We start from the raw sequence: 56,067 nt of genomic DNA on the forward strand, positions 1-56,067 counted from the left end.
AAGACACCGGCTGGATCCCGGCGCTGCTGGAGGCCGGCCGCCGCGTCATCGCCGTCGATCTCCCCGGACACGGCCGGAGCGGCGCGCCGGAGGACATGGACTCCTACTCCCCCAGCCGGATCAGGGCGGACCTGCTGCAGATCGCGTTCGACGCCGGAGCCCGGCCTTTGCGCGACGGTGACCCCGCCAGCGGGCTGGACGTGATCGGCTACTCCCTCGGTTCCCGGCTCGGCTGGGAGTTCGGCGCCACCCAGCCGGAACTGGTCCACCGGCTCGTCCTGGGCGGCCCCAACATGGCGGACCCGCTGGCAGCCTTCGACCTCGTCGCCGCCCAGCGCTACCTGGCCGACGGCACGCCCATTGCCGACGCCTCCACTGCCGGGCTCCTCAGCATGGCGCAGGCGCTTCCGAGCAACAACATCTTCGCGCTGCTGTCCCTGGTGGAGGCCATCAAGGGTGAACCGTACGATCCGGCCGAGGCCGTGCCGCACATGCCCGTGTTGCTGGTCGCCGGCGAAAACGATGAACGCGCCGCGTCCATGCCGCAGCTTGCCGAACTGGCAGCTAAGGCTGGTTCCGTGGCCGAGCAGCTGGTGCTGCCCGGCCGCACCCACACCAACGCCATCACCAGCCGCGCTTTCAAGCAGGCTGCCATCGCGTTCCTCGGCAGTTAAGGGAACCGGCAGCTCCCACCCAAGCCGACCGGCGTAGGCTGGACTTTAGGGGCGGAGACACCGGAAGAGGAGCCCATGGGCATGGTTTTTGAGGACCGGGAAGACGCAGGACGGCAGCTTGCGGCCGCCCTGCCGCAGTTCCGCGAGCGCCTGGACACCCTGGTGCTGGGCCTGGCCCGGGGCGGCATTCCGGTGGCCGCCGCCGCGGCCGAGGTCCTGCACCTGCCGTTCGGTGCCCTGCTGGTCCGCAAGCTTGGCATACCGGGTCATGACGAGACCGCATACGGCGCGCTCGCCTACTCAGGCGGAAGGATCGTCCGCCTTCTCAACAGGCCGCTCGTGGAGCGGATCCTGGACGACGGCGTGCGGCAGGAGTGGCTCGACCAGGTGGAGCAACGGGAGCGGACCGAACTCATGCGCCGCGCCGACAGCTATCCGGCCGTGCACCCCGATGTTCACGGCAAGACGGCCCTGCTAGTGGACGACGGCTTGGCGACCGGGGCCACCATGCGGGCGGCCGTCGAGGCTGTACGGATGGCCGGCGCGGCAGCGGTAGTGGCCGCCGCGCCCGTCGGTTCGATCGAGGCAGAGAAGTCATTGTCCCGTGTGTGCGATGTCCTGTGTCTCCACCTGCCCGGAAGGTTCCGGGCAGTGGGAGCCTTTTACCGGCACTTCGAGCAACTGCGGGACGAGGACGCCATTGCCCTGCTGCACGGCGCCCGCATCTAGTGCCGGCTCACGCCGAGGGGCCGGCCCCGAGTCTCCTTCGCCAGGATCACTCCGATAGCCGAGATGACGCACAGAACCATGATGTAGATGCCGATGGAGCCGGTCCACTTGGTGGCCAGCAGGAGTGACTCGGCGATGGTGGCGGCAAACGCGCCGCCCAGGATGGCGCCGAACGCGTAGCCGATCGAAATCCCCGAGTATCGTACGTTGGCGGGGAACATCTCCGCATACATGGCCGACATGGGGCCGTAGGACAGGCCCAGGCCCACAGTCAGGACAAACAGCGCCACGCCGTAGAGCACGATGTCCTTCGTGTCGATGAGGGCGAACATTGGGATCATCCAGACGAAGACAATCGCGTAGCCGGTCAGGAAGGTCTTGACCCGGCCGATCCGGTCCGAGAGCCAGCCGCCCACCAGGGTGAAGATCAGCCACCCGAAGGATGCCAGCGTGGTGGCCAGCAGAATTTGCGGCGTGGGCATCTTCAGTGTCCTGGTGGCGTACGCGATGAAGAAGGCGATCAGGAGGTAGCCTGCCGCGTTGTTGCCGATGAAGATCAGGGTGGAGTGCAGAACCGCCTTCTTGTGATGGCGGATGAGCTCGCCGAGGGGCGCCTTGCTTTCGGCCTTGCGCGCGGCCATTTCCTTGAAGACCGGGCTTTCGCCGACTGCGCGGCGGATGATGTAACCCACCACGATCAGCACGATGGAGAGCAGGAAGGGAACGCGCCAGCCCCAGGAGGCGAAATCTTCCTTCGACATTCCGGAGTTCAGGAAGAACAGCAGCCCGGTGGCCAGAATCATGCCCACGGGAACACCGATCTGCGGGTAGGCGCCGAACAGCCCCCTTTTGTGCAGCGGCGCGTGCTCCACAGCCATGAGGGCGGCACCGCCCCATTCGCCGCCGGCGGAGAAGCCCTGGAGCACCCGGAGGAGGATCAGCAGGATTGGTGCCCACGCGCCAATTTGGGCGTAGGTCGGCAGCATGCCAATCAGGGCCGTTGCGGCGCCCATCATGATGAGGGTGAACACCAGCATTGCTTTGCGGCCCAGGCGGTCGCCCAGGTGTCCGGCAACGATGGCGCCGAGCGGCCGGAACAGGAAGCTGATGCCAATCAGGGCGAAGGAAAGGATCTGCGCCAGGCCCGGGTTGGATGCGTTGAGCGGGGCGAGGAACAGCGGGGACAGCAGGGTTGCCGTCAGCTGGGCGAAAATGAAGAAGTCGTACCATTCGATGGTGGTGCCCACCAGCGTGCCGGCGAGGACTTTGCGTTCCTCCCGCTTGCTGCTGGGGCCAACTTCTGAATCTACGGGTGAAGTTGCGGTCATTGAAACTCCGTGGCCGGGGCAGTGCTACTGCCAAGTTTGATGTGAAGCTGTTCGATTTACCGATCGAACGGTCAGTTAGTGTGAGGATACTACGAAGTGTGATCTGGCGCACCCTAGGGCCGGTTTGGTGCGCAAGCGGCTACAATGTTCCATATTTGAACACAGAAATCTCATAGAGAACGACGAGCGGCAACAGGCCATGTGAGCCCCTTTGGCCGGCCGCCCCGCTTTACCTGCCTAGGATGGACAGCATGACTCCCAACGCCGGTGCCGCAGCGCAGGTTGCGCCCGCCCAGACCTCGCCATCGCAGACGCTCTCACGGGGCATCCGCGCATTGGAAATCCTTGCCGACGCAGAGCGCCCGCTGACCATCGCCGAGCTGGCGGAGGCGATGGGCGTCCACCGTTCCGTGGCCTACCGGATCCTGCGGACCCTTGAGGATCACTCCCTTCTGGTGCGCGACGACGCCGGGCGGGTCCAGCCCGGCCCCGGCCTCGCCGTTCTGGCGCGCGGCGTTTCGCGGAACCTCCAGACCGCAGCGCTGCCGGAACTGACCCAGCTGGCCAACACACTTAACATGACGGCCTTCGTGGCGGTATGGGACCACCAGGAATGCGTGACACTCGTGACGGTGGAACCACGGCATTCGGCCGCCACAGTGGTGCAGCACCCGGGGTCCCGCCATCCGATCAGTTCCGGCGCGCCAGGCATCGCCATACAGTCCGCCCTGACCGAGCACGAGTGGAGCCAGCTGGCTCCCGCCGTGCCGTACCGCCCCGAGGCGGGAGAGGCGCGCAAGCGCGGTTACGCGGCAAGCCACGACGAAGTGATCGCGGGGGTCTCTTCGCTTGCTGCGCCGGTCCGTGTGCCCGGCGGACGCCCGGCGGCTGTCGCCGTCGTCTATATCCGCTCATCGGAGGATCCGGCCGAGGTGGCCGCTGCCCTGACGGCCAGCGCGGCCCGGATCGAAGCTCAGCTCGCCTGAGCTGAGCGCTTGCGGGAACGGACGACGGCGGAGGCCGCCGCCCCGAGAGCGAACAGCGCCGCCGCGGCGGCTGCCGAAACGAGGAAGGCGGCGTGGTGGCCCCCTTCCTGTGCCAACTGGCCGCCGAGGGAGGAACCCAGGGCCGTGCCGGCGACGATGCCGCTGGCGAGGGCCGTCATCACAGTGGACAGCCGGCCCGCGGGAGCCACGAGCCCGCCGATGGCAAACACCGTGACCATGACCGGGCCCACCGGCAGGCCCAGCGCAAGCAGTACCAGCACCATGCCCCAGCCGTCGGCTGGCAGGAACAGCAGGGCTGAGAGCCCGGCCATGGCCGCCGCCCCGGTCACCCAGCGGGCAGTTGCGGGGAAGCCGGCCGGCCAGTAGGCCACCGAGATCGCGGCCGCGGCCGAGCTGATTCCCATGACGGCGTACAGGAGACCGGCCGCCTCCGACGTTGCGAAAGCGGCGGCAAACGCGCTCAAGGCTGCCTGGGTGGAGCCGAAAAACGTGCCCATGCAGACCATGGCCAGGACCGGCAGTGCCACGCCGGCCAGGCCGGCAAAGCGGCTGCCGGCCCGGGCTTCGGCATTATTTCCGGCGGCATTTCCCCTGACTGCGCGGCTGCCGGCGCGGGTGCCGGCGGCAGCCCGCCGTGGAACAGCGGCGTGGGTACGGTGGACGGCGAAGGCGGGAACGAGTGTGAGGGTGAGCGCGGCGGCCAGGGCGAGCGGCAGCCACGGGGCGACCAAGCTTGCCAGCACGCCCACAAGGGCCGGACCGAGCACGAAGGTCAGTTCGTCGGCCGTGCTCTCATAGGACAGCGCGACATCCAGATCGGTGCTGTCCCCGGCCCGCCGACTTTCGGCTGTGAGCGCCATCCACCGGACGCGGGCCAGCGGGCCAACCTGGGGGCAGCTTAGGCCGGCCGCCAGAGCGGCCGCGATGACGCCCCGGGCGGCGCCGACGTCGTGCACGCCGGGAATCAGATACGCGGTGGCAATGACGGCAAGTACGGCCACGACGTTCAGGACGGCCGAGATCAGCAGTACCGGGCGCTGGCCGAGCCGGTCGGCCAGCCAGCCGAGGATCGGCGCACCGACGGCCGAGCCGATACCGACGGCGCCGGCAGCGGCCCCGCCTACGGCGTAGGAGCCGGTGACCGACGTGGCAAGGGTGAGGGTTCCCAGGGTCAGCATCGCAAGGGGCAGGCGGGCAAAGAGGCCCACTGGCAGGAATCCCCTGCCCGCCAGCGCCGGCAGGCGCGCGAAACGGCCACCGAACTGCGGGACGGGCGCCTGAGTGTTGGCGGACGGGGCAATGGGACGGGGGTCGGCGGGCGGTTGGGGCGCCGTTGAAGTGCTCATGTATGCGGGCTCGTTCAGTCGTGCGCATCGTCCCTCCTCCCGATGCGCTGAACCCGGTAACAGTCCCATGGTACTGGACCCCGCCCGCCGCGGGGCGGGCATCACCTGGTTCAGACCGTTACGAGCGCATCAACGATGTGCACCGTGGAGCCGTTGCGCTGCTTCACCACCTGGAGCTGGCTGCCGATGCGCTGCTTCATCTCCCCCACGTGGCTCACGAGGCCGACCACGCGGCCCCCGTCGCGGAGGCCCTCCAGTGCATCCATGACCTGCTCCAGTGCCTGCTCGTCGAGGCTGCCGAAGCCCTCGTCGACGAACAGCGTTTCAATGTCGACACCGCCGGCTTCCTGCTGCACCACGTCCGCGAGGCCAAGGGCCAGCGACAGTGAGGCCATGAACGATTCCCCGCCGGAGAGGGTCGAGGTGTCGCGGCGGCGGCCGGTCCATTCGTCCACGACTTCCAGCCCGAGCCCGGACTTGGCGTTCCGGGCTGCCCGCGCGTCCGAGTGCTGCAGGGTGTAGCGGCCGTCGCTCATGGCCACGAGCCTTTCCGACGCGGCAATGGCGACCTGTTCGAGCCTCGCCGCCAGGACGTATGCGTTAAGGCTCATTCGGTAGCTGTTGTCGCCGGAGCCGCGTGCCGCTTCGGCGAGGCCTTTCAGGAGTTCGGCGCGTTCCCGGGGCTCCCGGCCGGATTCAGCGAGTTCCCCGTACTCCGTACGGAGGCGTCCCAGCGTCTGGGCGGCCTGCCGCGCCATACCCGCCGCCAATTCGATGTCCTTTGCTGCCTCGGCGGCCTGTTCGGCTTCGGTGCGCAGCAGGACCAGGTCCGCTGGGGTGGTCGTGGAGCCGCTTTCGTCTTCCCTGGCGCTGCGTTCCCTGGCTGCGACAACGAGCTCTTCACTGGCGAACAGTTCCTCCAGCCGTACCTCCTCGTCGCGCCCGGCCTGGACGGCAGACTCCAGCCTCGCCGCTTCCGTCCCCGGCAGCAGGGCCTGGCGGGCCTCGGCGGCGGACGCGAATCCGGCCTCGGGAAGAGCGCGGTCCAGCCCGGTCCGGGCCTCTGCCAGCCGGGCGGCAGCCTGGTCCAGCTGCGACCGGGCAGCGTCTGCCTGTTCGAGAATGTCGACAAGCTGGGCGACGGCGTCGCTGCGGAGAGCGAGGCTGGCGTGGCCGGCACGAAGCGTTTCGAGCGACGATTCCAAGGCGTTGGACTGCCCCTCGATCTCGGTCAGGGCGGATTCTGTTTGCGCCAACTGCGACAGCAGGTCCACTCGCAGCTGCTCCGTGGCCTCGATGCGCTCAGCCAGTTCCTCCTGCCGGCTCCTGCTCGCTGCCAGTTCCCCTACGGCCGCAGCCGCCTCGGCAGCAGCTTCCCGGGCGGACTGGGCGGCTTCCGCCGCTTCGGCGGGATCGGTGTCGCCGTTTTGGCCGGCGAGAACGGCGACTAGCTGCCTGGCCTCGGAAAGCTCTGCTTCCAGTGCAGCCAGCGCCCTTTCGGCCGCCTCGCTGCGCTCCTTGGCCCGTTCCTCTTTCTCGGCAAGCCCCAGGACGGAGTCCCCGGCGGGAACCGGCTCGGGGTGCTCCGGGCTGCCGCAGACGGGGCAGGGCGCCCCGTGTTCCAGGCGCGAAGCCAATTCGGCCGCCGCATTGGCAAGGCGTTCTTCCCGGACGTCCAGCCATTGCCGGCGCAGTTCCTGGTGGTGTTCCCGGCCTTTGAGGTGCCGCTCGGTGACCGCAGCGCATGCGGCCGCAGCAATGCCGTAGCGCCGGACAACATCCACCAGCTCGTCGGCGGCTGCGGCTTCCTTGGTCCGCAGCACGGATTCCCCTGCCAGCTGTTCCAGCGGCTCCAGCGCTGCGCGCAGAGCCTCCACCTCGGTGCGGAGGGAAAGCAGCCTGACGGCCTGGTCATCTCCGGAACGGGTAAGTTCCTGCCGCCGCTGCCCAAGCCCGGCGGCCCGTGCGTGCAGGCCACCCAACCGGTCCTCATCGGCAAGGCGTTCACCGATCACAGCGGCCAGCGAGCGCAGCCGCGAAAGCTCTGCGGCGACGTCGACGGCGGCGTGTTGTGCGAGGGCGCTGTGTTCAATCACGGTGCCGTGTTTTGCAGTGCCGTGTTCCGCGGTGCGGTGTTCCATAACTGCCAGTTCCATAACTGGCAGTTCCGAGCTTGAGCTCACTGCCTCCCGCACGCCCGCAAAGGCGAGGTCCGCAGCTCTTTCCGCCCGTGCAAGCAAAGATTCGGCGGCGGTCACGGCCTTCAGCTGGCCGCCCAGGAGCTCGGCCTTCCGGTGCAGGTCAAGCGCGGCTCCCGCGCTGGCCAGTCCAGGCGCGGCGGCCTCTGCATCTGCCCTCCGGCGCAGGGCAGCAGCAAGCTTCAGGCGCCTGTCCTCCCTTGCCAGCCCCGCTTCGAGCCGCTCCCTGCACCCGCGGCGCTGCACCTCGGCGGAAGCCGCATCCCCGGCCAGGGCAGAGGCACGCTCGGAGGCGGCAGACTCCAGCCATGACAGCAGTTCGGGACCGCCGTCGGGTTCCGGCGCCGCGTCGGGGTCGACTTCGAGGGCCGTGGCCTCCGCCCTGGCCCTCGCCACCAGCAGGGCCAGCCTGCCCTCAAGATCGGCTACTTCACTGACAGCCCGGGCGGCCTGTAACCCAAGCTCCCGTTCCACTGCCTCGAACCGTTCGGTTCCGAAGAGCTTCTGCAGCAGGTCGAGGCGGTCCGAAGCCTTGGACCGGAGGAACGCGGCGAAGTCCCCCTGGGGGAGCAGAACCACGCGGGTGAACTGCTCCCGGTCCATGCCGAGGAGCGCGGTGATCTCCGCCCCGGCTTCGTCGTTCCGGCCGGACTTTTCCACCCACGCACCTGCCACCCGTTCACGCAGCAGCGTTTTGGCCTGCTGCGTGGTGAACCCGTTCCGTCCGCGGGTGCTGGGCTTGTCCCAGGCCGGCGTGCGGGAGACCTCAAAACGCCTGCCCCGGGCCGTGAATTCGCAGGTCACGCGGGGTTCGGCAGCCGAGTCGGCATGGTCGCTGCGCAGTCTCTTTCCGTCCTGCCGCGCGCCCGGCACGGACCCGTAGAGGGCATAGCAGATGGCATCCAGCACGCTGGTTTTGCCAGCGCCGGTGGGGCCATTGAGCAGGAACAGCCCGTGGGCGCTCAGCCGGTCGAAATCGATTTCCTCGGTTCCGGCAAACGGCCCGAACGCGGAGATCTCCAGACGATGGATCCTCACAGTGATGCCTCCTGCAGACGCACGTTCTCCAAAGCTTCGGTGAGGGCGGCCTGTTCCGCCGTGTCCGGCTCCCGGCCGCGGACGTGTTCCAGGAATCCGCAGCAGACGGCGAGGTCATCCTCCGCCTCCGCCAGCCGGCTGCTGTAGCTCGCCTGCGAGGCGGCGGGTGCGCCCTCCGGCTCGAAACCGAGGACGAGCGTATCCGGGAACCTGGCACGCAGCCGCTCCATGGCCTGCGCCGGCCGCTGGGCGTCCGTCAGGGTCACCTGGCAGTAGGCTTGCTCGGCCCAGGCGTGCTCCGAGGACTCCAGCAGCCCGTCGAGTGTCCCCCGGAGGACGGCAAGTTTCCGCGGCGCGTCCCAGAGGATCTCCTCCACGGCCGTGACCCCGGACCCGTCAACGTCAACGAGCCAGCCGCCCTTCTGGTGCTTTGCTTCGGAGAACGAGTAGGCCAGCGGCGAGCCCGAATACCGCACCTCGGTGGACAGGGACTGCCGGCCGTGCAGATGGCCAAGTGCTGTGTAGCTGAAGCCGTCAAACAGGTCCAGCGGCACGGCACCCACTCCCCCGATGCTGAGATCGCGTTCGCTGTCTGAGCTGATGCCCCCGCTGGCGAAGGTGTGTGCAAGCACAACGGAATGGACCGTCCGGGATTCGCTGCGCGTGGCGACGTCGGCCCTGACGCGTTCCGTGGCGGCCCGGGTGACTTCGAAGTGGCTGGCGGTGTCCACTCCCAGCTGTTCGGCGACCAGCCGGGGTTCGAGCCAAGGGATGCCATAGATGGCCAGTACCGGGTCGGTCCCCGTGCCGCCGAGAGGCAGCAGGACAGGGACGTCCAGCTCCTGCAGGCGGGTCCGCAGGTGAACACCGCCCTTCTCCAGAAGCCGGGAGGCGAAGCCGAGCCGGATGGCGGAGTCATGGTTTCCGCTGGTCAGCACCACCTGTGCGCCTGCCCCGGTCAGCCGGACCAGCGCATCGTCCAGGAGGTCGACCACATCGACGCCGGGCAGTGCCCTGTCGTAGACGTCGCCGGCGATCAGCACGACGTCGACGGAGAGTTCCCTGACCCGGGCTACCAGTTGATCGACAAAGGCGCGCTGGGCGTCCAGCATGCCGACGCCGTGGAAGGACCGGCCCAGGTGCCAGTCGGAAGTGTGCAATAACCGCATATTCATAAGCTAGACGCGGGCACCGACAAAATAGCCGACCCCGCGCCTCGGCGCGTCAGGACTCCTTGCTGCGCGGCCCGTCGAAGAAGTCGCGCGCATCGTCGCCGCCTGCGCCAGGCGCTGCGGCCGCGGGCTTTTCGGCTGCTTCTCGGCCCGAGGTGCCGTCGAAGTCGTCCTCAGGGTCAGACGCGGAATCCGCGGCGTCGTCGGCGTGGCCCGCGGCGTCGTCGGCGTGGTCCGCGACGGCGGCACCGCGGCCCTGGGCGTCGGCGAACCCACGAAAAACAAGTCCTGCGATGCCGGCACCGACGATCGGGGCCACCCAGAACAGCCAGAGCTGCTCCAGCGCCCAGCTGCTGCTGAAGAGCGCCGAGGCGGTGGCCCGGGCCGGGTTGAAGGGCGCGTTGCCAAGGGCCTGGCCCAGCTGCAGCAGCACCGCAAATGCCAGCCCGACGGCGAAGGGCGCGGCGGCCGCATGGTTGTTGCGGCGGGCCGTCATGCCAAGGAACACGGCGACCAGGAGGGCTGCTCCCAGCACCTCCACGAGCAGCACGCCGGCCATCGACGTTTGGATCACGGAGTGCTCGCCGAAGCCGGCGGTGACAGTGTCGAAGGCCGTACGCGCGTCCTGGATGTTGGGCACCGTGCGAAGGATGCCGAACAAGGCGAGCGCGCCTGCCGCTGCGCCGACCAGCTGCGCGCCGACGTAGGCAGCCGCGGCGGCGATGCCGATCCTGCCGGCGACGAGGTTGCCCAGGGTGATGGCCGGGTTGAAGTGCCCGCCAGAGATGTATGCGAAGGCCAGCATCGCCGCCGTCACGGCCAGGCCTCCGGCGAGTGCTCCAGGGAGCGGATTGGACTGCGGCAGGGTGAAGAGCGGCACGCCCAGCCCGGCGACCACCAGAAAGAGTGTTCCGAACGCCTCCGCTCCGAGCCTGGACAGGAGTCCGGGCTTGAATCCGTTGCTTCCGGCGGAATGCCGGTCATCGGTCGGGGGGACGGACACAGGCGTGCTCATGGGGGAATCCTTTGGTTTCTGTCAGCGGGGAATGCGCTCGCTTCGGGAGCCGGCCCCAGCAGTCTGGCAGCAAAGTCTGGACGGTTGCTGAATCCGAGCTTATCGTCCGGCGGCCGGGCCCCCGGCATTGCGAGTGCGACATCACAGCCCAGTCGGGGGCGCAGCGGTCAACACCACAGCATCCGGAAGGCCTGAGCCGGGACAGCGCCGGCGGGAAGGTAAATTTGCCTGCATGAGCACTGTTCCCGGCACCGTTCCCTCCCCCGAGTCCCGCATCCATGGCTGCCTGCTCGGCGGCGCCCTGGGCGACTCGCTCGGCTACGCCGTCGAGTTCGATTCCATAACCGAGATTCGGCGCCGTTTCGGCGCCGCCGGGCTCCGGGATTTTTCCGCGATCGACGGCGGAGCCCACTTCTCGGACGACACCCAGATGACGCTGTACACGGTCGACGGGATAGTCGAGGCCCTGGAATGGGCCAACTCGGGTGTCGGCGCCGACGCCAACGCCTGCGTGTGGCTTGCGTACCTGCGCTGGCTGGACACGCAGGGCGTGCCCGTTCCCGAATCTGCGCCGCGGCCGCAGCCCCGCTGGATTGACGCCCAGGAAGTGCTGCGGCACCGGCGGGCGCCCGGCAACGGCTGCCTGAGCGGGCTGGCCACCGGCGAAATGGGAACGGCCGCCCGTCCGGTCAATCCCGAATCGAAGGGCTGCGGAACCGTGATGCGTTCCGCCCCCTTCGGGCTGGTTCCGCACATTCCCGCGGACTCCGTGTACAAGTTGAGCGCCGACGCGGCCTCACTCACGCACGGGCATCCTTCGGCCCGGCAGAGCGCGGGTGTTTTCAGCCTGCTCATCCATTCGCTGGTGCAGGGCGGCAGCCTGCCGGAGGCAGCGCAGGCAGCCCTCGCCCATGTGCTGGCTGATCCGGAGGCAGCACCTGAACTCCATGAGCGGCTGGAGGCCGCAATCCGTCTCGCCGGCCAGGCCGGACCCGGTACCGTGCTCAGCCCGGAGGAACTGGTCCGTGAACTCGGTGAGGGCTGGGTGGCAGAGGAGGCTCTCGCCGTCGGACTCTATGCGGTCCTCGCGACTGCCACCCCATCAGAGGGAGATGGCGCGCCTGATCCGGCGGACCATTTCAAGGCCGCCATCGCCGTGGCCATCAACCACAGCGGCGACAGCGACTCCACCGGGTCCATCGCAGGCAACATCCTGGGCGCGTACTACGGCACGGCCTGCCTGCCCGTGGACTGGCTGGAAGCCCTTGAGGCCCCCGAGGTGATCCGAGGCATGGCCGGGCAGCTGGTTGCCGTCACGTCTGCCTGAGCGGAATGTTGTTGCAGGCCTCGCAGATATCCTCGGGAATGAGGCCTCGGCGCTGCAGCAGGCCAAAGATGGCACAGCCGAGGCAGAACCCGGCGAAGGCTTCCAGCGAGGCGGCAACGATCAGCACGGCCAGCAAAATCCACGCGGCGGGCGCCAGGCCGGCGGCCAGCAGGACGGCGGCCGCCGTGGACATCGCGGCGCCGATGCCTTGGGCGAAACGCTTGGGCGGCCCGGGCACCAGCTTGACCCGTCCCAGCCGCGGAGTGAGGACCCTGACAGAAAGCAGGGCGAGCGGTGAGATTCTCGGCCCGAACAGCACGCGCAGCCAAAAGCCGGCGGCAATGACCGCCAGGCCCCAGCCGAAGCCGGTGAGCAGCGTCGCGGCCGCCAGCAGGACCACCAGCCCGGCGGTGATGCGCGCGGCGTACTCGTTGACCGGGTTGGGAAAGGCGAAGACGGAGCCCGGCCCGTCCTGACTGCGCGGTTTGCCCGGTTTACCTGGAACGCTTAGTTTGCCCATGGGGCAAGGCTAGGGAGCGGCGGCGGCGCCGGGAAGCTTTATTGCGCCATGTGTACTCTGCGCCCCCATGCCTTTCGGGACGCTTCCTCAGATCATGTCGGTTCTCCCGCGATCCTTCCTCAGGTCCTGTCGCCTTTCTGACGACGCTCCCTGAGATCCTGTCGCTCTTGGTGCGACCCTTCCTCACTTGAAGCCGGGCCTGGGCCATGTCGGGTTGCCCGTGTGTTCCGCCGAGATGAGGACGCGTTTGAAGAATGCCTTCAAGATGTGAGGGAGCGTTTGAAGAAAGCCTGCAAGAGGTGAGGACACGTCGGAAGAAACCCGACGGGATGTGAGGGAGCGTTTGGGGGAAAACCCGCGAGAGGTGAGGAAGGGTCAGTGGGCGGCGCGTAGCTTTATTGCGCCATGTATTCAGAGGCGCCGTGAACAGGCGCGCCGCCCACCATCTGCAGGAACTCCCCTTCGGAGATCACCTCGATGGCCTGGCCGCGGTCGTGCAGCTCCAGCACCCGTTTGGCTTTCCCGGTGAGCCGGCCGGAGCGCAGGTCGCCGGCCACGAAGCCGTCGCCCACCACGAGGACGCTGGTCCGAGCCGTGACCCGGCTTTCCGGGCGCGCCCCCAGTTCCGCCGACCGGGTCTTCGCCTCGGGCCGCGGCATCCCGAGCTGGCCGGTGAACACGACAGTTTGGCCAAACAGCGGGTTCCCGGGTTCGGCGTCGGGATTGGGCTCGGGATTTGGCCCTTCCTCGGGCCACCCGCTGCGGAACGGCCGGACCACCCGGTCAGCACCGCCGCCCGCGGCGGCGAGGGCTGAGACGGTCGCCTTGGAAAGCTCACCGCTGGACGGATCGAACGCTGCCTGTTGCGGTATGGACAGCCCCAGCGAAAGGTAGAGCTCGGCGATACTGTTGGCCCGGTTGCGCCCCGCGATGTCGATGAGGATGCCGGCGCACGCCCGGGCGTCCTCGGCGGCATCGTGGTGGTTCACGAGCGGCACGCCCGCTTCCTCGGCGGCAAAGGGCAGGGAATTCGAAACCAGGGAGTAACAGCGCCGGGAGAGCATCACGGTGCACACATAGTCGTAGGCGGGGCCGGGAAGCCCCGAGACTTCCAGCCCGGAGCGGATCACGCCGAGGTCGAAGGCGGCGTTGTGGGCCGCGAGGATGTCACCGCCGATGAATGCGCCGATCTCCGGGAACAGCTCCCCAAAGCGGGGCCGGCCGGCCACCTGCTCCGGCCTGATGCCGTGGACGCGGACGTTGTGGTAGTCGAACGAGTCGTGGTTTTCCGGCGGCCGCATGAGCCACGAGGCTTCCTCGACGATGACGCCGCTGCGGACCTTGGTGAGGCCAACGGCGCACGGCGAACCGCGGAAGCCATTGGCGGTCTCGAAGTCGATCGCCGTAAAGTCCAAACCCACGGGGACAACTGTAGCCCGGCAGGGGCGCTGAGCCCGTCAAGTACCCTTGAAACGTGAACTTTAATGCATTGAGCGACTTTGCCGTGCCCGCGCTGGGTGGCGCCGGCCCCGTCCAGCCGCATCTGGCATCATTCCTGCCCGATTGGCTCAACCCCCAGATATTCCTGGCCGACCCGGCCCTTGCCCCGTGGGTTGTTCTGTTGGTGTGCGGGATCATCTTCGCCGAAACCGGGCTGCTGATCGGGTTCTTCCTGCCCGGCGATTCCATGCTGTTCACCGCGGGCCTGCTCGTGGCGACGGACACGATCAAATTCAATATCTGGCTCTTCGCCGCGCTGATCATCGTGTCCGCCATCATCGGCAACCAGACGGGCTATCTCATCGGGTCCAAGGCGGGCCCCGCCATCTTCAACAAGCCGGACTCCAGGCTTTTCAAGCACGAGAACGTTGACAGTGCTCACAAGTTCTTCGAAAAGCACGGCGGCAAGGCCCTGATCCTGGCACGCTTTGTGCCCATCATCCGTACCTTCGTCCCCGTCATCGTCGGCGTTGCCCAGATGGACAAGCGCAAGTTCTTCCTCTTCAACGTCATCGGCGCCCTCCTCTGGGGCGGCGGCGTGACGCTTCTCGGCTACGTGCTGGGCGACAAGATCCCGTGGGTGCGGGAAAACCTGGACATCATCTTCATCGTGATCGTCCTGCTCTCGGTGATTCCTGTCGGCATTGAAGTTCTGCGCGGCATGACCGCTAAGCGCGAGGCCGCGGCCTTCGGGACGGACCCGGTGGAGGAGTTCATCGAGGAGCACGAGCCTGAGGCCGAGCGCAAGACCAACCTCGACTGACCTCGCGGAAACAGCAAAGGCACCTCACGCGCGTGAGGTGCCTTTGCTGTTTGTGCAGTCAGCGATTTACCGCAGGGCCTCGACGATCGAGGGAAGCAGTGCCCGGAACGCCAGGCCCCGGTGGCTGATGGCGTTTTTCTCCTCCGGGCTGAGCTCGGCGCAGCTCCGGTCCAGGCCCGCGGGTTCCAGGACGGGGTCATAGCCGAACCCGCCTTCGCCGCGCGGCTCACGCAGCAGCGTGCCGGCCAGCTGCCCGTACTCCACCACTTCCCGGGCCCCGTCCGCGGATGCGGACGCCGGCACGGCGAGCGCCGCGGCGCACACGAAGGCGGCGCCGCGGTGACCGTCCGGCACGTCCGCCAGCTGGGCCAGCAGGAGGTGCAGGTTGGCGTCGTCGTCACCGTGCCGGCCGGCCCAGCGCGCGGAGAAAATTCCCGGCGCGCCGCCCAGGACATCCACTGACAGCCCGGAGTCGTCGGCGATGGCCACCAGCCCCGTCGCTTCGGCCACCGCCCGCGCCTTCAGCAGCGAGTTTTCCGCAAAGGTCACCCCGGTTTCCGCGACGTCGGGGGCTCCGACGGCGGCCGCGTCCACCACCTGCGTGTCGACGTCGAGCCCAGGGATCTGCCCGCGCAGCAGCTCACGCAGCTCCCGCAGTTTCCCGGCGTTGCGCGTGGCCAGCACCAGCCGGGGTGCCGCTTGAGTTTCGGGCACGCCGCTGACGGCGCTGTCGCCGCTCACGGAGCTTCGGCCAGGGTCTCGCGCTGGATCGCGGCCAGCTGTTCCGTCCCCAGCAGTGCCAGGTCCAGCAGCTTGTTGAGCTCGTCGCGGTCGAAGGGGGCGCCCTCGGCCGTGCCCTGGACCTCCACGAACTTGCCGGAGCCGGTCACCACGACGTTCATGTCGGTTTCGGCCCGCACATCCTCGATGTACGGCAGGTCCAGCATTGGAATACCGTCGATGATTCCCACGGACACGGCGGCGATGGTGTCAACCAGCGGCTGGGCGTTACGGGCGATCATCTTGTTCTCGCGGGCAAAACGGATGGCCTCGGCGAGCGCCACGTAGGCGCCGGTGATGGCCGCCGTCCTTGTGCCGCCGTCGGCCTGCAGGACATCGCAGTCCAGCACGATGGTGTTCTCCCCCAGGGCTTTGGTGTCGATGATCGACCGCAGCGAGCGCCCGATCAGGCGGGAGATCTCGTGGGTGCGGCCGCCGATCTTGCCCTTGACGGACTCGCGGTCCGAGCGGGTGTTCGTGGCACGCGGGAGCATGGCGTACTCGGCGGTCACCCAGCCCCGGCCTTCGCCCTTGAGCCAGCGCGGAACACCTTCAGTGAGGGAAGCGGTGCACAGGACCCGGGTGTTGCCGAACTCGATGAGGGCCGATCCCTCGGCCTGCTTGGACCAGCCGCGGGTGATGCTGATGGGCCGGAGCTGGTCCGGGGTGCGGCCGTCGGCACGGATGACGGGGGCAGTGGTTGCTTCGGAAGTCATGCCTTTAGCTTATCGAGGCTGCAGGCGCGACGGTGCCACGTCCGACGGTGCCCCAGCAGCAAGCCGGGCTCAGACGGTGTAGTGCACGCCCGCCACGGCCACGGCCACGTCACCGGCGAAGGCGGGACGTGCCTCGGCCATAACCTTGGTCTGCGACGTCCACACCGGAATGTGGGTCAGGAGAAGGCGGCGGGCACCGGCGGCGGTGGCTGCCTCGGCGGCCCGTTTGCCCGTCAGGTGGACGTCCTTGATGCCGTCGTCGCGGCCTTCCTCGAAGGCCGCCTCGCAGAGGAAGAGGTCGGCGTCCTTGGCCGCCTCCTCCAGCCCGCGGCACGAGTCGGTATCACCTGAATAGGTCAGCACGCGGGTCACGTCGTTCCCGGCGGCGTCCGGTTCGGTCACCTCCACGCGCAGCGCGTAGGCCTCCTCCACCGGGTGGTTCACGGCGAAGGGCGTGACAGTGAAGGGGCCGACGGTGACGGACTGGCGCTCGGTCCAGTTCGTGAAGTCGAACTCCTCGTGCATCCCCGGATCCAGGTCCAGCCCGTAGGCAGTTGCCATCCTGTCGGCGGTGGCGGCGGGGCCCCAGACGGGTATCCTGCCCCGGTCCCAGCCGCCGGGCTTCCAACGGACCGCCACGTGCAGGCCGCAGAGGTCCATGCAGTGGTCGGGGTGCAGGTGGGTGAGGAAAATCGCGTCGATGTCCTCGAGGTCCGTGTACCGCTGGATGGCGCCCAGGGCGCCGCTGCCGAGGTCCATGACCATTTTCCACACCCGTCCGCCGTCGTTGGCGGTCAGCAGGTAGCAGGACGCGGGCGATCCGGGGCCGGGAAATGAGCCCGTGCAGCCGACGATGGTGAGCTTCACTGGAACGACCCCCCGGTGGCTGCCCCGCTGCCAGCGGCCTGCCCAACGAAGTTGGAGATGCGCGGGCGGGCGGCCGCGTTCCGCGCGGCTGCGATCATTTCGGGGGTGATCCGGGCCAGGCTGCCCGTGGGGTACTGTGCCGCGACATGGTCCACGTGCTTGACGCTCAGCACCTCCGGCCCCAGGAACCTGCGGGCAAGGGCTTCGAACTGGCCCGGATCGCCGGTGGCGATGAAGCTGTGCTCCGGCGGCGCCGGGTCCGTCCGTTCGAGGCCGTTGCTGGCCAGCGCCCGGTAGACGTCCTTGGCGGTTTCCTCGGCGCTGGAGACCAGCGTGACGTCCTCGCCCATGACGTAGGAGATCACGCCGGTCAGGAGCGGATAGTGCGTGCAGCCCAGCACCACGGTGTCCACTCCGGCGGCTTTCAGCGGCTCAAGGTACTCACGGGCGATGTCGAGAAGTTCCGGCCCCGTGGTGATGCCGGCCTCCACGTACGGCACGAATGCAGGGCAGGCTACGGAGGTGATCGCCAGGTCAGGCGCCGCGGCGAAGGTGTCCTCGTAGGCCCGGGAGCCCACGGTGGCGGAGGTGCCGATCACGCCGACGCGACCGCTGCGGGTGGCTGCGACGGCGCGGCGCACGGCCGGCTGGATCACCTCGATGACGGGAATTCCGTAACGCGCCGTGTACCGCTCACGGGCGTCCCGCAGCACCGCGGCCGACGCCGAGTTGCAGGCGATGGTGAGCAGCTTGACGCCGGAGTCCACGAGTTCGTCCATGACGCCGAGGGCGTTGGCGCGCACCTCTGCGATGGGCAGCGGCCCGTACGGGCCGTGGGCGGTATCGCCGACGTAGAGGATGGATTCGTTCGGCAGCTGGTCGATGATTGACCGCGCCACCGTGAGGCCGCCGACACCGGAGTCGAAGACGCCGATCGGCAGCGATCCCACATTTACGCCGTCGGCCGTTGCGGACTCCGCTGCAGCTCCCGCTGCCGGATCCATGCTCGATGCTGAAGTCATGATTATTTGAGGATAGGTCTTCCCGTGAGGTGCGGCCATCACTTGTGGCGGGCGACTCGTGTCGAATTTGTCACATCCGGAGGCCGAAGCGGCTCATCGCCGAAGCCGCCCAGTGGCGGAAAAGTTCACCGCCGGAACGGCTCAGGGCCGCGTGTCCAGTGACTGCAGCATCGCCTGCACGAGGGATTCCTGCAGCCACGTGGTGAAGTTGTAAACCAGGGCGAGGTAGCTTTCCACGTCCTCGGCCTGGGACCAGTCCTGCATCTGGTGGACGTGGTCCGCGTCCGCCTCGTCCCGGATGTCGAGCCGTTCCGCGAGCACCAGCCGCACGTCATTGAGCGCGGTGGACCAGTGGCGGGCATCAGCCGGTGTCAGGACGAGCTCGTCCTTGTCCAGGCCCAGCGCGGCGGCGCGCAGCGCGCCGATCTTGCTTTCCCGCAGTGAGCGTTCGGTGAGCTGGCGGAACTCAAGCGAGGCCGCGGCGTCGTCCTTCACTGCATTGGGCAGCAGCCGGCGGAGGGCGCGGTCCGACGGTTCCCGGACCTCCATGTCAAGCCCGATCATCGCGGCGAGCGGATCCTCGGAGCCACGGTCCGTGGGCTCCAGCATGGAGATGACATCGGCGAAGAGGCTGCGGAGCAGTTCCCTCTCGGCCGGTTCCAGAAAGCCGGAGATACCCTTGAGTCCGTATTTGAAAGCCTTAGCCACGTTTTCCCTTGCCCTTGCCCGGGCCGCGCTTGCCGCCCCCGCTGTCTCCGCCGGTGGCCTTCTCCACGGTGGCCCACAGGCCAAACCCGTGCATGGCCACCGCGTGCTGCTCCACCTGTTCCTTGCTGCCGTGGGCAACGATGGAGCGGCCCTTCCGGTGGACCTCAAGCATCAGCTTGTTCGCTTTGGTCTCCGAGTAGCCGAAATAGCTCTGGAACACGTAGCTGACGTAGCTCATGAGATTGACGGGGTCATTCCAGATGACAAGGTTCCAAGGGACGTCCGGGGCGGTCAGTGCGTCGGTGGACACCGCCGTTCCGGTCTGGGTGCTCTCCTGGGTGTCAGGGCCGAGCGCAACACTTAAGGTCATCTGTCCATTCTATGGCGGTGCTGGGCCCACGCCGGCGAGGGCCCCACGGCGAAGCGAAGCGAGACGTGGGAGCCGGTGGGTGGGCCCACGCCGGCGAGGGCCCCGCGGCGAAGCGAAGCGAGACGTGGGAGCCGGTGGGTGGGCCCACGCCGGCGAGGGCCCCGCGGCGAAGCGAAGCGAGACGTGGGAGCCGGTGGGGACTAGAGTGATTTTTGTGAGTAACTCCGCCGGCTGGGAGCAGCCCCGCACGTCCCTGTTCACCGACCATTACGAGCTGACCATGCTGCGGGGGGCCCTCCATTCCGGCGCCGCGCACCGCAAGGCAGTGTTCGAGGCGTTCGCGCGCCGGCTCCCGGACGGGCGCCGCTACGGGATTGTCGGCGGAACGGGCAGGTTGCTCGAAGGCATCATGGCGTTCCGGTTCGGCGACGCGGAACTCGAATTCCTGGCACGCACCGGCGTGGTTAACAAGGAGACGCTCGACTACCTGGCTGACTTCCGCTTCACCGGCGACATCTGGGGATACGCCGAGGGCGAGGCGTACTTCCCCAACTCCCCCATCCTGATCGTCGAATCAACGTTCGCCGAGGCATGCATCCTGGAGACCTACATCCTGTCCGTCCTCAACCACGACAGCGCCATCGCCTCGGCGGCCTCGCGCATGGTGATGGCGGCCGGCCAGCGGCCCTGCATCGAGATGGGGTCCCGGCGGACCCAGGAGGAATCAGCCACGGCTGCCGCCCGTGCCGCCGTCATCGCCGGATTCGACAGCACCTCAAACCTCGAGGCCGGGCTCCGGTACGGGCTCAAGACGGTGGGCACCGCCGCCCACTCCTTCACGCTGCTCCACGACACCGAGCGGGACGCCTTTGAGGCGCAGATCGCCTCCCTGGGGGCCGGCACCTCACTGCTGGTGGACACGTACGACGTCGAAACCGCCGTCCGTACGGCCGTTGACATCGCCGGGGACAAGTTGGGCGCCGTGCGGCTGGACTCCGGCGACCTGGTGGAGCAGGCGCAGTGGGTCCGGCAACTGCTGGATGACCTGGGCAACGAACGCACCCGTATCACGGTGACCTCGGACCTGGACGAATACGCCATTGCGGCCCTGCAGTCCGCCCCCGTCGACTCCTACGGGGTGGGCACGTCCCTCGTGACGGGCTCCGGTGCACCCACCGCCAGCATGGTTTACAAGCTGGTCAGCCGGACCAACGACGCCGGGGATTTTGTTTCGGTGGCCAAGGCCGCCAAGAACAAGACGAGCAAGGGCGGGCGCAAGTACGCCCTCCGCCGGCTCAATGACAACGGCACGGCCACGCAGGAGCTCATCGGGGTGGGCCACCGGCCGGCGGACGACGGCAATGACCGGGCGCTGCTGCAGCAGTTCATCAAGAACGGCGAGCTCCTGCCCGGCTGGACCGGCCACGAAGGCGTCCTGCGCGCCCGGCAGCGCCACGCCGATTCCATGGCCGAACTGCCCTCGGTAGTCCACCGTCTGCACCGCGGCGAGCCGGCCATCCCCACGCTCTATGAGGACAACTGATGGGAACTGAGGAGAACTGATGGCACGGGCACTCATCATCGTCGACGTCCAGAACGATTTCTGCGAGGGCGGCGCGCTGCCGGTGGAGGGCGGGGCCGCCGTGGCCGGGGCCATTAGCGAGTACGTCGAGAACCACCACGGCCAGTTCGACCACATCGTGGCCACGCAGGACTGGCACATCGATCCGGGCACACATTTCTCGGAAGCCCCGGACTTCAAGGACACCTGGCCGCCGCACTGCGTGGCCGGGAGCCCGGGTGCCGAGCTGCACCCGGAACTGGACACCGAACACATCCAGGCCTACTTCCACAAGGGGCTGTACACCGCGGCCTATTCCGGGTTCGAAGGCCTGCTGGCACCGGAGGACGCCGTCCCCACCGGCGAGCGGCAGCCCGGCTCCCTGCCGGGTGCTGCCGACCCCGGTTACGCTCCTGAAGAAGACGCGATCGGCCTCGACGACTGGCTCCAGAGCCACGACGTGGAGGACGTCGTGGTGGTGGGCCTCGCCACCGACCACTGCGTCATGGCGACGTCACTGGATGCTGTCCAGGCTGGCTACGCCGTCACCGTGATCAAACGGCTGACGGCGGGGATCGCCGATGACCTCGACGACACCTACGCCGAAATGGAGCTGGGCGGCGTGGACCTCGAGTAGGTTCCCGCCTCGTTCCCGCCTGCCTACGTCGTGCGGCGTTAAGTCCTGCCGATGAACCAGTCCTGGAGCTTCTTCAGCCTGGACTGGAGCTGCTCCTCGTTGGCCTGTGCCACCGGAGGGCCGCCGCAGACGGTCCGCAGCTTCGTGTGCACCACGCCGTGCGGGGTGCCCGTCCGTGCGGACCAGGCCGCCACGTTCTTGGCCAGCTCGTTCCGCAGGTCCATCAGCATCCGGTGGTCGGGTACCGCGGGGGCGGCGGGCACCGCAGGGCCCTGGCGTTTCTTGCGGCCCTGCTGCTCGTGCTGGCGCTGGCGCAACAGCATGCCCACCTGCTCGGCGTCCAGCAGGCCCGGGATGCCGAGGAAGTCGAGCTCATCCTCGGAGCCGATGTCGCCTCCGGTGCCGAACTCGCCGCCGTCAAACAGCACACGGTCGAAGGAAGCCTGCGAGTCCAGAGCCTCAAACTTGCCCTTGGTCAGGCTGTCCGACGCCTTCTCCTCGCGGTTCGCCTCGTCCATCAGCGACTCTTCGAGGTCCATCAGGCCGTCCCCGTCATCGTTCTGCGGCCGGTCCAGGGCATGGTCACGTTCGGCTTCCATGCTGTTGGCCAGCGCCATCAACGGGGGAACGGACGGCAGGAAGACCGAGGCCGTCTCGCCCCGTTTCCGGGAACGCACAAAGCGACCCACTGCCTGGGCGAAGAACAAGGGGGTGGAGGTGGATGTGGCGTAGACGCCCACCGAAAGACGCGGCACGTCCACGCCTTCGGACACCATGCGCACGGCAACCATCCAGCGCTGGTTGCCCGCGCTGAACTCCTCAATCTTGTTTGAGGCCTTTGCATCATCGGACAGGATCACCGTCGGCGACTCGCCCGTGATCTTCTTGAGCTGGCCGGCGTACGCCCGGGCGTCCTCGTGGTCGGTCGCGATCACCAGGCCACCGGCGTCGGGAACGGACCGCCGGACCTCGCTGAGCCGCTTGTCCGCTCCCGCCAGGACGGCGGGAATCCATTCCCCCGCGGGGTTCAGGGCGGTCCGCCAGGCCTGCGACGTGATGTCCTTGGTGACAGCGGCCTCGCCGAGGGAGGCGGCCATCTCGTCACCCGCGCTGGTGCGCCAGCGCATCTGCCCGGAATAGGCCATGAAGATGACCGGCCGCACCACGTGGTCACGCAGCGCATTGCCGTAGCCGTAGGTGTAGTCCGACTTGGAGCGGCGGATGCCCTCGCGGTCCTCGGTGTACTCCACGAACGGAATGGGTGAGGTATCCGAGCGGAAGGGCGTACCGGTCAGGGACAGCCGCCGGGCCGCGGGGTCGAAGGCCTCGCGGAGACCGTCGCCCCAGGACAGCGCCTCGCCGCCGTGGTGGATCTCATCAAGGATCACCAGGGTGCGGGCGGCTTCGGTCTTGGCCCGGTGCAGCATGGGCTTGCTTGCCACCTGCGCATAGGTCACGGCCACGCCGATGAACCCGCGGCCGTGCTGGCCGTCGGAATTCTTGAAGTTGGGATCAATCGCGATGCCGACACGCGCGGCGGCGTCAGCCCACTGCCGCTTCAGGTGGTCGGTGGGCGCCACGATGGTCACGCGGTTCACCGTGCCGGCCTCGATGAGCATGGAGGCCACCCTGAGCGCAAAGGTGGTTTTGCCGGCGCCGGGCGTGGCCACGGCCATGAAGTCGCGGGGAGCCTTGCTGAAGTAAAGGTCCAGGGCTTCCTGCTGCCAGGCACGGAGCTTCTGGGCGGTTCCCCAGGCTGCACGTTCCGGATAAGCCGGAGGCAGGGTGGGTCCGCCGAAGAGTGTCTCCGTCACTACTTGTTGTTGCCTGAGTCTCCGCCGGACCCCTTGCCGCCGTCGTTGCCCGGGCGGAGGCCGTCATAGACCTCTTTGCACTCCGGGCAGACCGGGAACTTCTGCGGATCCCGTCCGGGCGTCCAGACCTTGCCGCACAGCGCGATGACCGGTTCGCCCGTCATGGCGGACTCCATGATCTTTTCCTTGCGCACGTAGTGCGAGAAGCGCTCACGATCGCCGGGCTCCACTTCCTGGCGCAGTTCCTCGCGCTCAATGGTTGCGGTGGACGATCCGGTGCCGGAAAGCTCACGCATGGGGTCGTTGTCGAGAGGATCCGTCATGCTACTCATGGCATCCATCTTAGCCGTTCCGGACGGGCGGCCGCGGGAGGACCCGGGCGCAGGTTGCTGTCAGAGCCCCTGCCACGCCGGTTTGTGGTCGAAGGTGTGCCGGTAGTAGTCGGCGAGCTTCAGTGACGACGCGGCGGCCTCGTCCACCACGATGGAGGCATGGGGGTGCAACTGCAGGACAGAGGCAGGGCAGATCGCGGCAAGGGGCCCCTCCACGAGGTCGTGGACGGCCTGCGCCTTCTGAGCTCCGGTGGCAATCAGGATCGCGTGCCGCGACTCGAGGATGGTGCCCAGCCCCTGGGTCACCACATGGTGCGGAACCTCTTCAAGGCTGTCGAAAAAGCGGGCGTTGTCGCGCCGGGTCTGCTCGATGAGCGACTTGATCCGGGTGCGGGATGCCAGCGATGATCCCGGCTCGTTGAAGCCGATGTGCCCGTCGGTTCCCAGGCCCAGGAGCTGCAGGTCGATGCCGCCGCGCTCCCTGATCCGGTCCTCGTAGGCCCGGCAGGCTGCCGGGATGTCCGCAGCGCTTCCGTCCGGTCCGAGGACGTTCCCGGGGTCGATGTTGACCCGGTTCGCGAAATCGCGGCGGATCACCTCCCGGTAGGACTCGGGGTGTCCGGGTTCCAGCCCGACGTACTCATCCAGGGTGAAGCCGCAGGCGCGGCTGAAGTCCAGGCCGGCCTGTTCGTGGCGCCGGGCAAGTTCCTCGTAGACCGGCAGCGGCGATGATCCCGTGGCCAGCCCCAGCACTGCGTCGGGCTTGCTCCGCAGCAGGCTTTCCACCGCGTCCGCCACGAGGGAGGCAATCTGCTTGCCGCCCGGAAGTATGACGACTTCCATTTCCGGCCTTTCTCTCAGCTGTCCTGCTAGTCAACCACGGCGGGTAGCTACTTTTCAGCGGTTGACCGTGACCTGGGCCAGGAGCTCGGGGCCGCGGGCATCAAGCCAGCGCCCGCCCACCCGGACCCCCACAATGAACAGGGCCGCGCCCAGGACGGGGCCGAGCGCCAGGTTGATCCAGCCGAACAGCGGATCACCGGTAAGCACCTGCGCCAGGACCAGCCCGGCCTCCGGGAGAACCAGCACCAGGAGCACACCCATCCCGCCAAACTGGACGGCGAGGGTCTGCCCCACGTTGCCCGGCGGCTTCTTGAACGGGCTGTCACCGGGAAGAGGCACGGCAATCGTGTAGCGGGCGGACACCACCGACGACAGGCCCAGCCCGGTCAGCAGCACTCCCATGGATATCCCCAGGATGGAGGGCCACCACGCCCAGTCCCCTGTGATGAAGAACGGCACAATGGCGAGAACCAGCACGGCGGGCAGCGCAAACGCCAGGCAGGCCAGCGCGCGTCCCAGCCGGTCATGGACACCCCGCACGCCTGCGGCCAGGTGCAGGGCAAACGCGGTGTTGTCGTACGAGACATCCCCCGAGATGGACCACGCCAGGAGGAACGCGGTAAGCGGCCCGGTGATCATCAGGACGCCATAGTCATTGGTTTGGCTCCCCTGGAAAGCGAGCACCACCGGCAGCAGCGGAATGACCACCAGCGAACCTGAGTACCGGGGATCACGGAACCAGTAGGTCAGCGCCCGTGCCGTGATGGCGCCGGCCGGTGTGCCGGGCAGGAGCGCGAAGAGCCCGAGCCGCCCGCCCTTCCGGCGTCTGCTTCCGGCATAGGGCGGCGTGACCAGCGCGCGTTCGAGCAGCAGCTTCCAGCACCAGGAAAGCCCGGCGAGCGTGGCCACGGCGATGAGCAGCTTGAGTCCTGCCGGGCCCGCCTGACCCCTTTCGAGGTCGCCGCCCAGTGACCAGGCGGCCCCCAGCGGCGTCCAGGAAATCCTGCCGGCCAGCTCGGACAGAAAGGCTCCTGAACCCGCCATCCCCTGGAAGATGCCGGCGGTGATGGGGCCGAGGAGGACCAGGGGAACCATGAAGGCAATCCCGCTGACGTCCTTGAAACGCCGCGAGGCAGCCAGGCTTGCCGTGGCCGTAGTGACGACGCGGGAAAACACCACACAGGTGAGCACGCCCAGGATGGCGCCGGCCAGTGCGCCCACGGCTGGCAGCACACCGCGAGACCAGGTGACCACGGTTCCCAAAGCGACGAGCAAAGTGGCCAGCCCCGGGAGCCCGATGAGGCCACCGAGTGCGAGGCCGGCCAGCAATTGCGGCATGGGCACGGCCGACATCGTGAACCGGGCCGGGTCCAGCGTCATGTCCACCGCCGAGGCAATGACGGGCACAATCCCCCAGCCCAGCAGGGCGGCCGAGCCGCCGAGCACAACCACTGTCTGGGCCAGGCCCGGATCCTCCTGGCGGAGGAGGACCAACAGCACCACGCACATGCCCACGATTCCCAGCGCATACAGTCCGCCAAAGGCCAGCCCCACCAGCTGCCACGGGCTGCGCCTCAGACCGTTTCGGAGCAGCGTGAGCTTCAGCCTCAGAAGGTGCGCAACCATTCGAGCCCCTCCGTCTGGCTCCTGCCACCCACAAGCTGCACGAACCTCTCCTCCAGGCTCACGCCGGCCCGCACCTGGTCCACCGTTCCGGCGGCCAGGATCCGGCCTCCGGCAATTACGGCGACGTGGTCGCACATCCGCTGCACGAGGTCCATCACGTGGCTGGACACGATCACGGTGCCGCCCGTGGCCACGTATCTTTCCAGGATGTCCCTGATGTTGGCGGCGGACACGGGATCCACGGATTCGAAGGGCTCATCCAGCACGAGGATTTTCGGAGCATGGATCAGCGCTGAGGCCAGCGCGATCTTCTTGGTCATGCCGGCGGAGTAATCCACCACGAGGGTGCCCGCGTCCTGGCTGAGGTCCAAAGCTGCGAGCAGCTCCCCCACCCGGGCAGCCACCACGGCCCTGTCCATGCCACGGAGCAGCCCGGCGTAGGTGACCAGTTGCTCACCGCTGAGCCGGTCAAAGAGCCGCACCCCGTCGGGCAGGATGCCCATCAGCTTTTTGGCCTCCAGCGGCTGCGCCCAGACATCCACCCCGTGGACCACCGCCGTTCCGAAGTCCGGGCGGAGCAGGCCCGTGGCCATGGACAGGGTGGTGGTCTTGCCGGCACCGTTGGGCCCGACAATGCCGAAGAATGAACCGGCGGGAACGTCGAGGCTGATGCCGTCCACCGCGATCTTGGTGCCGAAGCGCTTGGCAAGCCCCCTGATCGAGAGGGCCGTTAAGGGAGTGCTCATGCACTTACCCTAGTCTTGGCCCGTCGCCCCGGGGATCCTCCGGAAGGAGTAGAAACCCCGGAAGGCCGGTACGCCTGAGCGCTGTCAGAACGTGCGGCGCGGCACGGCCCGTTCGTACTGCGGCGCCCAGCGCAGCTCGTGGCCGAGTTCAAAGGCGGCCCGCAGCCACCAGTGCGGATCCCGCAGTGCCGCCCGGGCGATAAAGACGCCGTCGGCCTGTCCGGTGGCCACCACATGCTCGGCCTGGCCGGGGGACGTCAGCAGCCCCACAGTGCCGGTGGCGACTCCTGTTTCGCGGCGGATCCGGGCTGCGAACTCCGTCTGGTAGCCCGGCCCGGGCTGGATCTGCTGGTGCGCCACGGCCCCGCCGCTGGACACGTCCACCAGGTCCACTCCCCGCGCGGCGGCCTGCGCGGCCAGGCTGACCGAGTCCTCGACGCTGATGCCGCCCTCCGCCCAGTCGGTTGCCGAGATGCGAAGCAGCAGCGGCATGGACTCCGGGATGACCTTGCGGACAGCGTCGATGACGGCCAGGGTCAGCCGGTTGCGTGCCTCCGCATCGCCTCCCCAGGCGTCCGTGCGGTCGTTGATCAGCGGGCTCTGGAACTGGTGCAAGAGGTAGCCGTGGGCGCCGTGCAGCTCGATGGTGTCAAAACCGATGCCGACGGCGCGGCTTGCAGCGGCGGCGAAATCCGCGATGACGCGCCCGATGTCATCCTCGGTCATGGCCGCGGGCGGCGCGTAGCCGTCGAACGTCTGGGTGCCCGGTCCCACTGTCTCCCAGCCGCCGTCGGACGCCGGGACCGATCCGCTCCGGCCCGAAAACGGCCAGTAGGTGGACGCCTTCCGTCCCGCATGGGCCAGCTGGGCACCGATCTTGGCGTCGGCGACGCCGTGGCGGTGCACGAAGCGGACGATCCGCTCCCAGCCCTCCGCCTGCTCGTCGTTGTACAGCCCCGCGTCGCGCGGGCTGATGCGCCCTTCGGCGTTGACAGCCGCAGCCTCGGTCAGGATGAGGGCCGCTCCCCCGGCGGCGAACGATCCGAGGTGCATGAGGTGCCAGTCGTTGGGCACTCCGGGGGCCTCGTCAGGTTCGCAGCTGTACTGGCACATCGGCGAAACCCAGCCGCGGTGCTGCAGCTCCAGGGAACGCAGCGTCAGGGGCTGGAACAGCGCGGGCACCGCCACTAAAACAGCACCCGTGCCAGGGCCTGGCGGGCCTTGCCCACGCGTTCATCGGTGGTTCCGACAACTTCGAACAGCTCGAGCAGGCGCACGCGGGCGGACTCGCGTTCCGGGCCGAAGTTCCTGCCGATATACGCGACGACGCGGTTCAGGGCATCCTCCACATGGCCGCCGGCGAGATCAAGGTCGGCAATGCCCAGCTGGGCGGTGAGGTTGTCCGGTTCATCCGCGGCCAGCTGGCGCAGTGCCTCGCCCTCAGGTCCGGAAAGGCTCTGCAGGCGTTCCATGAGTTCCACCTGCGCCAGGCCAGCCTTGGCCTCGGCGTCCGCCGGCATCTCGACGAGCGCCTGCCGGTAGGCAGCGGCCGCAGCAGCGTAGTCACCCTCTTCAATCGCGTCGAAGGCCTTCTGGTGAAGCGGCGGCAGAGGGGCCGGGGCGGATTCTTCCGATGTGCCCGCGCCGCCTCCGACGTTGCCGGTCACTCCGTTGGCGGCCGCAACCGTGAGCAGTTCGTCCAGCAGCGGGCGGATCTGCTCCTCGTCGGCGCCACCCTGGAAGAGCGGAACCGGCTGGCCCTTGAGCACGGCGACGGCGGTGGGAACGGCCTGCACCTGGAACGCCTGGGCCAGTTGCGGGAATGCTTCGATGTCCGCGGCGGCGAGGACCAGCCGGCCGCCGTAACTCTGGATGATCCGGTCAAGCGCATCCAGCACGCTGGTGGACTCGGGCGAATAGGCGGCCCAGAGGGCAAATACCACGGGCACCTGGGCGGACAGCTCCACAAGGCTCTGGAAGTTCGCCTCGGTGACGTCCACCCGGAGCGCGGGTCCGGCGTCGGCCTGCTGGGAATCAGCGGCGCGCGTGTTGCCTGGAGGCGCCGGCGGCGCCGGGCGCTGCTTGAGGGAGGAGAGGTCGACGGCGCCGCGAAGGTTAAGCTGGCTCGCGGCCGAAGGGACAGGGCGGGAAGCTGGCGAACTCATAGCTCCCACTCTAGCCACAAGAGCGGCCGCGGTAAGCACCGCGGCCGCTCGAGTGACGGCAGGTTTACGACAAAGCCGTTCCCTACTTGAAGCTGGCGCCAACCAGTCCGCGCGTGGCGGCCACGAGCTTCATCGGATCCTTCGAGGCGGCCGGCGGCACATAGACGGCCACGGATTCGGCGAATTTCAGCACCATCCCGGTAGTGGTCTCCTTGCCGCCGGCGAGAACGGCCGCATCGTTGCCGATGGACAGCTTGTCGCCCACCGCCTTGGGGGTGCCGTCGAAGTTGAAGGTCAGGCGGCCAAGGACCAGCGCCCCGCCGTCCTCCGTCCGGAACACGACAGTGCTCTCCGGAATGACCTTGTGCGTGAACGCGAACTTGCCGTCGACGCCATCCTTCACGATGTCAGCCTGGTAGGACAGCGTGTCCGCGATGTACGGGGATGATTCCCCTTCAACCAGCTTGCTCTTGAATGTGGAGTTGGACTTGGTCAGCCGGTCAGCCAGGCCGGCGAGCGCTTCCTGCCCGCTGTAGAGCAGGCCGGACTTGTCGTCCGCGGCAAGCGACTCGGTGCCCCCGCGCACGATCGCGGGGAAGGTGGTGCCGGGCTGCAGCGGCGACGTGCCCACAAGCTTGTAGTTTTCCCGCGGCGAGTTCTGCACGAGCGTCAGCAGCTGAGGCACGACGTTGCCTTCGCCCTGCGTAACGGCCATGACAGAGCGCGGCCATTCGCGCTTGTCCGTCACCACCGTGGTCAGGAGCTTCGTGGAACGCACAGGCATGCGCGCGTCATAGGAGGCCACACGCGACCTGATCTTGTAGTTCTGGGTCCGGACCTCAAGTTCCGTTCCGGCAACGCGGGCGGTCAGCTTCTTGGCGTCCTTGGCGGCGTCGCCCGCGTCGGTGGCGCTGGCCACCTGCTCCAGGATGCGGCGGAACTGGGCGTCCAGGACCACCGGCGTGCCCGTCGCTGCAGGGGCTGCGGATGCGCTGTTCGTCGGGGCCGCGGACGTGCTGGCCTGGGCGGCAGCTGCGCCGCCGGCGAGGACAGCGGCGGTGGTGGCCGCGACCACCACGCTGAGCCGCGCGGAGGAGGACCGTTCACCAGCCTTGGCCGCCGCCTTGGCGCGGGCGCGCCGGGCAAACGGGCTGCCCTGCTTGTCCGTGGCCTTGCCGGCGGACCCGCCGTCAGCCGACCCGCCGTCGCGGGGGGCCCCGCCCTTGGGCTTGAGGACCAGCAGTACCCCTCCCGCGATAATGAGGAGTCCGCCGAGGACCATGAGCGGCACGGCCCAGGGCATGGAGGTGTCATTGGGGAACGTCATGGAAATGGACGACGGCGCGGGCTTCTTTCCGTCTGCTGCGAGCAGCAGGGACCAATCGCCGTCGGCCGGGGCGGACCACGTGTAGTCCAGCTCGCCGCTGGCGTTCTCGGTGCTGACCCAAAGGTCGGAGCCGGCAGGCGACGGCGCGCTGGCTTCGCCGTCGGTGTGCTTAACCTGCAGCGACTTCTTGTCCTCGGAAAGTCCGGTGACCGTGTTGTGGGCGGTTTTGCCCACCCAGGCGTCGACGTCATCCGGGCGTCCGGCCGCGAGCAGGAAGCTGCCCTCACCCTTGACCTTGATGGTGACCGTTCCGCCCTCGAGGGTGCGGAGCTTCTGGTCGATCACGGTCAGGGGTGCGGCTTCGCCGGCGGAAGCCGTTGCCGTGACCGTCTCGGCAGGGGCCCAGAAGGTCTTCTGCCCGATGCCGGCCAGCAGTGTCAGGAGGCCGAGCAGCACAAGTGCAACTGCAGTCTTGAAACGCAAAGGAATACCTATCATCAGCGGGGGTTTACCTCCAATAGTAACCGTTTTGTTACCAACAGGCCGGATCGGGGGCCGCGGAGCCCCTGATGCCGGCCCATCGAAACGCCGCCCGCCCGGCTATTCACAAGGCTGCTGATAGTGTTTGCGATGATCATCACATCCGGCCCGCAGCCGCGGCGCCACGCACGGTAAAGGCATCAAAAAGCAGTGACTGAACACACGGATCCGTCCATGCGCGGCCCCGAAGATCTGCCCGACGCCGACTCCCCCCAGAGCCTGCCGGCACCACAGGACACTGCTGCACACCACGCGGCAGAGTCCAGCACCGCGCCGCAGCCCGCCCCGCACCAGAAGCCCGTCAAGACGAAGGGCCGTCCGGCAGCCCTCGGTGCCGTGCTGAGGCGTCTGCGCCAGCCGATCCCCGGCGCCCAGCCGCGGCTCCGGTTTGAATTCCCGCCAGAGCATCCCGACAACCTTCAGGCAGAAGATGCCGGCGAATCCGGGGACACCGAGCGTTTCGGTTCGCCCGGGCCCCGCATCTCGACGCAACACCCGCTGTACCTGGGATTCATGGGCACCGTGGGCGTCGGCTTGGCCCTCCTGGTCTACTGGATCGGTTCCCACACCACCCAGCTACTGCTCTGGATCGTGGCCGCCCTGTTCATCGCCCTCGGCCTGGACCCGGTGGTGCGCTGGCTGGAGGGCAGGAAGATCCCCCGGCCCGCCGGCATCCTCGTGTCGGTATCCGTGCTGATGCTCGCCGTCGTCGGCTTCTTCGCCACCCTCATCCCCACGATCGTGGAGCAGGTCACCGAGCTCGTGAAGCAGGCTCCAGTGTGGGTGCGCGACTTCATTAACTCGGATTTCTTCCGGACGGTGGACAACCAGTTCGGCGTTCGCGACCGCATCACGGAGGAACTGGACAAGTTCGTCAAGAACCCGGAGGCCATGAGCGGCATCTTCGGCGGCGTCGTCGGCTTCGGTTCGACGGTGGCCAATGGCCTCTTCGGCACCCTGATCGTGCTGGTGCTCAGCCTGTACTTCCTCGCCGCCCTGCCCGCAATGAAGAAATGGGGCTACCGGCTGGCACCGCGGTCCCGGCGGGGACGGGTTGAGGCGCTGTCCGAGGAGATCAGCCGCTCCGTGGGCAACTACGTCATCGGCCAGGCGGTGGTCGCCCTCCTGAATGCCACCTTTGCCTTCATTGTCATGTCCATCATCGGCGTTCCGTTCGCCGTGCTGCTGACGTTCGTGGTGGCGCTGCTGGCCTTCATCCCCCTGGTGGGCGGGCTCATCGCCGGCGTGGTGGTCATCCTGATCACGCTGACGCTGGGCTGGCAGTCCGCCCTGGCCTACGCCATCTGCTACTTCGCCTACCTGCAGTTCGAGGCGTACTTCATCTCGCCGCGCATCATGCAGAAAGCAGTGGCGGTGCCGGGCGCCGTTGCTGTCATCTCGGTGATAGCGGGCGGCAGCCTGCTAGGCGTCCTGGGGGCACTCATTGCCATCCCGACGGCGGCCGCCACCCTGCTGCTCATCAAGGAGATCTACATCGTGCGCCAGGACAAGCACTAAACACGGGCAAGAATTAGACACAGGCAAGCACCAGGCTCACCCAAGCATTAGACGGCGGCGGCCACCGGCCCTTCCCATTCCTGCGGCAGGCCCTCGACTCCCGCGCCGTCGCGGGTGACGTCGTCCACGATCTCATTCAGCACCCGGGCGGCCTGCTTCTCCCCCACCCAAAGGTGCTTGGCGCCGTCGACCCCCACCACCCTGGCCTGCGGCACAAGGCCGAACCGGGCCTCTGCGGCGGCGGGCCGGAGGTAGTCGTCGTGCTCGGGCACCAGGACGGTCAGCGGCTTGCCGGCGGCCGCCCAGAGCAGCAAGTGCTCGTCGGTGGCGCGGTGCAGCGGCGGGGACAGCAGCACTGCGCCCTCCACCTGGGACGCCACCGGTTCCACGGCGCCGTACATGAGGGCGAGCTCGGTGCCGAAGGACCAGCCCACCAGCCAGCGGTTCGGCAGCCCCCGCTCGACGGCGAAGCGCACGGCCGCCTCCACGTCGTACCGCTCGCCGATGCCCTCTTCAAAGGTTCCGTCGCTGGTTCCGCGCGGCGAGGACGTGCCCCGGGTGTTGAAGCGCAGTACGGCCACTCCGGCCAGCGCCGGCAGCCGGTAGGAGGCCTTGCGGTACACGTGGGAATCCATGAAACCGCCATGTGTGGGCAGCGGATGGAGGGTGATCAGCGTGGCAGTGACCGGACCCGATTCCGGCAGAGCCAGTTCGCCCACAAGAGTGTGGCCGTCCTCGGTGTGAATTTCGATGTTTTCGCGCCGGGCGGGAAGCACCGTGGAGGCGCGGATCGTGGTGGCTGCTGATGGCTGGCTGAAAACGTACGACGCCGGGTCAAAAGTCATGCGCACCAGCTTATCTTCCGGCCGGGCTGCTCCCGGTACGGGTCCACAGGGCGTTAGCGGTACCGGAAGTTACGGGACGTCCAGCAGTTGGTGTGCCAGTGGCGCCGCTCGGCCAGCCCCGCGGCGGCTCCGAACAGGTGGTCGTCCGCCCAGACCACAAGGTGTGCGATCCCGGGCTGCACAGCGGTGGAGCAGCCCGGACAGATGTACGTCTTCTCGGCGTTGCGCGCCGTCATGGTGCGCACCATCCAGTCGCCGTCCGGCGCGCTTTCCCTGCGGGCGATTCCCGCGCGGGCTCTCTCCAGGTCAAGTTCCGGGGCGGGACCTGCGCCGTGCTTTCCTCCGCCCGGCGTGTTTCCGGCGGCACCGCGACCGACTCTGGGGCGGCGGGGACGGTTGGAGCGGGGCATGCCTCCATTCTGCCTTAGCGGATCCCCATGCCCTGCGCTGCATGACACCGCGCTACTGCACGCCGCGGTTTCGTCCCTGCCTCGCGGCCCTGCAGGGCAGGCCCTGCAGGGAAGACACTGCAGAGAAGGTATGGTGTAGGGCGTGCGTCTCGTCATAGCCCGTTGCTCCGTTGATTATGTTGGCCGGCTCAAAGCCCATCTCCCCCTCGCCACCCGGCTCCTGCTGGTGAAGGCCGACGGTTCGGTGCTGGTGCACTCCGACGGCGGCTCCTACAAGCCGCTGAACTGGATGAGCCCGCCCGCCGTTCTCCGCGTCACCTCCCCGGAGGACGCCGAAGTCGAAGTTGGCGTCGTAGAGCAGTGGACGGTGCAGTCGGCCAAGACGGACGACCGGCTCATTATCAACATCCATGAACAGCTCCACGACAGCTCCCACGAACTGGGACAGGACCCCGGCCTGATCAAGGACGGCGTCGAGGCCGACCTGCAGCGGCTCCTCGCCGACCAGATCGAAACCCTCGGGGAAGGGTTCTCCCTGATCCGGCGGGAGTACTTCACCGCCATCGGACCAGTGGACATCCTTGCCCGGGATGCCGGCGGCGCCACGGTGGCCATTGAGCTGAAGCGCCGCGGGGACATCGACGGTGTGGAGCAGCTGACCCGGTACCTTGAACTGCTCAACCGGGATCCCCTGCTGGCACCGGTACGCGGCATCTTCGCCGCCCAGCAAATCAAGCCGCAGGCCAGGGTGCTTGCCACGGACCGTGGCATTGACTGCGTGACCCTGGATTACGACGCGATGCGGGGCGTGGACGACGTCGAGTCCCGGCTTTTCTGACCCTACTTTTAGGCTGCGGGGCCGTAACGGATGGGTGATCAGGCGTTCACTGCGTATTTGCCCAAAATTTGGCGTAATTCGCGTTTTGACCGTTGACCAGACGGTTTGCCCATGAAATTCTTATACCAGTCTTTGTGTAGGTGGTTTTCATGCTCGCAAGACATGTTGCGAGCGCGAAGCTCCTGCAACGCAATTCCGGTCATCGGGGGTGCAGGCCAGGATTCTTCTCGCGGAGTAACCAAGACCAGTACGAGGTGTGCTGGCCTTAAAAGTTCCATACTGAGGAGAAATAAATGGCACAGGGAACCGTCAAGTGGTTCAACGCTGAAAAGGGCTTCGGCTTCATCACCCCGGACGACTCCGATGGCGATGTCTTCGTTCACTACTCCGAGATCCAGACCGGTGGCTTCAAGACCCTCGACGAGAACCAGCGCGTTCAGTTCGAAATCGGCCAGGGTGCCAAGGGCCCCCAGGCGACGGGCGTAACCGTCGTCTAATTTGTCGCAAAATAAATGATCCTCGGCATTCGTGCCGGGGATCATTTTTTGTGTCACTAATATTTTCAGACCATGAAACATTCACGGCGCCGCCTTGTGCGATTCAGGCCGGTGCGATTCAGACCGGTGCGATTCAGGCCGGTGGCGGCAGCCTCAGCGCCAGGTCCCCACGCCGATGACCGGGCCGGCTTCAAGCCACGAGGACAAACCCGTGTAGGCGTCGAACTTCATGGCCAGGAAGACATCCTCCCCTTCGTACCGAAGCTCCACGATCACCACATCGGGCTGCACCTTGACCAGTTCCGCCTCCGTGGGCTGGCGCCGGCCCAGCAGCTCAAGGGAACTCCGTTTGAAACGGTGGCCGGGCCGAACGCTCAGGGACAGCAGCCTGAACCACTCAAGCTCATTGTCCTGATAACGACAAACCCCCATCCGCCAGCTCTTTCCAGCCGTACGAATGGAGGCGTCCACCGTGCCCAGGGCGCGCCGCAGGTTGAAGCGGCGCACCCCAAACAGGCACAGCGTAAAAATCAGCACCGCAAACACGGTTGCTATGGCGATGAACGGAAAGGAAGTAACGTCCATCAGGGTTGTGCTATCGGATCCCCGCAGTGGCCGCGTCACCCAGTTGGGCGTTGTCAGCAACAATTACCACCCGGTCGTTGTCGACGGAGAAGAACCCGCCGTCAACATCCACGGCAATGCGGTCGCCGGAAACCGGCTCGATTGCCAACTGGCCCTCGGCCAAAATCGCCAGCACGGGCGAGTGGCCGGGCAGGATTCCGATTTCACCATCGCTGGTGCGGGCCTTGACCATCTTGGCCGCCCCGGACCACACGAAGTGATCCGCTGCGACAATCTCAACCTCAAGCTCAGCCATATTACTTGGTCTGTTCCTGAATCTTGGCCCACTGGCGCTCAACGTCATCCAGGCCGCCGACGTTGAAGAACGCCTGCTCTGCGATGTGGTCGAGTTCGCCGTCGCAAATCGCGGAGAAGCCTTCAACGGTGTCCTTGATGGAAACCGTGGAGCCCTCAACGCCGGTGAACTGCTTGGCGGTGTAGGTGTTCTGCGACAGGAACTGCTGGATACGGCGCGCACGCGAGACGACGATCTTGTCCTCTTCGGAGAGTTCGTCGACACCGAGGATGGCGATGATGTCCTGGAGTTCCTTGTTCTTCTGCAGGATCTGCTTCACACGGACAGCCGTGTTGTAGTGGTCCTTGCCGATGTACTGCGGGTCCAGGATTCGGGACGTCGAAGTCAGCGGGTCCACTGCGGGGTACAGACCACGGGAGGCGATTTCACGGGAAAGTTCCGTGGTGGCGTCCAGGTGTGCGAACGTCGTGGCCGGTGCCGGGTCGGTGTAGTCATCTGCGGGGACGTAGATGGCCTGCATCGAGGTGATGGAGTGGCCCTTGGTGGACGTGATGCGCTCCTGGAGGAGGCCCATCTCGTCGGCAAGGTTCGGCTGGTACCCCACGGCGGAGGGCATGCGGCCCAGCAGCGTGGAAACCTCGGAACCTGCCTGCGTGAAGCGGAAGATGTTGTCGATGAAGAGCAGCACGTCCTGGTTCTGGACATCGCGGAAGTACTCCGCCATGGTCAGGGCGGACAGGGCCACGCGAAGACGCGTTCCAGGCGGCTCGTCCATCTGGCCGAACACAAGGGCGGTGTCCTTGAGGACGCCTGCCTCTTCCATTTCAACCCAGAGGTCGTTACCTTCACGGGTACGCTCGCCGACACCGGCGAATACGGAAGTACCACCGAAGTTGCGGGCAACACGGGTGATCATTTCCTGGATCAGAACGGTCTTGCCCACGCCGGCGCCGCCGAACAGGCCGATCTTTCCACCCTTGATGTACGGGGTGAGGAGGTCGATGACCTTGATGCCCGTTTCGAGCATTTCGGTGGAACCCTCGAGGGACGCGAAGGACGGGGCCTTGCGGTGGATCGGCCAGTAGTCCGAAGCCTGGATCTCGGACTCGTCGACGTCCAGCGGCTTGCCGAGGACGTTGAAGATGTGGCCCTTGACGCCGTCGCCAACAGGCACGGTGATCGGGGAACCGCTGTCGACCACGGACGTGCCGCGGACCAGGCCGTCGGTTGCCTGCAGGGAGATAGCGCGGACGAGGTTGTCACCCAGGTGCTGTGAGGTCTCGAACGTGATGGTCTTGGTCTCACCGTTGAGAGTGATCTCGGTGGTGAGTGCGTTGTAAATCGAGGGGATTGCGTCAGCCGGGAATTCGACGTCGACAACCGGGCCAATGACACGTGCGATACGGCCGGTGGCACCGGCCGTTGCGGCTACGTGTTCGGTAGCGGTGGCAGTCATCTCTCTCACTTCACTCGTAGATGGCGTGGGGTTAAGTTTATCTTTTGTTGCAGGGGTCCGGGACCGGTCCGGCTACGACGCGAGTGCGTCGGCGCCGGCCACGATTTCGGAAAGCTCCTGCGTAATCTCTGCCTGGCGGGCGGTGTTGCGCAGACGCGTGTACTTCTTGATGAGGTCCGTGGCGTTGTCGCCGGCGGATTTCATAGCCCGCTGGCGTGCAGCAAGCTCAGAAGCCGCTGCCTGCAACATGGCCGCGAAGATGCGGGATTCGATGTAGCGCGGCAGGAGTGCGTTGAGCACCTGTTCCGGCTCCGGTTCGAACTCGTAAAGCGGCAGCAGTTCCGATTCGGAGGCCGCCTGCTCTTCCACAACTTCGAGGGGAAGAAGTCGGATGACGGTCGGCTCTTGCGTCACCATGGACTTGAAGCGGGTATACACAACGTGGATCTCGTCCACGCCGCCCTCTTCGAAGTCAGTGGCGAAGTCTTCGAGCAGGGCCGCGCCGATTTCCTGCGCCGTGGCGAACTCAGGGGCATCGGTGTTGCCGGTCCAGACGCGCCCATAGGGACGGTTCCGGAACTCGAAGTAAGCCTGCGCCTTGCGGCCCAGCAGGAACGTCTTGACTTCCTTGCCTTCGGCACGGAGCAACTCATTCAGGCCTTCGGCCTGCTTGAGCACGCTGGCGGAATACGAACCTGCAAGGCCGCGGTCTGAGGTGATGACCAGGACGGCGGCCCGGCGGATGTTCTCCGGCTCGGTAGTCAGGGGGTGGTCAATTTCGCTCTGGCTTGCGACAGCAGAAACAGCGCGCGTGATCGCGTTCGCGTAAGGCAGTGAAGCTGCCACCCGGGCACGGGCCTTGCCAATGCGCGAGGTAGCGATCAGTTCCATCGCCTTGAAGATCTTGCGCATCGACGTCGTCGAGCTGATCTTCTGACGGTAGACCCGGATCTGGGCTCCCATACTTATCCTTTCCTAAGATCCCGATGGCCGGGACTGCCGGACCCCCAAAGGGTTCCGGCAGTCCCTGCCAGCGAAACTAGCGCTTCTGCCTGACGATTTTTTCCTGGTCGACCTGACCCTCCGAGATAGCTTCATGCTCCTCGTGGCCGGCGCCCACCAGCTGGTTGTCCCCCTCGCCGAAGAAGCCCTTCTTGAAGTCCACGATGGCGGTCTTCAGTGCTTCGACGGTGTCATCGCCCAGAACGTTGGTCTGAGCCAGCGTCGTGAGGATGGAGGACTTGTGCTTGAGGTGGTCCAGGAATTCGGACTCGAAGCGGCTGATGTCCTCAACCGGAACGTCGTCCAGGTAGCCCTGGGTACCGGCCCAGATGGACACAACCTGGTTCTCGACCGGGAACGGCGAGTACTGGCCCTGCTTGAGCAGTTCCATCAGGCGTGCACCCCGGGTCAGCTGCTGGCGGGATGCGGCATCGAGGTCCGATGCGAACATCGCGAACGCCTGCATGTCGCGGTACTGGGCAAGATCCAGCTTCAAGGTACCGGAGACCTTCTTCATGGACTTGACCTGGGCGGCACCGCCAACGCGGGACACCGAGACACCAACGTCAACAGCGGGGCGCTGGTTGGCGTTGAAGAGGTCAGACTGCAGGAAGATCTGGCCATCAGTGATGGAGATCACGTTGGTCGGGATATAGGCGGAAACGTCGTTTGCCTTGGTTTCGATGAGCGGCAGACCGGTCATCGAGCCTGCGCCGAGTTCGTCGGAGAGCTTGGCACAACGCTCCAGCAGGCGGGAGTGCAGGTAGAAGACGTCACCCGGGTAGGCTTCGCGTCCCGGGGGGCGGCGGAGCAGCAGCGACACGGCCCGGTAGGCTTCGGCCTGCTTGGACAGGTCATCAAACACGATGAGTACGTGCTTGCCGCCGTACATCCAGTGCTGGCCGATGGCCGAACCGGCGTACGGTGCAAGGTACTTGAAGCCGGCCGGGTCGGAAGCCGGGGAGGCAACGATCGTGGTGTACTCCAGCGCTCCGTTGTCCTCAAGGGTCTGGCGGATTGCTGCGATCGTAGACGCCTTCTGGCCGATGGCGACGTAGACGCAGCGGACCTGCTTGGTGACATCCCCGGAAGCCCAGTTGGCCTTTTGGTTGATGATCGTGTCGATCGCGATCGCGGACTTGCCGGTCTGGCGGTCGCCGATGATCAGCTGGCGCTGGCCGCGGCCGATCGGAATCATGGCGTCGATGGCCTTCAGGCCGGTCTGCATTGGCTCATGCACAGACTTGCGCTGGGTAACGCCAGGTGCCTGGAGTTCCAGGGCACGGGTGGTCTCGGCCTTGATCTCGCCGAGGTCGTCGATCGGCACACCCAGGGGGTCCACCACGCGGCCAAGGAAGGCGTCGCCCACCGGCACGGACAGAACCTGTCCGGTGCGGTGAACTTCCTGGCCCTCTTCGATGCCGTAGAAGTCACCGAGGATGATGACACCGATCTCGCGCACGTCGAGGTTCTGGGCGAGGCCCAGGGTGCCGTCTTCGAAGCGAAGCAGCTCGTTCGCCATGACCGAGGGAAGGCCCTCAACACGGGCGATGCCGTCACTTGCGGTGGTCACACGGCCGACCTCTACGCGCTCTGCGTTTCCGGGTTCGTAGGACGCCGCGAATTCGTTCAACGCATTACGGACGTCGTCGGCGTTGATGGTCAATTCGGCCATCTGCAGTCCCTGCTCTCCTGTATTCGTGATCATCGTTGCTCACGATGACCGGGGTTTCTATCAGTTGTGTTGTGCTTGTCCGGCTAGCCGGCCAGCTGGCGCTGAAGGTCGTTCAGGCGGGTGAGGAGCGAAGCGTCGAGCACTTCGTCCCCCACCTGAACCCGGATGCCGCCGATCAGCGTGGGATCAACGTTGAAGTTGACCTTCAGCTCGCGTCCGTAAAGGGAGTTCAGTCCCTGCTGCAGACGGTTCTCCTGCGTCCCCGTGAGGGGACGCGTGACGCTGACCGTCGCAATCCAGCGCTGCTGGCGCTTGGCGGCGAGCTCGGCGAAACGGCTCACGAGTTTGGTTGCCTTGATGCCACGGGGCTGCGCGACCGCCTGTCCGATGAGGACCTTGGCTTCCTCACTTGCGGAAGGAACCAGCCTCTCGGCCAGGGCGATCTTTGCAGCAGCGCTGGCCTGCGGTTCAGACAGGGCGCGCTGCACATCGTGGTTGGCAGCCACGGCCTGGTTGAAGGAGAAAAGATCGTTCTCCAGCTCTTCCAGGCCGGTGATACCGGAGGCAGAAACGGCCGACTTGTTTTCAGCAACGGCGATGACCACCGTTGCGGCAAGCGTCTCGAGTGCATCGCCGATGTCTCGCGCCGATGCCCAGCGTGAGCTGGCCAGACCGGCTGCGATGTCCACGGCTTCAGCGGAAGCTTTTCCGCTGAAGAGCTGCTTGATCAACGCCGACTTTTCCTCACCGCTGCGGGAGGGGTCAGTCAGGGCGCGGCGCAAACCAGCCGAGCTGTCTACCGCTCCCAGGATCCCGAAAAGTTCCTTTGCCAACTGCAGCGATGCAAACGGAAGCTTTGGCTCCAGCTCGGTCAGCGCCTTGGTCAGCGATTCGCTCGATACACCTGCCATTACTTAGCTACACCTGCGTTCTGGGTCTCCAGATCAGCCAGGAAGCGGTCAACGACGCGTGCTGCACGTGCGTCGTCCTCGAGGGTTTCCCCAACGATGCGGCCCGCAAGCGTGGTGGCAAGGGTGCCCACCTCCGAACGCAGCGACACAACGGCCGCCTGGCGCTCGGATTCGATCTGCGCGTGTGCCTGAGCGGTGATGCGTGCAGACTCTGCTGCAGCCTTCTCCTTCAGTTCCGCCAGGATCTGGGCGCCTTCGGCACGCGCTTCCTCACGGATACGGTTTGCCTCGGCACGGGCATCGGTGAGCTGCTGCTTGTACTCTTCGAGTGCAGCAGAAGCCTCAGCCTGAGCCTTCTCAGCCTTGGCGATGCCGCCCTCGATGGCCTCGGCACGCTCTGCAAACGTCTTCTCGAACATCGGGACAACGAACTTGACCACGATGAAAAAGAGGACAGCAAAGCCGGCGAGGACGACGCCCATTTCCCAAAGATTGGGAACGAGCGGGTTAGCCGCCTCGGCGCCTTCAGCGGCGGCTGAGATGATCAGCTGATTCATATTTCACCCGTCCTTATCTACTCGGTTCTGAATGTTCGCTTGGTTCTGAAGGTTTACTTGAGAACGAAAGCGAAGACCAGGCCCAGGATGGCGAGGGCTTCAGTCAGCGCAAGGCCGAGGAATGCGATCGGCTGCAGGACGCGCTGGGCTTCCGGCTGACGTGCCACACCGTTGATGTAGGCAGCGAACACGAGACCCACACCGATACCACCGCCGATGGCCGAGAGACCGTAGCCGATGAGGTTGAGGGAGCCGTTGATGGAGCCTTCCATTTTTCTTCCTTTCAAGATGCCATGTATATGGCAGGTTGTTTGGGTTGCTTCATCCCCACGAGGGGAAGTTTGGGGTGCCTAGTGGCTGTCGGCGTGGAGTGCGCCTTCGATGTAGATCGCAGTCAGCAGTGTGAACACGTACGCCTGCAGCGCCATGATCAGCGCTTCCAGCATGTACATGGCAATCGCGCCGGCCAGAACCAGCACGGAGGTGCCCTTGAGAAGGACGTTCTCCTGCATGACGAGGTATTCAATGCCTGAACCGGCAATCATGACGATCAAGTGACCGGCCAGCATGGTGGCGAAGAGACGCAGGCTGTGCGTGACCGGACGGACCAGGAAGTTGGAGATGATCTCGATCGGAATGACGATCGGGAGGATGTAGACCGGGACACCGGAGGGAACGGTGGCGAGCTTGAAGTAGCGCAGGCCGTTCTTCTTGATGCCGATGCCGATCCAGGTGACGTACACAATGGCGGCCAGCACGTAGGCGCCGCCGACGTGCGAGAAGCTCGGGAGCTGGATCACCGGGATTGCACCGTAGATGTTGTTCACCAGGATGAAGAAGAACAAGCTGAACAGCAGCGGGACATACTTGATGAAGTCCCTGCCGCCGATGATGTCCTTGGCGATGCTGTTGCGGACGAAGCCGTAGGCGGCCTCACCTGCGAACTGCAGCTTGCCGGGAACGAGCTGCTGCTTCCGCGCAGCGAGCACAAAGAATGTGGCGATAATGACGACGGACAGGATAACCAGCAGCATCTGCTTGGAGAATCCGTCTGCCGCACCCCACGGCAGGATTGCCGGCAGGTGCATTTCTTCAATTCCGGGAGGTGTGAACTCTCCTGAATTTTGGGCCGGGAGCGCAAGCGCGATCAACGCGTTTCCTCTCTGCAGTGTCCATCGTTGGGCGTTGGTAAGGTTCCGGCGCGCGTCATGCTTGCCCTCCCCCTCGTGAAATTATTTGGCATTACTGTTCCCGTCCTCAGACGGGCCGCTGGCTGCACCGTTCCCGCCAGTTGGTTTCCTTGAACTGGTGAGGCCGTGCATATGGGACAGATAGAACCCTCCCGCAGCTCCAAGCAGAGCGCCTACGAGCACAATCCAGCGGGTTCCCCACAGATAATCCAGTCCCCACCCTATCAAACTCCAGACGATGATTCCGCCAATTATGTAGCTAAAGACGGCCATTCCAGCGTTGTAACCGCCGTCGGAATTTTCGCTGGGTACGGCGGCAGGACCGGGCGTCGGTTCAGGTGCCTTAGGCTCGTTTTTCCCGGGGTGCTTGTGCTTGGTCATCAGTGTTGCTCACCGTTCGACTTGGGGCCGCTATCCGGTTCGGGGTCGTTGAAGATCTGCAGCCGGGCTTTGCTGAAACCGTAGATCTCGGCAGCCTGCCACGTGACCACAGCCACGACGGCGCCTATGACGAACCAGCGGCCGTGCAGCCAGTCGGGAGCACCCACTGCGAACAACACCACGGCGAAACCGATGACCTTGACGAAGTAGGTAGCCACGAACAGGCCGACGGCACCCGAAGGGTTGTTGCGACCCACAAAGTGTCCGATCAGCAGGCTGATGGCGAAGAACACGACCACCAGCAGGCCGCCGAGGCTGCTGGACACAACACCGGTCCAGCCGTTCAGCAGCACGGCCACCACGCCGGTTAGGACGAGCGCTCCGCATGAGACTGCAGAACTGAGTCCAAGCAGGCCGAGCCAGAGCGACCGCGTGGGCCCGGAGACACCAACGGATTCCTTGCCGGACACAGGTCCGGGCTCGGCGTTGGAGGACATGCGAACCAATCTTCGGGGCAGGGTGGAGTGGTGCAGGAAAGACCCGCACCTGAATTCTACATGAGATAGAAATTTTCCGAAAAGCGCGTCTTACTCCGGTGTTGGCCCTACTCCGGCGTCATCGCCGCGGCGGCTCAGGTACGGCCAGGCCGTGACCAGACCCATGACCAGGGTGGCGGCGACCATGACGGCCACCACAACCTGCCAGGGGTAGACGGCGAAGGCCAGACCACCGAAAGACAGCACCGCCGCCCACAGATACAGCAGCATGACCGCGGTGCGGTGGGAGTACCCGATGTCCATGAGCTTGTGGTGCAGGTGCCCCCGGTCGGCGGACCACGGTGAACGCCCGACGGCGGTGCGCCGCACCACTGCAAGGCACAGATCCAGGAGCGGCAGGAACAGCACGGCGAACGGCAGCAGGATGGGGATGATCGTGGGGATACCGTTGACGCGGTCATAAAGGCCCGAGGTGATCTGCCCGGTCGAGACCACACCGGCCGACGCCATGAGCAGGCCGATCAGCATCGCACCGGAATCGCCCATGAAGATCTTCGACGGAAACCAGTTGTGTGGGAGGAACCCCAGGCAACTGCCCACAAGGACCGCCGTCAGGAGCGTGGCGAGGTCGGATCGGTCCAGGATCGGCGCGTTCCGGTGGACCCAGTAAGCGGTGAGGAAGAACGCGGACCCGCCGATGATGGCCACCCCGGCGGCCAGTCCGTCCAGCCCGTCGATGAAATTGAAAGCGTTCATCGTGACGACGATGAGGCCGGTGGTGAGGACGATGTTGATCGGGTCCGAGTCGAAACGGATCGGTTCCGGAATGAACGGGATGATGGTCATCCGCACGCCCCAGACAGCCACCACGAGCGCGGCGAGGGACTGCCCTATCAGCTTGACCCACCAGCGAAGATCCAGGAGGTCGTCAGCCACTCCGACCAGCACGATGACGGCAGCGCCCGCCAGCACACCCCACGGGGCGCCGTTGTTGCGGAAGATGTCCTTGACGAAGAAGGATTGGCTTGCCACGGCCAGTGCCACCAGCACGCCGGCGAAGATCCCCAGCCCGCCGAGCCGCGACACCGGGCTTGAATGCATGTCCCGGCTGCGGATAGGGGCGAACAGCTCAAGCCGGTTACCGATCAGCCGTGCACCCCATGTGGCCCCGTAGGACACGAGCGCCGCGGTCAGCATCATGGACAGGTACATGATCATGGCGCAGCCACCATTCCAGTGGTGCTGGCGCAGTGCTTCCCGCCATGCTGCAGGCTATGCGGATGCGAATGCGGGGTCAGTCCGGGCGGACCATGCGGGCTCGATAGGTGTGGATCTGACGTGCAATAAATGAAACTTCTCCGTCGCCATGCGCGCACAGACAGGCAGTGCATAGTGCCTGACGGGGCTGTATTACAGTGGACTCTAGTCAAGATACTAACGCCAACGGGTACATCGCTTCGCGTCACACGGCCTTACGCCGGCGGGAAACTTGCCGACGGCTGTGCTGAAAGGATCCCCGAAATGCCAGTGTCAGTCGCAGTTGCCGCCGTGACGTTTGACCGTCCCCATGAGCTAGCGGTCCTGCTGAAGGCCATCAATGGGCAGACAGCCCGCGTGTCGACAATCTGCCTCGTTGACAGTGGCACAGTCCCCGCAAAGGACGTCGCCGCCCAGCATGCAAATGTGGACTACATCCGTTCGGAAGCCAACCTTGGCGGCGCCGGGGGCTTCTCCCTTGCGGCGCTCAAGGCCGTGGCCAGCGGCGCCGACTGGGTCTGGATGATGGACGACGACGCCGAGCCGGCGGACGCCGAGTGCCTGGCCACGCTGATCCGGGAAGCGGAGGCGCGAGATCTTGAGGCCGTTGTGCCCCTGGTGGTAGCCCCGGGGCATCCCGACCAGCTCTCCTTCTTCTTCCGGCTGGACGGCAAGGTGTCCCACGACCGGGCCGCGCTGGAGAAGGTGGGGTTCCTGCCGAACGACGGCCACTTCTTCAACGGCGCGCTCATCCGCTCGGATGTCTTCTTCAAGGTGGGCCTGCCGGACATGCGCCTCTTCATCCGCGGCGACGAGGTGGACTTCACCATCCGGCTGCGCAAGGCAGGCATCCGTTTCGGCACCGTCACCACCGCTGCAATCATGCACCCGCACGCGTTTTCCGAAACGAAGCACGTGTTTGGTGCCCGCTGGCACGTCATCGTCCCGGAGGGCGCCTTCAAGCGCTACTACTACTACCGCAACCGCGGTTACCTCATTCGCCGCCATTTCCGCGTGAAGTCCCTGGTGGCCGACGTGGGCGGCTACCTCGGCTATTTCCTCCGCCGCGGGGATGTCCGGGGGCTGGCGGACTGGTTCCGGGCGTTTTCCACGGGGCTGCGCGGCAAGGGATTTGGCCCGCTGAAGGACCAGAAGTTCTAGCGTAGGCGGGCGGGGCTGTCAGCCCTGCCCGAGCAGCCGGCGCCGCAGCAGGAGTGCCAGCAGGACCCACGGCTCGCCAAACACCCTGTACGCCACGCGGCGCGGATGCAGCAGCAGCCGCCACGCCCATTCCAGCCCAAGCCGGCCAAGCCAGCGTGGCGCCAGCTTCTGGATGCCGGCGATCTGCTCGATGGCTCCGCCGACCGCGCAGTAGACCGCGGGCGGCAACGACGGCAGGCGGCGCCACAGCACCTCTTCCTGCAGCGGCATGCCAAGGCCGATCAGCACCAGCTGCGGCTGGAGTTCCGCCAGCCACGCGGCAGCTTTCTCCTCCAGTTCCGAGTCCCAGTCCTCCCCCGGCATGCCCGCGACGGTGGCGCCCGGCACCGTGGCCTGCAGTTTCGCCACGGCCTTGGCGTTGGCAGTCGCGCCGGCCCCAAGGACAGCAATGCGGTGGAGGCCGTCCAGCCTGCCCAGCGCGGGGATCCAGTCCGTTGAACCAAGCCGGTAGTCCATGACGGACCTTGTATGCCGGGCCGTCTTTTGCCTGCTCCTCCCCCACAGCCAGAGGACGGGCGCGCCGTCGAGAAGTACAACGTCGCTGTTCTCGTAGAACTTCCTGAACTCCGGTTCGGAGTGGAAAAGCGTGACGCTGTGCAGATTGTGTCCGACGACCGTCCTGGTGGTGCCGTCAGCCACGAATCCGTTGAGGACGGCGGTGAGTCCGTCGACGTCCAAGGGCGTGGCGTCCACTCCAAGAACGGGAATAGGCTGCCTTTGCAGTGTCATTCGGCGCTTGCGGGCTTTTCGCCGGCGTCGGACTGCAGAGGAGCGTCAGGAGCGCTGTCGGGCGCCGCGTCCCCGGGCGAAGCATCCTCGGAGCGAGCGTCAGCCGGGACAGCGGTGAGCCCAGCTTCGTCCGCCGCGTTGCCGTTGATGTCGAGAACTCCGGGAACAACCTCGCGCAGCCGCTCCAGGCTGATGGCGCCCTCGCGGACGACGCGCAGCGGGAACGAGGTGGCATCCACGATGGTGGACGGCCGGGCGTCGGTCCCCTCGATCGGACGGAAACCGCCTTCAAGGTAGACCTCAACGGACTCCGCGAGCTGGGAACGCGCTTCAAAGGCTGTCTGCGCCGGAGCCTGGCCGGTCCGGTTTGCCGAGGACACGGCGAGGGGTCCGGTAACGGTCAGCAGGTCAATGGCCACCTCGTCGTCCGGAATGCGAAGGGCAACGGTGCCCTTGGTCTCGCCCAGATCCCAGTCGAGGGACGGCTGCGCGTGGAAGATCAGGGTCAGTCCGCCGGGCCAGAAGGCCTCAGCCAGGTCACGGGCATCCGGATACACATCGGTGGCCAGCCCGTCGAGCGCGTTCAGGCGCGGAATCAGGACGGGCGGCGGCATGTTCCGGCCGCGGCCCTTGGACACCAGCAGCATGGTGACAGCCTGCGGGGAAAAGGCATCGGCTGCGATTCCGTAGACGGTGTCCGTGGGCAGGACAATGCACTTCTTCTCGAGGATCGCCCGCCGTGCGTGGGCGATTCCGGCGGTCCGCTCGTCGTCGGCCGTGCAGTTGTACGTAGTGGTCACTGCCTCATTCTTTCATTACTCAGCGGGCGGGAAAGCAAGGACGGCGCTGGTGGCGCGTTCCTTGCCGTTAAGGTCAAAATGCGTGGTGACGTCGGTCCAGAGCTTCGTCCGCTTCAGCATCGTCGATATCCAGCCAGCCTGGACTTCGGCGTGTTCCATCACGAAGTAGCCGCCCGGAACCAGGAGCCGTGCTGCGGAGGCGGCGGCCGCCGTCGGCAGTTCCATGCCGTCCGCTCCCCCGCCGTAGAGTGCTTCCGGCGGGTCGTGCAGCGCCACTTCAGGTTCATTGGGGATGGCTTCGGCGGGGATGTACGGCGGGTTGGAGACGACGACGTCGAACGTTCCGTTGAGTTCCGGCAGGGCGTTCCGCAGGTCCCCCAGCAGCAGGGTGACCCCCAGCGGGCGGAGATTCTTCGCCGCCCAGGCGTGCGCGAACTCGCTGAACTCCACTGCGAAGACTTCGGCCTCTGGCACCTCGTGCGCAATGGACCCGGCGATGGCCCCCGAGCCGGTGCCCAGGTCCACCACCTTGGGGCGGACCACGCCGGCACGTTCCAGTGCACGCAGCCGGTCGATGACCAGCTGCACCACGGACTCCGTCTCCGGGCGCGGAATGAACACACCAGGCCCCACTGCGAGCTGGAGGTAGCGGAAGTGCGCCACGCCGGTGATGTGCTGGAGCGGAATCCGGGTGGCGCGCTCGGCGACGAGTTCGGCGTAACCGGCCGGGGCCGGGGCATCGCCAAGCATCATGGACCGCAGCCGCCCCAGGCCCACGCCCAGCAAATGGTCGGCCAGGAGTTCGGCGTCCACCCGCGGGCTGGGGACGCCGGCCTCCGTAAGCAGCTCGGTTGCCTCCCGGACGGCCTCCGCCAGGGACGGGGCAGACAGGGATTGGGCAGGCGGCTCCGGGGTGTGCTCGGACGTCATGGAATCCCCGGGCTCCTAGTCGCCGATGGCGTCCAGCCGCGCCTGCTCGTCCATTTCGATGGCGGACTGGATGACCGGCTCGAGGTCCCCATTCATGACCTGGTCAAGGTTGTAGGCCTTGTAGCCCGTGCGGTGGTCGGCAATCCGGTTTTCCGGGTAGTTGTACGTGCGGATCCGCTCAGACCGGTCCATGGTGCGGATCTGGGACTTCCGCTGCTCGGAGTTGGCGGCGTCGATCTGCTCCTGCTGATGCGCCAGGATGCGGGCACGGAGGACGCGCATGCCGGCTTCGCGGTTCTGCAGCTGGGACTTCTCGTTCTGCATGGCCACGACGATTCCGGTGGGAAGGTGGGTGATGCGGACGGCGGAGTCGGTGGTGTTGACGGACTGGCCGCCGGGACCCGAGGACCGGTACACGTCGATCTTGAGGTCGTTCTGGTTGATCTCGAGCTCTTCTGGCTCATCCACCTCGGGCAGGACCAGGACGCCGGCGGCCGAGGTGTGGATGCGGCCCTGCGATTCGGTCACGGGCACACGCTGCACACGGTGCACGCCGCCCTCGAACTTGAGCCGCGCGTAGACGCCTTCGGCGGGGTCGTTGGAGCTCCCCTTGACGGCAACCTGGACATCCTTGTAGCCGCCGAGGTCCGACTCGGTGGAGGAGATGATCTCGGTCTTCCAGCCGCGGGACTCTGCGTAGCGGGTGTACATGCGGAGCAGGTCTCCGGCGAACAGTGCCGCCTCGTCGCCGCCTTCGCCGCCCTTGACCTCGAGGATCACGTTGCGGGCATCGTCCGGGTCCCGAGGAATCAGCAGCCGCGTCAGCCGCGCCGCCGCGGCCTCCAGTGCTTCCTCAAGTTCAGGGACCTCGGCAGCAAAGTCCGGGTCCTCGGCAGCCATCTCCTTGGCAGCCGCGAGGTCATCATGCAGCGCATGCCACTTGTGGTAGGCCTCCACAATGCCGTTCAGCTGAGCAGACCGCCGCCCCAGCTTCCGCGCCAGCTTCTGGTCAGCATAAACAGCCGGATCCCCCAACTGCGCCTGGATGGAATCATGCTCATCCAACAGGCCCTGTACGGACTCAAACATTCTCAAAACCTCTTTCGACTTGTAATCAAGTCTAGTGATGACAGCAAAGCACGACGGCGGATGGTGAGCTTAACGACGAAGCCGCACGGATTTTCCGCTGGGGAATGGCAACTAAGGGTCGGGCCGAGGGCCCCGACGCGAGCTTGCGAGTGTTGGGAAGGCCCCTACCCGCTGTCGGAGCGTTGCAGCTGACGTACGCAGTACGTCAGCTGCAACGCGAAGGGGCGGGGGCGGAACATCCGCGCGGCACCCACCGCACGAACGCACCTGCGCCCGCCCCTAACTCAGCTACTTGTCGTTATCCGACTTCGCACCAAGCGTCGTCTTCTGAACCTGCATGAGGAACTCGACGTTGCTCTGGGTTTCGCGGATCTTGTTGGTCAGGAGTTCCAGGCTCTGCTGGGTCTCCAGGCCGGAGAGGACGCGGCGCAGCTTCCACATGATCTTGACCTCTTCGGCCGAGAGCAGGTTTTCTTCACGGCGCGTGCCGGAGGCGTTGACGTCCACGGCGGGGAAGATGCGCTTGTCCGCCAGCTGGCGGGACAGGCGGAGCTCCATGTTGCCGGTGCCCTTGAACTCTTCGAAGATGACCTCGTCCATCTTGGATCCGGTCTCCACGAGGGCCGTCGCCAGGATGGTCAGCGAGCCGCCGTTTTCGATGTTGCGGGCAGCACCGAAGAACCGCTTGGGCGGGTACAGCGCTGCGGAGTCCACACCACCGGACAGGATGCGGCCGGAGGCCGGGGCTGCCAGGTTGTAGGCACGGCCCAGACGGGTCATGGAGTCCAGGAGCACCACAACGTCCATGCCCATTTCCACGAGGCGCTTGGCGCGTTCGATGGAGAGCTCGGCCACGGTCGTGTGGTCGTCGGCGGGACGGTCGAAGGTGGAGGCAATGACCTCACCCTTGACGGTGCGCTGCATGTCCGTAACTTCTTCGGGACGCTCGTCAACCAGCACCATCATGAGGTGGACCTCAGGGTTGTTGGTGGTGATCGCGTTGGCGATGGACTGCAGGATGAGCGTCTTGCCGGCCTTGGGCGGGGAGACGATCAGGCCACGCTGGCCCTTGCCGATCGGGGCAACCAGGTCGATGACGCGGGGGCCGATCTTCTTGGGGTCGGTCTCGAGGCGCAGGCGCTCGGACGGGTACAGCGGGACGAGCTTGGCGAACTCCACGCGGTCCTTGAGGTCCTCGGCGGTCTTGCCGTTCACCGAGGTAACGCGGACCAACGCGTTGAACTTCTGGCGGGCGGACTGCTGGCCGCGGTCCTCGCCGTCACGCGGCGCACGGATGGCGCCAACAACGGCGTCGCCCTTGCGCAGGTTGTACTTCTTGACCTGGGCCAGGGAGACGTACACGTCGTTCGGGCCCGGCAGGTAGCCGGAGGTACGGATGAACGCGTAGTTTTCGAGGACATCCAGGATGCCGGCCACCGGCAGCAGCACGTCGTCATCGGTGACCTCGACGTCGTCGACGTCGGGCCCCTGGCTGCGTCCCCGGCGGCGGTCGTTGCGGTCGCGGAACCGTTCGTTGCGGCTGCCGTCGCGGCTGTCCGAACGCTCGTTGCGGTCGTTCCGGTCGCGCCGGTTCCGCCGGTTGCGGCGGCTGCCGCCGTCGTCGTCGGCGTCGCGGTTGTCGTCACGGCGGTTATCGTCCCGCCGGGTGTCATCACGGCGGGTGTCATCACGGCGGGTGTCGCGTCCGCCAGCTTCGCCGGCGTCACGGCCACCGCGGCCGCGGGCATCCCGGCGTTCGCGCTGTCCGGCTTCGCCCTCCGGTGCCTGCTCGCGTGTCTCAGCACCGCGTGCTTCAGTGCCGCGGGTTTCAGTGCCGCGGGTTTCAGTGCCACGTGCCTCGGCGCCGCGTGCTTCAGCACCGCGTGCCTCGGGGGCAGCCTCAGCGGGGGCAGCGGGTGCTTCGACGGGAGCCGTTGCGGCTGCTTCGCCGCGGCGGCGGTTGCGGGTGCGCGGCTGGCGGCGCTCTGCGCCTTCTGCTTCACCGGAGGCTGCACCTTCGGCCGAAGCAGCAACGGGCGCCTCGGGGGCGGACGGTGATTCAGCCGCAGGAGCCTCAGCGGGGGTTTCCGTTGCGGGTGCGGCAACAATTCCGTCGCTCACTGCCCGGCGGCTGCGGCCGCGGCCACGTGCACGGGTTTCCTGGGCCGGAGCCTCGGCTGCTGCAGCGGCTTCCGGAGCCAAAGCTGCTGCGGCGGTATCGGCAGCCGGAGCTGCCGCGCTGGCTGCAGCGGCCTTCGCGGAGGTCCGTGCCGGCGCCTTGGTGGCGGTGGCGGACGTGCCTGCACGGTGCGCGGAAATAGCCGCCACCAGGTCGCCCTTGCGCATGCGGGATCCGCCGGAGATACCGAGCTGGCTGGCGAGGGCCTGCAGCTGGGCGAGCTTCAGGCCGGCAAGGCCGCTGCTCTTGGCGGGTGCTTCCGTCAACGATCCGGAAGCAGAAGATGATATGTCCACAGCTGGCGACAGCTCAGTGGTTTCGGTCACGAAGGATCCTTCCCCCTCGACGGCGTCCAGACTGTGAGCTGGACGCGATGATTGGATCTGGGCTGCAGTTCAGATCTGCAGCCGCGATGTTCGGCCTTGCCGGTTGGAGTTCGGCCAGCAGGGCCGGATACTGATCACCTTCAAACGCTCCGCATAGCTGGCGGGGCGGCGGACTGGCGGTTCAGGGAACAGAATCACATCTGTAGGTTCCTGGCCAGGCCAAGCAGGTGGCACCGAAAAATATCGCGCAAGTAAGAGATCGAAGCAGCAGCAGCAGATCGAAGCAGATTCTGACCCGATGACCGGTTAAGGCCATTTTCGGAGTCGGTGACTGCACGGTCTCTTGGCTGCAGGGCCCTCTCGACTGCAGAGTCGCCGTCTGGCTGCATCAATGAATGCTGTGATGGCTCAGTGAATGCGGTGCTGACTGCGGAGACTGCATGCGGTGTTACCGCCGGTGCACTCCCACTTTAGCACCTTCGACGTCTACTGCCAGCTTCATCACACGCCAGTTGATGTCCGGAGTGTTTGCCTCGGAAAACGACGCAATGAATTCCAGAACCTCGGCCGCCTCCGCCTCGCCGTCGGCCAGGACCAGAACCGTGGGTCCGGCTCCGGAGACAACGGCAGCGTGGCCGGCAGCGCGCAGGGCCCGGATAAGGGCCGCACTGGGCCGCATGGCCTCCGCGCGGTAGCTCTGGTGCAGGAAGTCCTCGGTGCCGGCGAGCAGGAATTCAGGCTTCTGCGTCAGGGCATGAATGAGGAGTGCTGCACGGCCGGAGTTCATCGCCGCCGCGTGATGGCCGATGGATGCAGGCAGCAAAGCACGCGCCGCCTCGGTGGAGAGCTCGAAGTCGGGAACTGCCACGATCGGGATGACGGCAGCGTCCACGGTGGCGCACGTGGTGCTGTACTGGTCACTGTCCTGCCACGACAGCGCCAGTCCGCCGTAGATCGCCGGAGCGACGTTGTCCGGGTGGCCTTCCATCTCGCTGGTCAGCTGCAGGATCCAGTTCCGGTCCTGCTGCTCCCCCGCCGGCAGCAGCGCGTTTGCGGCAGTCACGGCTGCCACCACTGCGCACGCCGACGAACCCAGGCCACGGCCGTGCGGATTGACGTTTTCCGCCGTGATCTTCAGGCCCGTGTGGCGGTAGCCCAGCCGCCCGAAGGCGGCATTCATCGCCCGGACCACCAGGTGGCTGGCGTCCCGGGGAAGAGAATCCGCACCCTCACCGCTGAGCTCAAAGACCAACTCGTCGGTGTCGAGGCTCTCCACGGTAAGGGTGTCGTGCAGCGTGAGTGCCAGCCCGAGGCTGTCATAGCCGGGACCGAGGTTGGCGCTGGTGGCCGGTACGCGGACCGTCACCTGCTGCCCGGCCTTGATGGCGGGCAGCTGGGCGGTCTGCGGCAGCATGGTTTCCACTGTTATTTGTCTTCCAGTCCCAGTTCTGCGGCAACGGTGACGACGTCGTTGGACACCTTGACGGGCTGGACATCGCTGCCGTCCTCGGTCCTGAGAGCCCACTGCGGGTCCTTGAGGCCGTGTCCGGTGACAGTGATGGCGATGGTCTTGCCGGCGGGCACCTCACCCGCGGCGTGCTTCTTGAGCAGGCCCGCCACGCCGGCAGCCGAACCGGGCTCCACGAAGACGCCCTCACGGGACGACAGCCAGCGGTGGGCGGCCAGGATTTCTTCGTCAGTGACGGAATCGATGAATCCGCCGGACTCGTCACGGGCCGCAATGGCGCCGTCCCAGGAGGCGGGGTTGCCGATCCGGATGGCGGTGGCGATGGTGTCCGGTTCCGTGATGGGGTGGCCGGCCACGAACGGCGCGGCGCCAGCGGCCTGGAAACCCCACATGGCGGGGGTCTTGGTGGCGACGGGAGCAAGCGTACCGGCAGTTTCGGACTCGAACGGGGCTGCGTACTCCTTGTAGCCCTTCCAGTAGGCCGTGATGTTTCCTGCGTTGCCGACCGGGAGCACGTGGATGTCCGGGGCGTCGCCCAGGGCGTCGACGATCTCGAAGGCGCCGGTCTTCTGGCCCTGGATGCGGGCCGGGTTCACGGAGTTGACCAGGAAAACCGGGTAGGACTCGCCCAGCTTGCGGGCGATGTCCAGGCAGTTGTCGAAGTTGCCGTCAACCTGCAGGAGCGTGGCGCCGTGCGCGATGGCCTGGCTCAGCTTGCCCATGGAGATCTTGCCTTCGGGCACCAGCACGGCACACGTCAGGCCGGCGGCGGTGGCGTATGCCGCGGCGGAAGCTGACGTGTTTCCGGTGGAGGCGCACACCACGGCCTTGGCCCCGGCCTCCACGGCCGCGGTCATGGCCATGGTCATGCCGCGGTCCTTGAAGGAACCGGTGGGGTTCATGCCCTCGACCTTGAGGTAGACCTCGGAGCCGGTCAGCTCGGACAGCTTCTGGGCATAGACCAGGGGCGTGCCGCCCTCGCCGAGGGTGATGACCCTGGTGGCCGCTGTGACGGGCAGACGGTCAGCGTATTCGCGGATGACACCGCGCCATTGGTGAGCCACTTAAGCTCCTTCTACCCGCAGTACGGATGTAACGGAATTGATCACGTCGAGGGCCTTCACGGCCTCGACGGTTGCTGCCAGTGCAGCTTCGCTTGCGCGGTGGGTGACGATCCGCAGCTCGGCCGATTCCACGTTGGAGTCGGCATCGCGGTGGATGGTCTGGCGCATGATTTCGATGGAGACGCCGTGCTCGGCGAACAGCTGCGCGATCTTCGCCAGCACGCCGGGCTGGTCCGCAACGTCCAGGCCGATGTAGTAGCTAGTGGAGGCCGCATCGATCGGCAGCGCCGGCACGTGGCCGGTGGTGGACTCGATGCGTCCGGGACCGCCCAGGACGATCCGGCGGGCGGCGGAGACGAGGTCACCCAGCACGGCAGACGCCGTCGGGGTTCCGCCGGCACCCTGGCCGTAGAACATCAGCTCGCCGGCGTTCTCCGCCTCGACAAAGACGGCGTTGAAGGCACCGCGGACAGCTGCCAGCGGGTGTTCGCGCGGCAAAAGCGTCGGGTGGACGCGCACCGAAACGCCCTCGCTGCCGTCTGTTTCCGTGCCGGTGGCGGTGATCTTCTCCGCGATGGCCAGCAGCTTGATGACAAAGCCCGCTTCCTTGGCGGCGGCGATGTCGGCGGCGCTGACGCGGGTGATGCCCTCGCAGTAGACGTGCTCCAGGTCGAAGCGGGTGTGGAAGGACAGGGACGCCAGGATGGCGGCTTTGGCCGCGGCGTCGTGCCCCTCGATGTCGGCGGTCGGGTCAGCTTCGGCATAGCCGAGCCGCTGGGCCTCGGCGAGTGCGTCGGCGAACTGCGCGCCGGTGGAGTCCATCTGGTCGAGGATGAAGTTGGTGGTGCCGTTAACGATGCCCAGCACGCGGGTGATGCGGTCACCGGAGAGGCTGTCCCGGATGGGGCGCAGGATGGGGATAGCGCCTGCGACGGCGGCTTCGTAGGACAGCTCGACGCCGGCCTTGTCCGCCTCTTCGTAGAGTGCCGGGCCGTCGGCGGCAAGCAGGGCCTTGTTGCCCGTGACCACGCTGGCGCCGTTCTGGATGGCGGAGAGGATCAGCGAGCGGGCAGGCTCGATGCCGCCCATGAGCTCGATGACAAGGTCGGCCTCTTTGACCAGGGTTTCAGCGTCGGTGGTGAAGAGGTCGCGCGGGAGGTCCACCTCGCGCTCGGCGTCGAGGTTCCGCACCGCGATGCCGGCCAGTTCCAGGCGTGCGCCGGTGCGCGGCGCCAGGGTGCCGGCGTCCTCAATCAGAATCCGCGCCACCTGAGCCCCGACGTTGCCACAGCCCAGCAGGGCCACTTTCAGGGTTCGCAATTCGGTCATTCAGGCTCCCATGTCGCGGTTCAGCAGATCTTCTTCGGTTTCCCCGCGGACAATCAGCCGGGGAGATCCGTCGCGCACAGCGACAACGCCCGGCCGGGCCAGATAGTTGTAGTTGCTTGACAGGGCCCAGCAGTAGGCGCCGGTCCCCGGTACAGCGAGCAGATCACCGGCTGCCACGTCCTCGGGCAGATATACATCTCTAACAACTATGTCGCCGCTCTCGCAATGTTTGCCCACTACGCGGGACAGCTGCGGGGCCGCTGCGGAGGTCCGCGACGCGAGAATGGCCGAATAATCCGCGTCGTACAGCACCGGACGGGCGTTGTCGCTCATGCCGCCGTCCACTG

Annotated in this window: 55 protein-coding genes (2 of these 55 cut by a window edge); 11 read left to right on the forward strand and 44 right to left on the reverse strand. The window is 66.6% G+C overall.

Annotated elements, in window-relative coordinates:
• Together LFT45_RS13895 and LFT45_RS13900 are read left to right on the forward strand one after the other, a co-directional pair.
• A protein-coding gene (locus LFT45_RS13895) for an alpha/beta fold hydrolase (RefSeq protein WP_236803905.1) crosses the window boundary here: on the forward strand, positions 1-674 show its 3' portion. Its footprint begins 154 nt before the window's first position; only the last 674 of its 828 coding nucleotides appear in the window; its start codon lies beyond the left edge, outside the window; the stop codon is at positions 672-674.
• Positions 675-749: 75 nt separating this feature from the next.
• On the forward strand, positions 750-1,403 hold the full coding sequence (locus tag LFT45_RS13900; RefSeq protein ID WP_236803907.1) for a phosphoribosyltransferase: 654 nt from the start codon (positions 750-752) through the stop codon (positions 1,401-1,403).
• On the opposite strand, the gene LFT45_RS13905 is transcribed toward LFT45_RS13900, so the two are convergent.
• Positions 1,400-2,731, reverse strand: coding sequence for an MFS transporter (locus LFT45_RS13905; RefSeq protein WP_236803908.1), 1,332 nt, complete (start codon positions 2,729-2,731; stop codon positions 1,400-1,402). The genes LFT45_RS13900 and LFT45_RS13905 overlap by 4 nt on opposite strands.
• Positions 2,732-2,982: 251 nt before the next feature.
• Here LFT45_RS13905 and LFT45_RS13910 point away from each other — a divergent pair, with 251 nt between their 5' ends.
• Positions 2,983-3,717, forward strand: a complete 735-nt coding sequence (locus tag LFT45_RS13910) for an IclR family transcriptional regulator (RefSeq protein WP_236803910.1) — start codon at positions 2,983-2,985, stop codon at positions 3,715-3,717.
• Here the strand turns inward: LFT45_RS13910 and LFT45_RS13915 are convergent.
• The 4 genes from LFT45_RS13915 to LFT45_RS13930 form a co-directional block, all read right to left on the reverse strand.
• Positions 3,705-5,084: an MFS transporter gene (locus tag LFT45_RS13915; protein WP_236803912.1), complete on the reverse strand. Its 1,380-nt coding sequence runs from the start codon at positions 5,082-5,084 to the stop codon at positions 3,705-3,707. The genes LFT45_RS13910 and LFT45_RS13915 overlap by 13 nt on opposite strands.
• Before the next feature lie 110 nt (positions 5,085-5,194).
• Positions 5,195-8,320, reverse strand: coding sequence for an AAA family ATPase (locus LFT45_RS13920; RefSeq protein ID WP_236803914.1), 3,126 nt, complete (start codon positions 8,318-8,320; stop codon positions 5,195-5,197).
• Complete coding sequence (locus tag LFT45_RS13925; protein WP_236803916.1) at positions 8,317-9,489, reverse strand: exonuclease SbcCD subunit D; 1,173 nt, start codon at positions 9,487-9,489, stop codon at positions 8,317-8,319. Before LFT45_RS13925 ends, LFT45_RS13920 begins: the two co-directional genes overlap by 4 nt.
• Positions 9,490-9,544: 55 nt before the next feature.
• Positions 9,545-10,507, reverse strand: a complete 963-nt coding sequence (locus tag LFT45_RS13930) for an MIP/aquaporin family protein (RefSeq protein WP_236803917.1) — start codon at positions 10,505-10,507, stop codon at positions 9,545-9,547.
• A gap of 232 nt (positions 10,508-10,739) precedes the next feature.
• Between LFT45_RS13930 and LFT45_RS13935 the strand changes: the two genes are divergently transcribed.
• Positions 10,740-11,834 carry an ADP-ribosylglycohydrolase family protein gene (locus LFT45_RS13935; protein ID WP_236803919.1) on the forward strand — a complete coding sequence of 365 codons (1,095 nt, stop codon included), beginning with the start codon at positions 10,740-10,742 and terminating at the stop codon, positions 11,832-11,834.
• Here the strand turns inward: LFT45_RS13935 and LFT45_RS13940 are convergent.
• Positions 11,821-12,354 carry a DUF4395 domain-containing protein gene (locus LFT45_RS13940; protein WP_236803921.1) on the reverse strand — a complete coding sequence of 178 codons (534 nt, stop codon included), beginning with the start codon at positions 12,352-12,354 and terminating at the stop codon, positions 11,821-11,823. The two genes, LFT45_RS13935 and LFT45_RS13940, sit on opposite strands and share 14 nt — an antisense overlap.
• Positions 12,355-12,749: 395 nt before the next feature.
• Positions 12,750-13,775, reverse strand: a complete 1,026-nt coding sequence (locus tag LFT45_RS13945) for an exonuclease domain-containing protein (protein ID WP_236803922.1) — start codon at positions 13,773-13,775, stop codon at positions 12,750-12,752.
• Between the two features lie 68 nt (positions 13,776-13,843).
• Here LFT45_RS13945 and LFT45_RS13950 point away from each other — a divergent pair, with 68 nt between their 5' ends.
• The gene (locus LFT45_RS13950; RefSeq protein ID WP_236809355.1) at positions 13,844-14,617 is read left to right on the forward strand and encodes a VTT domain-containing protein; all 774 of its coding nucleotides are present in this window, start codon (positions 13,844-13,846) and stop codon (positions 14,615-14,617) included.
• Between the two features lie 66 nt (positions 14,618-14,683).
• Here LFT45_RS13950 and rdgB read toward each other — a convergent pair whose 3' ends face one another.
• The 6 genes from rdgB to clpS form a co-directional block, all read right to left on the reverse strand.
• Positions 14,684-15,358: an RdgB/HAM1 family non-canonical purine NTP pyrophosphatase gene (gene rdgB, locus LFT45_RS13955; protein WP_236803924.1), complete on the reverse strand. Its 675-nt coding sequence runs from the start codon at positions 15,356-15,358 to the stop codon at positions 14,684-14,686.
• Positions 15,355-16,113 (reverse strand): ribonuclease PH, encoded by a 759-nt coding sequence (rph, locus tag LFT45_RS13960; RefSeq protein ID WP_078026682.1) that lies wholly within the window; start codon positions 16,111-16,113, stop codon positions 15,355-15,357. The genes rdgB and rph overlap by 4 nt, the downstream gene beginning before the upstream one ends.
• Positions 16,114-16,182: 69 nt before the next feature.
• Positions 16,183-16,980 (reverse strand): MBL fold metallo-hydrolase, encoded by a 798-nt coding sequence (locus LFT45_RS13965; RefSeq protein WP_236803926.1) that lies wholly within the window; start codon positions 16,978-16,980, stop codon positions 16,183-16,185.
• Positions 16,977-18,002 (reverse strand): glutamate racemase, encoded by a 1,026-nt coding sequence (gene murI / locus LFT45_RS13970; RefSeq protein WP_442863559.1) that lies wholly within the window; start codon positions 18,000-18,002, stop codon positions 16,977-16,979. Before murI ends, LFT45_RS13965 begins: the two co-directional genes overlap by 4 nt.
• A gap of 141 nt (positions 18,003-18,143) precedes the next feature.
• The gene (locus tag LFT45_RS13975; RefSeq protein WP_236803929.1) at positions 18,144-18,710 is read right to left on the reverse strand and encodes a DUF2017 domain-containing protein; all 567 of its coding nucleotides are present in this window, start codon (positions 18,708-18,710) and stop codon (positions 18,144-18,146) included.
• Positions 18,703-19,080, reverse strand: coding sequence for an ATP-dependent Clp protease adapter ClpS (clpS, locus tag LFT45_RS13980; RefSeq protein ID WP_102972085.1), 378 nt, complete (start codon positions 19,078-19,080; stop codon positions 18,703-18,705). Before clpS ends, LFT45_RS13975 begins: the two co-directional genes overlap by 8 nt.
• Before the next feature lie 214 nt (positions 19,081-19,294).
• Between clpS and LFT45_RS13985 the strand changes: the two genes are divergently transcribed.
• Together LFT45_RS13985 and LFT45_RS13990 are read left to right on the forward strand one after the other, a co-directional pair.
• Positions 19,295-20,623 carry a nicotinate phosphoribosyltransferase gene (locus LFT45_RS13985; RefSeq protein WP_236803931.1) on the forward strand — a complete coding sequence of 443 codons (1,329 nt, stop codon included), beginning with the start codon at positions 19,295-19,297 and terminating at the stop codon, positions 20,621-20,623.
• A 19-nt stretch (positions 20,624-20,642) separates the two neighbouring features.
• Positions 20,643-21,278: an isochorismatase family protein gene (locus tag LFT45_RS13990; protein WP_236803933.1), complete on the forward strand. Its 636-nt coding sequence runs from the start codon at positions 20,643-20,645 to the stop codon at positions 21,276-21,278.
• 38 nt (positions 21,279-21,316) lie between these two features.
• Here LFT45_RS13990 and LFT45_RS13995 read toward each other — a convergent pair whose 3' ends face one another.
• The 8 genes from LFT45_RS13995 to LFT45_RS14030 form a co-directional block, all read right to left on the reverse strand.
• The gene (locus LFT45_RS13995) at positions 21,317-23,092 is read right to left on the reverse strand and encodes a DEAD/DEAH box helicase (RefSeq protein WP_236803935.1); all 1,776 of its coding nucleotides are present in this window, start codon (positions 23,090-23,092) and stop codon (positions 21,317-21,319) included.
• Positions 23,092-23,433 carry a DUF3039 domain-containing protein gene (locus LFT45_RS14000; protein ID WP_236803937.1) on the reverse strand — a complete coding sequence of 114 codons (342 nt, stop codon included), beginning with the start codon at positions 23,431-23,433 and terminating at the stop codon, positions 23,092-23,094. Before LFT45_RS14000 ends, LFT45_RS13995 begins: the two co-directional genes overlap by 1 nt.
• A gap of 51 nt (positions 23,434-23,484) precedes the next feature.
• Positions 23,485-24,267 (reverse strand): glucosamine-6-phosphate deaminase, encoded by a 783-nt coding sequence (gene nagB, locus LFT45_RS14005; RefSeq protein ID WP_236803939.1) that lies wholly within the window; start codon positions 24,265-24,267, stop codon positions 23,485-23,487.
• 54 nt (positions 24,268-24,321) lie between these two features.
• Entirely contained in the window at positions 24,322-25,893 is a 1,572-nt protein-coding gene (locus LFT45_RS14010) for a transporter (protein WP_236803941.1), read from the reverse strand.
• Positions 25,875-26,639, reverse strand: a complete 765-nt coding sequence (locus LFT45_RS14015; RefSeq protein ID WP_236803944.1) for an ABC transporter ATP-binding protein — start codon at positions 26,637-26,639, stop codon at positions 25,875-25,877. The genes LFT45_RS14010 and LFT45_RS14015 overlap by 19 nt, the downstream gene beginning before the upstream one ends.
• Positions 26,640-26,723: 84 nt before the next feature.
• Entirely contained in the window at positions 26,724-27,821 is a 1,098-nt protein-coding gene (locus tag LFT45_RS14020; protein ID WP_236809356.1) for an NADH:flavin oxidoreductase/NADH oxidase, read from the reverse strand.
• A 5-nt stretch (positions 27,822-27,826) separates the two neighbouring features.
• Positions 27,827-28,804: a tetratricopeptide repeat protein gene (locus LFT45_RS14025; protein WP_236803946.1), complete on the reverse strand. Its 978-nt coding sequence runs from the start codon at positions 28,802-28,804 to the stop codon at positions 27,827-27,829.
• Between the two features lie 82 nt (positions 28,805-28,886).
• Entirely contained in the window at positions 28,887-30,629 is a 1,743-nt protein-coding gene (locus LFT45_RS14030) for a hypothetical protein (RefSeq protein ID WP_236803948.1), read from the reverse strand.
• 192 nt (positions 30,630-30,821) lie between these two features.
• Between LFT45_RS14030 and LFT45_RS14035 the strand changes: the two genes are divergently transcribed.
• On the forward strand, positions 30,822-32,189 hold the full coding sequence (locus tag LFT45_RS14035; protein WP_236803950.1) for an AI-2E family transporter: 1,368 nt from the start codon (positions 30,822-30,824) through the stop codon (positions 32,187-32,189).
• A gap of 47 nt (positions 32,190-32,236) precedes the next feature.
• Here the strand turns inward: LFT45_RS14035 and LFT45_RS14040 are convergent, their stop codons facing one another.
• Both LFT45_RS14040 and LFT45_RS14045 read right to left on the reverse strand, forming a co-directional pair.
• On the reverse strand, positions 32,237-33,034 hold the full coding sequence (locus LFT45_RS14040) for an alpha/beta hydrolase (RefSeq protein ID WP_236803952.1): 798 nt from the start codon (positions 33,032-33,034) through the stop codon (positions 32,237-32,239).
• Between the two features lie 53 nt (positions 33,035-33,087).
• Positions 33,088-33,444 carry an ATP/GTP-binding protein gene (locus tag LFT45_RS14045; protein WP_236803954.1) on the reverse strand — a complete coding sequence of 119 codons (357 nt, stop codon included), beginning with the start codon at positions 33,442-33,444 and terminating at the stop codon, positions 33,088-33,090.
• A 142-nt stretch (positions 33,445-33,586) separates the two neighbouring features.
• On the opposite strand from LFT45_RS14045, the gene nucS reads away from it, so the two are divergent.
• Together nucS and LFT45_RS14055 are read left to right on the forward strand one after the other, a co-directional pair.
• Complete coding sequence (gene nucS, locus LFT45_RS14050; RefSeq protein ID WP_236803957.1) at positions 33,587-34,282, forward strand: endonuclease NucS; 696 nt, start codon at positions 33,587-33,589, stop codon at positions 34,280-34,282.
• Between the two features lie 293 nt (positions 34,283-34,575).
• The gene (locus LFT45_RS14055; protein WP_003804766.1) at positions 34,576-34,779 is read left to right on the forward strand and encodes a cold-shock protein; all 204 of its coding nucleotides are present in this window, start codon (positions 34,576-34,578) and stop codon (positions 34,777-34,779) included.
• A gap of 153 nt (positions 34,780-34,932) precedes the next feature.
• Here the strand turns inward: LFT45_RS14055 and LFT45_RS14060 are convergent, their stop codons facing one another.
• The 12 genes from LFT45_RS14060 to LFT45_RS14115 form a co-directional block, all read right to left on the reverse strand.
• Entirely contained in the window at positions 34,933-35,364 is a 432-nt protein-coding gene (locus LFT45_RS14060; protein WP_236803959.1) for a DUF2550 domain-containing protein, read from the reverse strand.
• Positions 35,365-35,374: 10 nt separating this feature from the next.
• Complete coding sequence (locus LFT45_RS14065) at positions 35,375-35,659, reverse strand: F0F1 ATP synthase subunit epsilon (protein WP_111905897.1); 285 nt, start codon at positions 35,657-35,659, stop codon at positions 35,375-35,377.
• A 1-nt stretch (position 35,660) separates the two neighbouring features.
• Positions 35,661-37,115 carry a F0F1 ATP synthase subunit beta gene (gene atpD, locus LFT45_RS14070; RefSeq protein WP_111905896.1) on the reverse strand — a complete coding sequence of 485 codons (1,455 nt, stop codon included), beginning with the start codon at positions 37,113-37,115 and terminating at the stop codon, positions 35,661-35,663.
• Between the two features lie 72 nt (positions 37,116-37,187).
• A complete protein-coding gene (locus tag LFT45_RS14075; RefSeq protein ID WP_236803961.1) occupies positions 37,188-38,078 on the reverse strand; it encodes a F0F1 ATP synthase subunit gamma in 891 nt (296 codons plus the stop codon).
• A gap of 76 nt (positions 38,079-38,154) precedes the next feature.
• Positions 38,155-39,792, reverse strand: a complete 1,638-nt coding sequence (gene atpA / locus LFT45_RS14080; protein ID WP_236803963.1) for a F0F1 ATP synthase subunit alpha — start codon at positions 39,790-39,792, stop codon at positions 38,155-38,157.
• 83 nt (positions 39,793-39,875) lie between these two features.
• The gene (locus LFT45_RS14085) at positions 39,876-40,703 is read right to left on the reverse strand and encodes a F0F1 ATP synthase subunit delta (RefSeq protein WP_236803965.1); all 828 of its coding nucleotides are present in this window, start codon (positions 40,701-40,703) and stop codon (positions 39,876-39,878) included.
• A complete protein-coding gene (locus tag LFT45_RS14090) occupies positions 40,703-41,260 on the reverse strand; it encodes a F0F1 ATP synthase subunit B (protein WP_236803967.1) in 558 nt (185 codons plus the stop codon). The genes LFT45_RS14085 and LFT45_RS14090 overlap by 1 nt, the downstream gene beginning before the upstream one ends.
• Positions 41,261-41,313: 53 nt before the next feature.
• Positions 41,314-41,532 (reverse strand): ATP synthase F0 subunit C, encoded by a 219-nt coding sequence (atpE, locus tag LFT45_RS14095; RefSeq protein WP_003804776.1) that lies wholly within the window; start codon positions 41,530-41,532, stop codon positions 41,314-41,316.
• Between the two features lie 78 nt (positions 41,533-41,610).
• Positions 41,611-42,411, reverse strand: coding sequence for a F0F1 ATP synthase subunit A (gene atpB, locus LFT45_RS14100; protein ID WP_102972065.1), 801 nt, complete (start codon positions 42,409-42,411; stop codon positions 41,611-41,613).
• 81 nt (positions 42,412-42,492) lie between these two features.
• The gene (locus LFT45_RS14105) at positions 42,493-42,831 is read right to left on the reverse strand and encodes an AtpZ/AtpI family protein (protein WP_236803969.1); all 339 of its coding nucleotides are present in this window, start codon (positions 42,829-42,831) and stop codon (positions 42,493-42,495) included.
• Positions 42,831-43,328 (reverse strand): hypothetical protein, encoded by a 498-nt coding sequence (locus LFT45_RS14110; RefSeq protein ID WP_236803971.1) that lies wholly within the window; start codon positions 43,326-43,328, stop codon positions 42,831-42,833. The genes LFT45_RS14105 and LFT45_RS14110 overlap by 1 nt, the downstream gene beginning before the upstream one ends.
• A gap of 90 nt (positions 43,329-43,418) precedes the next feature.
• Positions 43,419-44,546 (reverse strand): MraY family glycosyltransferase, encoded by a 1,128-nt coding sequence (locus LFT45_RS14115; RefSeq protein WP_236803973.1) that lies wholly within the window; start codon positions 44,544-44,546, stop codon positions 43,419-43,421.
• Positions 44,547-44,849: 303 nt separating this feature from the next.
• On the opposite strand from LFT45_RS14115, the gene LFT45_RS14120 reads away from it, so the two are divergent.
• Positions 44,850-45,746 (forward strand): glycosyltransferase, encoded by an 897-nt coding sequence (locus tag LFT45_RS14120; protein WP_236803975.1) that lies wholly within the window; start codon positions 44,850-44,852, stop codon positions 45,744-45,746.
• A gap of 18 nt (positions 45,747-45,764) precedes the next feature.
• On the opposite strand, the gene LFT45_RS14125 is transcribed toward LFT45_RS14120, so the two are convergent.
• The 9 genes from LFT45_RS14125 to lysA form a co-directional block, all read right to left on the reverse strand.
• Positions 45,765-46,535 carry a WecB/TagA/CpsF family glycosyltransferase gene (locus LFT45_RS14125; protein WP_236803977.1) on the reverse strand — a complete coding sequence of 257 codons (771 nt, stop codon included), beginning with the start codon at positions 46,533-46,535 and terminating at the stop codon, positions 45,765-45,767.
• The gene (locus LFT45_RS14130; protein ID WP_236803980.1) at positions 46,532-47,335 is read right to left on the reverse strand and encodes an L-threonylcarbamoyladenylate synthase; all 804 of its coding nucleotides are present in this window, start codon (positions 47,333-47,335) and stop codon (positions 46,532-46,534) included. The genes LFT45_RS14125 and LFT45_RS14130 overlap by 4 nt, the downstream gene beginning before the upstream one ends.
• A 15-nt stretch (positions 47,336-47,350) precedes the next feature.
• Positions 47,351-48,265 (reverse strand): peptide chain release factor N(5)-glutamine methyltransferase, encoded by a 915-nt coding sequence (gene prmC / locus LFT45_RS14135; protein ID WP_236803981.1) that lies wholly within the window; start codon positions 48,263-48,265, stop codon positions 47,351-47,353.
• A gap of 15 nt (positions 48,266-48,280) precedes the next feature.
• Positions 48,281-49,354 (reverse strand): peptide chain release factor 1, encoded by a 1,074-nt coding sequence (gene prfA, locus LFT45_RS14140; RefSeq protein WP_236803983.1) that lies wholly within the window; start codon positions 49,352-49,354, stop codon positions 48,281-48,283.
• 288 nt (positions 49,355-49,642) lie between these two features.
• Positions 49,643-51,859, reverse strand: coding sequence for a transcription termination factor Rho (rho, locus tag LFT45_RS14145; RefSeq protein ID WP_236803986.1), 2,217 nt, complete (start codon positions 51,857-51,859; stop codon positions 49,643-49,645).
• 448 nt (positions 51,860-52,307) lie between these two features.
• Positions 52,308-53,273 carry a homoserine kinase gene (gene thrB / locus LFT45_RS14150; RefSeq protein WP_236803990.1) on the reverse strand — a complete coding sequence of 322 codons (966 nt, stop codon included), beginning with the start codon at positions 53,271-53,273 and terminating at the stop codon, positions 52,308-52,310.
• 11 nt (positions 53,274-53,284) lie between these two features.
• On the reverse strand, positions 53,285-54,391 hold the full coding sequence (gene thrC / locus LFT45_RS14155) for a threonine synthase (protein ID WP_236803992.1): 1,107 nt from the start codon (positions 54,389-54,391) through the stop codon (positions 53,285-53,287).
• A complete protein-coding gene (locus LFT45_RS14160) occupies positions 54,392-55,720 on the reverse strand; it encodes a homoserine dehydrogenase (protein WP_236803994.1) in 1,329 nt (442 codons plus the stop codon). It abuts the gene before it with no gap.
• Positions 55,721-56,067: the 3' portion of a diaminopimelate decarboxylase gene (gene lysA, locus LFT45_RS14165; protein ID WP_236803996.1), read on the reverse strand. Its footprint extends 1,141 nt past the window's final position; only the last 347 of its 1,488 coding nucleotides appear in the window; its start codon lies beyond the right edge, outside the window — the gene reads right to left on this strand; it ends in the stop codon at positions 55,721-55,723.

It is taken from the genome of Arthrobacter sp. FW305-BF8, from assembly GCF_021789315.1.
In the GTDB taxonomy this organism is placed as follows: Bacteria; Actinomycetota; Actinomycetes; order Actinomycetales; family Micrococcaceae; genus Arthrobacter.

What these genes read in the sequence shown, in the direction of transcription:
- nagB (WP_236803939.1), bottom strand. Translation starts at nt 24,267, where the DNA reads ATGGAAGTCGTCATACTTCCGGGCGGCAAGCAGATTGCCTCCCTCGTG.
- clpS (WP_102972085.1), bottom strand. Translation starts at nt 19,080, where the DNA reads ATGACCTTAAGTGTTGCGCTCGGCCCTGACACCCAGGAGAGCACCCAG.
- LFT45_RS13915 (WP_236803912.1), bottom strand. Translation starts at nt 5,084, where the DNA reads ATGAGCACTTCAACGGCGCCCCAACCGCCCGCCGACCCCCGTCCCATT.
- LFT45_RS13930 (WP_236803917.1), bottom strand. Translation starts at nt 10,507, where the DNA reads ATGAGCACGCCTGTGTCCGTCCCCCCGACCGATGACCGGCATTCCGCC.
- prmC (WP_236803981.1), bottom strand. Translation starts at nt 48,265, where the DNA reads ATGACGTCCGAGCACACCCCGGAGCCGCCTGCCCAATCCCTGTCTGCC.
- LFT45_RS14125 (WP_236803977.1), bottom strand. Translation starts at nt 46,535, where the DNA reads ATGACACTGCAAAGGCAGCCTATTCCCGTTCTTGGAGTGGACGCCACG.
- LFT45_RS14160 (WP_236803994.1), bottom strand. Translation starts at nt 55,720, where the DNA reads ATGACCGAATTGCGAACCCTGAAAGTGGCCCTGCTGGGCTGTGGCAAC.
- LFT45_RS13940 (WP_236803921.1), bottom strand. Translation starts at nt 12,354, where the DNA reads ATGGGCAAACTAAGCGTTCCAGGTAAACCGGGCAAACCGCGCAGTCAG.
- murI (WP_442863559.1), bottom strand. Translation starts at nt 18,002, where the DNA reads ATGACTTCAGCATCGAGCATGGATCCGGCAGCGGGAGCTGCAGCGGAG.
- LFT45_RS13935 (WP_236803919.1), top strand. Translation starts at nt 10,740, where the DNA reads ATGAGCACTGTTCCCGGCACCGTTCCCTCCCCCGAGTCCCGCATCCAT.
- LFT45_RS14010 (WP_236803941.1), bottom strand. Translation starts at nt 25,893, where the DNA reads ATGGTTGCGCACCTTCTGAGGCTGAAGCTCACGCTGCTCCGAAACGGT.
- LFT45_RS14075 (WP_236803961.1), bottom strand. Translation starts at nt 38,078, where the DNA reads ATGGGAGCCCAGATCCGGGTCTACCGTCAGAAGATCAGCTCGACGACG.
- LFT45_RS14065 (WP_111905897.1), bottom strand. Translation starts at nt 35,659, where the DNA reads ATGGCTGAGCTTGAGGTTGAGATTGTCGCAGCGGATCACTTCGTGTGG.
- LFT45_RS14055 (WP_003804766.1), top strand. Translation starts at nt 34,576, where the DNA reads ATGGCACAGGGAACCGTCAAGTGGTTCAACGCTGAAAAGGGCTTCGGC.
- LFT45_RS13990 (WP_236803933.1), top strand. Translation starts at nt 20,643, where the DNA reads ATGGCACGGGCACTCATCATCGTCGACGTCCAGAACGATTTCTGCGAG.
- LFT45_RS14000 (WP_236803937.1), bottom strand. Translation starts at nt 23,433, where the DNA reads ATGGATGCCATGAGTAGCATGACGGATCCTCTCGACAACGACCCCATG.
- LFT45_RS14030 (WP_236803948.1), bottom strand. Translation starts at nt 30,629, where the DNA reads ATGATAGGTATTCCTTTGCGTTTCAAGACTGCAGTTGCACTTGTGCTG.
- prfA (WP_236803983.1), bottom strand. Translation starts at nt 49,354, where the DNA reads ATGTTTGAGTCCGTACAGGGCCTGTTGGATGAGCATGATTCCATCCAG.
- LFT45_RS14090 (WP_236803967.1), bottom strand. Translation starts at nt 41,260, where the DNA reads ATGAATCAGCTGATCATCTCAGCCGCCGCTGAAGGCGCCGAGGCGGCT.
- LFT45_RS14060 (WP_236803959.1), bottom strand. Translation starts at nt 35,364, where the DNA reads ATGGACGTTACTTCCTTTCCGTTCATCGCCATAGCAACCGTGTTTGCG.
- LFT45_RS13910 (WP_236803910.1), top strand. Translation starts at nt 2,983, where the DNA reads ATGACTCCCAACGCCGGTGCCGCAGCGCAGGTTGCGCCCGCCCAGACC.
- LFT45_RS13900 (WP_236803907.1), top strand. Translation starts at nt 750, where the DNA reads ATGGGCATGGTTTTTGAGGACCGGGAAGACGCAGGACGGCAGCTTGCG.
- LFT45_RS14120 (WP_236803975.1), top strand. Translation starts at nt 44,850, where the DNA reads ATGCCAGTGTCAGTCGCAGTTGCCGCCGTGACGTTTGACCGTCCCCAT.
- LFT45_RS14045 (WP_236803954.1), bottom strand. Translation starts at nt 33,444, where the DNA reads ATGCCCCGCTCCAACCGTCCCCGCCGCCCCAGAGTCGGTCGCGGTGCC.
- LFT45_RS14040 (WP_236803952.1), bottom strand. Translation starts at nt 33,034, where the DNA reads ATGACTTTTGACCCGGCGTCGTACGTTTTCAGCCAGCCATCAGCAGCC.
- thrB (WP_236803990.1), bottom strand. Translation starts at nt 53,273, where the DNA reads ATGCTGCCGCAGACCGCCCAGCTGCCCGCCATCAAGGCCGGGCAGCAG.
- rph (WP_078026682.1), bottom strand. Translation starts at nt 16,113, where the DNA reads ATGACTTCCGAAGCAACCACTGCCCCCGTCATCCGTGCCGACGGCCGC.
- LFT45_RS13925 (WP_236803916.1), bottom strand. Translation starts at nt 9,489, where the DNA reads ATGCGGTTATTGCACACTTCCGACTGGCACCTGGGCCGGTCCTTCCAC.
- LFT45_RS14110 (WP_236803971.1), bottom strand. Translation starts at nt 43,328, where the DNA reads ATGTCCTCCAACGCCGAGCCCGGACCTGTGTCCGGCAAGGAATCCGTT.
- atpA (WP_236803963.1), bottom strand. Translation starts at nt 39,792, where the DNA reads ATGGCCGAATTGACCATCAACGCCGACGACGTCCGTAATGCGTTGAAC.
- LFT45_RS14115 (WP_236803973.1), bottom strand. Translation starts at nt 44,546, where the DNA reads ATGATCATGTACCTGTCCATGATGCTGACCGCGGCGCTCGTGTCCTAC.
- atpD (WP_111905896.1), bottom strand. Translation starts at nt 37,115, where the DNA reads ATGACTGCCACCGCTACCGAACACGTAGCCGCAACGGCCGGTGCCACC.
- LFT45_RS14025 (WP_236803946.1), bottom strand. Translation starts at nt 28,804, where the DNA reads ATGAGTTCGCCAGCTTCCCGCCCTGTCCCTTCGGCCGCGAGCCAGCTT.
- LFT45_RS14085 (WP_236803965.1), bottom strand. Translation starts at nt 40,703, where the DNA reads ATGGCAGGTGTATCGAGCGAATCGCTGACCAAGGCGCTGACCGAGCTG.
- LFT45_RS13905 (WP_236803908.1), bottom strand. Translation starts at nt 2,731, where the DNA reads ATGACCGCAACTTCACCCGTAGATTCAGAAGTTGGCCCCAGCAGCAAG.
- LFT45_RS14015 (WP_236803944.1), bottom strand. Translation starts at nt 26,639, where the DNA reads ATGAGCACTCCCTTAACGGCCCTCTCGATCAGGGGGCTTGCCAAGCGC.
- atpE (WP_003804776.1), bottom strand. Translation starts at nt 41,532, where the DNA reads ATGGAAGGCTCCATCAACGGCTCCCTCAACCTCATCGGCTACGGTCTC.
- LFT45_RS14105 (WP_236803969.1), bottom strand. Translation starts at nt 42,831, where the DNA reads ATGACCAAGCACAAGCACCCCGGGAAAAACGAGCCTAAGGCACCTGAA.